The sequence below is a fragment of the Gordonia cholesterolivorans genome, assembly GCF_039531975.1.
Classification (GTDB): domain Bacteria; phylum Actinomycetota; class Actinomycetes; order Mycobacteriales; family Mycobacteriaceae; genus Gordonia; species Gordonia sihwensis.
In genome coordinates this window covers 1-55,960 of sequence record NZ_BAAARB010000021.1, presented here as the reverse complement: position 1 = coordinate 55,960, position 55,960 = coordinate 1, and the positions used below count along the sequence as shown (strand labels likewise).

The following is a 55,960-nucleotide window of genomic DNA, read 5'->3' as shown; positions in this document are numbered from 1 at the left end:
CCCGTCGTGATGGTGACCAAGCGGGTGTTGTGATCGACGGCCTCCACCTGCGGACGGATCTTGCCGTGCTTACGCACCGGTCCGGTGACCAGTTCCGCCGCGGTGGAACCCGAGCACGTCACGTCGATCAGGCGCATACCGAGCCGTGCGGCCACCTGGTGCGGATAGTTGTCGCCGGTACGGAGGCAACGCCGATCGACCACCGGCCCCTCACCCGGGCCCGCCGCGAAGGAACTGCCCATCGCGACGTAGTTGACCGGCGGCGCGGTACGGCCTGCCGTTCCGACCACCGATGCCGAGCTCGGGCCGGCCGCTCCCCGGGAGTTCGACAGGGCGAATCCGACCACCGCGGTCACCACGACCGCGACGACCACAGCGGCGACCGCCGCGGGACGATTGACCGAAGAGCGCATGGAGGAGAGTTTCACATATTCAGCTGTGGAATTCCCTAATCGGATCCGGTTGTCGCCGTTCCGTGTAAGCAATCCCACCCCCGGTTCGTCATCAGACGTCCGGGCTCTACTGCTGCGGCGGAACGCCACCCTGTCCGTGCGGCGGTGTCTGCGGCGGCTGCTGCGGATACGCGCCCGGCTGCGGCGGCTGCACCGGCGGGTACGGGCCGGGCTGCGGCGGCGGGAATCCACCCGGAGCCTGTCCGTAGCCCTGCTGCGGCTGCCCGTAGTGCCCCGGTCCCGGCTGCTGGGGTCCGGGCTGCTGAGGCTGCCCATACTGGGGCTGGCCGAAAGACTGTGCCGGACCTGCAGCGCCTGCGGCGGGCTTACCGCCGAACAGGCCCGGACGGATCGTGAGCAGCACCGCAGCGGCCCCCGCCGCCAACGTCACCAACGCGCCCGCGAGCACGAGCCACAACCCGTACGCAGCGCCGAGTTCGGCGCCGGGCGGCATCTCGCTGCTCGTCTTCATCCCGACCGCGCCCGTCGGGTCGGCGACGAACACGATGCCCGCGATCGTGGCCGCGAGACCGCCCACCGCGGCCACCAGCGCGCCGATGCCGGAGTAGCGCCCGATCAGCAGCAGCACCGCGCCCACCGCGACGATGACTCCGAAGACGATCATCCAGATACCCGGTTTCTTCGCCTTCTCATCGGCATCGGAGGAGAACGAGTCCTCTTGCGCCGAGATCTGGTTCTCCATCGCGGCGCGGGCGATGTCGGGCGCTTCGATGACGTACAACGACGCGTCACCGGAGCCCATGCCGGTCACCGTGAAGTCCATTCCCACGGCGATCCTCGCCGTACCGAGGCTCTGCTCGCTCTTAGCGGACCCCGAGACCCACGCCAAGAAGCTGCAGACAATGAGAACGAGAGCCCCGACAGCGGCGACAGCACCCACGATCGTCCGAGTCGACGACGGCGGCGCCGTCGGTGCCAGCAACGCGGCCACCGGTGAGGCGGGTTGTGCGGGCGGCGGCTGCGGAGGTTGGAACGGCTGCTGTCCGAAAGTCATGAGCTCCCCGGCCGCGGACGCAAAAATTTCGGCTCCCGCACCGGTCTGCGAGACCCGTGCGGGAGCCGAAATTCTGTATCAGACGGTTGTCAGCCCGCCTCGCCGTCGGCTGCCTCGGTCAGTTCCGCCGGGGCATCCGGGATCGCCCGCGGGCGGTCGGATCCGGTGAAGGTGAACGTGGCGTCCTCGCCCGTTCCCTCTCCGTCCCAGCCCTCGACGTCGATGACGACGATCTGGCCGGCCTTGATCTCCTCGAAGAGGATCTTCTCCGACAGCTGGTCCTCGATCTCGCGCTGAATGGTGCGGCGCAGCGGCCGCGCACCCAGCACCGGGTCGAATCCGCGCTTGGCCAGGAGGTTCTTGGCCTTCTCCGTCAGCTCCAGATCCATGTCCTTGTTCTTCAACTGCGCCTCCACGCGGCCGATCATCAGGTCGACCATCTTGATGATCTCGTCCTGCGTCAGCTGGTGGAAGACGATGATGTCGTCGATGCGGTTGAGGAACTCAGGCCGGAAGTGCTTCTTGAGCTCGTCGTTGACCTTCTGCTTCATCCGGTCGTAGTTGGAACCGCGGCCGTCGTCCTTGCTGAAGCCCATGCCGACAGCCTTGGAGATATCGGACGTGCCCAGGTTGGACGTGAAGATCAGCACCGTGTTCTTGAAGTCCACGGTCCGGCCCTGACCGTCGGTGAGGCGACCGTCCTCCAGCACCTGCAACAGCGTGTTGTAGATCTCCGGGTGGGCCTTCTCGATCTCGTCGAACAGGACCACCGAGAACGGCTTGCGGCGCACCTTCTCGGTGAGCTGGCCGCCCTCGTCGTAACCGACGTAGCCGGGAGGGGCTCCGAACAGTCGCGACGCGGTGAAGCGGTCGTGGAACTCACCCATGTCGATCTGGATGAGTGCGTCGTCCTCACCGAACAGGAAGTTCGCAAGCGCCTTCGACAGCTCGGTCTTACCGACACCCGACGGTCCGGCGAAGATGAACGAGCCCGACGGACGCTTCGGATCCTTGAGTCCGGCACGAGTACGGCGGATCGCACGCGAGACCGCCGCCACGGCGTCCTCCTGGCCGATGATCCGCTTGTGCAGCTCGTCCTCCATGCGGAGCAGACGAGTGGTCTCCTCCTCGGTGAGCTTGAACACCGGGATACCGGTCCAGTTGCCGAGGACCTCGGCGATCTCCTCGTCGTTGACCTCGGCGACCACGTCGAGGTCGCCCGCCCGCCACTGCTTCTCGCGCTCGGCGCGCTCGGCGACCAGTTGCTTCTCCTTGTCGCGGAGGCTCGCCGCCTTCTCGAAGTCCTGGGCGTCGATCGCCGATTCCTTCTCCTTGCGCGCTTCGGCGATGCGGTCGTCGAACTCGCGCAGGTCCGGCGGAGCGGTCATCCGGCGGATGCGCATCCGCGCGCCGGCCTCGTCGATGAGGTCGATGGCCTTGTCCGGCAGGAAGCGGTCGTTGATGTACCGATCGGCGAGGGTGGCCGCAGCCGCGAGGGCACCGTCGGTGATCGACACCTTGTGGTGCTGCTCGTAGCGGTCGCGCAGACCCTTGAGGATCTCGATGGTGTGCTCCACCGACGGCTCGCCGACCTGCACCGGCTGGAAGCGGCGCTCCAGCGCGGCGTCCTTCTCGATGTACTTGCGGTACTCGTCCAGAGTGGTGGCACCGATGGTCTGCAGTTCGCCGCGCGCCAGCTTCGGCTTCAGGATGCTGGCGGCGTCGATCGCGCCCTCGGCTGCGCCCGCGCCGACGAGCTGATGCAGCTCGTCGATGAACAGGATGATGTCGCCGCGGGTGTTGATCTCCTTCAGCACCTTCTTCAAGCGCTCCTCGAAATCGCCGCGGTAGCGGCTGCCCGCGACCAGCGACCCGAGATCGAGCGTGTAGAGCTGCTTGTCCTTGAGCGTCTCCGGGACGTTGCCGTTGACGATCGCCTGCGCCAGCCCCTCGACCACGGCGGTCTTGCCGACGCCGGGCTCACCGATGAGCACCGGGTTGTTCTTGGTGCGGCGCGAGAGGACCTGCATGACCCGCTCGATCTCCTTCTCACGGCCGATCACCGGATCGAGCTTGCCCTCGCTCGCGGCGGTCGTGAGATTGCGGCCGAACTGATCGAGGACCAGCGAGGTCGACGGTGTGCCCGACTCCGACGACCGCGCGCCGGTACCCGCCTCGGCCGGCTCCTTGCCCTGGTAGCCCGAGAGGAGCTGGATCACCTGCTGGCGGACCTTGTTCAGGTCGGCGCCCAGTTTCACCAGCACCTGCGCGGCGACGCCTTCGCCCTCGCGGATGAGACCGAGCAGGATGTGCTCGGTGCCGATGTAGTTGTGACCGAGCTGCAAGGCCTCGCGCAGACTCAGCTCCAGCACCTTCTTGGCGCGCGGAGTGAACGGGATGTGACCCGACGGCGCCTGCTGGCCCTGGCCGATGATCTCCTCGACCTGGCTGCGAACCGCCTCCAACGAGATGCCGAGCGACTCGAGCGCCTTCGCCGCGACGCCTTCACCCTCGTGGATGAGTCCCAGGAGGATGTGCTCGGTACCGATGTAGTTGTGGTTGAGCATCCGCGCTTCTTCCTGCGCCAGGACGACAACCCGGCGTGCGCGGTCGGTGAACCGTTCGAACATTGTTCTCCCTCTATTGCTTGCGCCCCGGCCGCTGTCACGAAAGTGTGACGTACTCCGGCGACCAGCCCTGCCTCCACTGTAGTGGTCCCGGGAGGCGACGAGGCAGTTACATCTGTCCTCAGTCCTCGGCTGTGTACTGCGACGGGGTTCTGTGGTTGACAACGCAACGCTCAAGGGGGATGTTCCCGGCCCGATACGCCCTGAGCGAACGGTGCTCCGACCACCCGGCCGGAGCCCGTGATTGACTGTCTTGCATGTCCTCGCGCTCCTCGTTCGCGGGCCGCCTGCCACACCTGCCCGGAGGCATGGCGGCGGTCGCAGCCCTCAGCGCCGCGGCGCTGGTCGTCACCGCCGGGGTAGTCCTCTCCGGTGCCCCGGAATCCGCACCGGACGCCTCGATCGAAGGCGTGCTGCGCTCGTACTCCGCCGAACCCGACGCGGCGTGGACGCTCGACGACGGCACGTTGCCGGGAATGAGTGGGCCGGCGACGGTCGCGGCCACCGACGGCCACCGCTGGCTGATCTCGTACCCGGTCGGCATCAAGCACGAGTTCATGCTCATCGACGCACGGTCGGGCGAGCCGCAGTGGGACTCCCCGGTCGACGCGGGTTTCGGCGACTGCTCGATCAACGACCGCCGTCAGATCGGCTGCGCCGTTCGGCTGCGCATCGACGGGCCGGAGAACGGATTCTACCTCGTCGATCAACACGACGGATCCCTCACCCGCACCGCCGACGGCGACGACACCGCCGCGGTTCTCGGCCTGGGTCCCGACTTCGTGCACGTCAATCAGAGCGGCTACCAGGTCAGTCTGCGATCACCGGACGGCGCAACCGCGTGGAGCCGCACCTTCGCCGGCGCCGCCGAGGTCCGCAAGGCGCACGGCGCTCTCATCGTCGACACCTCCGACGACGCTCATCACGTCATCGACCCCGCCGACGGTACCGACCGGATCTCCTGCACCCAGTGCACGGTGGACGTCTTCGAATCCGGCATCGCGGTCACCGACACGGCGTACGGCGCCGAGTCGGTCTCGTTCCATCCCTTCACCGAGGCCGGCGTCAGCGACGAGGCCGTCGGAACGGCGCGGCGCATGCGTGTGCTCCGCGGACCGTCGACGCTCCCGGTGATCGCCCCCGCCGGCGAGGGGTCGTCTCTCGACGCCGCCGGGCACTACGAGATCGTCGATCCGGCGACCGGCGACGGGCTCTGGCAGATCGGAGATCCCGAACTGTCGAAGGCGAACGCCCGGCCGTGCGGCCGAGTGCTGTCAGTGGCGCGCAAGGATCGCTCACGCGTGTTCTTCGACCTCGCCGACGGTGCGCGGCGCGGCTCGATGCCTCCTCCGGCGCTCGATGATCCCGACGCCGCCATCGACGCCTCCTCCTGCGTGGGCGCCTCCGACGATGTGGCCGTGTTCGCGAACCCCAACCAGTTGACGGCCTACGACATCGACTCGGGCGCGCAGCTCTGGAACCGGACTGTGCTGGGATCGGCCCGTGACGTCGACGGCTACATCGTGCTGAGCGAGGGCGCGACACTCACCGCCTTGCGACCGAACTGAGTAGACGCGGATTCAGCGCCCGTCGTAGGCGGCACGCGCCTCGGCGACCTCGTCCACCTGCGCCTCCACGAGTTCGATCAACCCGGAGAGCCGCTGCGCCACCTGCGTGCCCGCCTCGGTGAGCGAGTACTCCACCCGCGGCGGAATGGCTTGCAGCATCTCCCGCCGCACGTAGCCGTCTCGCTCGAGCGATTGCAGGGTCACCGACAGCATTCGTTCGCTGACGCCGTCCACCCGCCTGCGGAGCGCGTTGAATCGGAGTTCGCCGTCGAGCAGCGCCACCAGTGCGAGCAGGCCCCACCTGCTGGTGACGTTCTGGAGGATCTCGCGCGAGGAGCAGTTCCGCGAGAAGACGTCGGCCTCGAGAGACGGGTCGACGATGTTCTCCGTGGGCTGCGCGTCGTTCATGCGGCCATTCTACCCTCCTGGACGCTATGTGCTTACCATCACCGTTGCACATTACTTTTCGTAAGTGCATGATGAATTGACAGCGCAAATTCATCGGCGTCATCATTACGCCGACCACGAGAGGACTCCCCATGACCAGGTACGCAGTGACCGGCGCGACCGGCGGACTCGGCTCCGCCGCCGTCCACTCCTTGATCGAGCGAGGCGTCACGGCCTCCGACATCGTCGCCGTGGTCCGCGACGAGACGAAGGCGAGCGGCCTGGCGGCTGCGGGCGTCACCGTGCGCGTCGCCGACTACGCCGATCCGCCGGCCCTGCGCACCGCGCTGGCGGGCGTCGACAAGCTGCTGCTGGTGTCCGGTTCGGAGGTGGGTCGACGCCTGCCGCAACACACCAACGTGATCGAGGCGGCCACGCACGCCGGGGTCGGCCTGATCGCTTACACGAGCATCCTGCGCGCCGATTCGTCACCACTCGTCCTGGCCGACGAACACCGCGAGACCGAGAAGCTCCTCGCGGCGAGCGGTATCGACACGGTGCTGCTGCGCAACGGCTGGTACTCGGAGAACTATGCGCGCTCGCTGGCGCCCGCCGTCGAGTCGGGAGTCTTCGCGGGCAGCGCCGGAGACGGTGTGGTCGCACCCGCGGCGCGTGCCGACTACGCCGACGCCGCTGCCGCGGCGCTGATCAACGCTCCGGCGGGCGCGGTGTACGAACTCGCCGGCGGCGAGCACCTCACGTATGCCGACATCGCGGCGACGTTCGCGGCGGTCTCCGGTCGCCCGGTGACCTACCGGGATCTCCCGGAGGCCGAATACGCCGCGGCGCTGGAATCGGCCGGCGTTCCGGCCGGATTCGCCGCCGTCCTCGCCGATTCCGACACCGGGGCGGGCAAGGGCGCCCTCGACTCCGATTCGACGGATCTGGCCGACCTCCGAGGCCGACCCGGCACACCGTTCACCGAGGTCATCGAGGCCGCACTGAACTGAGCCCCGGGCGGCTACCGACGCAGGAAGGCCGCCAACGCCGCCGAATACATCGGAACGTCGTCGGCTCCCATCAACTCGCGGCAGCTGTGCATCGCGAGCTGAGGTGCGCCGACGTCGACGGTCAGCAGCCCCGTACGCGTGGCGGTGACCGGCCCGATCGTCGAACCGCACGGGAGGTCCGCGCGATGGATGTATCGCTGCAGCGGCACGCCGGCGTCTCGGCACGCCAGCGCGAACTCGGCCTCGCCGATGGCGTCGGAGGCGTACCGCAGATTCTGATTCACCTTGAGCACCGGACCGCCGTTGACCGCGATGCGGTGCGACGGTTCGTGGCGATCGGGGTAATTGGGATGCGTCGCGTGCGCCATGTCGCCCGACACGCAGACGCTGGCGGCCATCGTGCGGAGGAAGTCGTCGCGATCACCTCCGGACGCGGCGACGATCCGTTCGCACACCGTCACGAGGAAGTCCGACGACGCCCCGCGCTCCGACCCCGAGCCGACCTCTTCGTGGTCGAACAGCGCCAGCATCGAGATCGCACCCGACCGCTCGCCCGATCCCGCGTCGAGCAGTGCGCGCAGTCCGGCGTAGCAGGTGCCCTGATTGTCCAGTCGCGGCGCGCTCAGGAGATCCCCCGCCGCACCGACGATCCGCGACGGCGCGACGTCGTGCGTCATCAACTCCCAGCCGAGCACCGCGTCGGCGTCGAGCCCGGCACGGTCCGCGACGAAGGCCAGCAGTGGCTGCGCCTCTCCGACGCCGCGGATCGCGTCGACATGCCGCTGCGGGTCCAGGCTCACGCCCTTGCGGTCCTCCGACAGATGGATCGCCAACTGAGGGATGCGCAGGATGGGCTCGTCGATCCGGACCAGCTCGAAGGCCACCGTTCCGCCGGCGTCGTAGGCCAGCCGGCCCGACAGACCGAGGTCGCGGTCGAGCCACGAGTTCAGCCAGGCGCCGCCGTACGGTTCCAGCGCGACGGTCGCCAGACCCGCGCTGACGCGATCGGGATTCTGCTTGACGCGCAGGTTGGGGCTGTCGGTGTGGCCGCCCACGATCCGGAAGCGCGGGTCGTCAGCGGCGGCCGAGGCATCCCAGGCGATGATCGAGCCGCCGCGGACCACGTAGTGCCTGCCCGAGGCGGGATTCGACGCGGCTCCGTCCGGTCCGGCCCAGGAATCGGTCTCCGACAGCCGCTGATACCCAGCGGCGTCCAGGGTCGCGGCGACGGTCGCGCAGACGTGAAAAGGCGACGGCGAGGCGTCGATGAAGTCACCGAGCCCCGCCGCCGTCGCAGTCGTGTCGACCGTCATCAGACGGCCGCGAGCACCGCGTCCAGTGCCGAGTAGAAGAGACCGAGACCGTCGTCGCTGGGGCCGGTGAGCGCCTCGATGGCGTGCTCCGGGTGCGGCATGAGACCCACCACGCGACCGTCGGCGCTCGCGATGCCCGCGATGTCCAGGCTCGAACCGTTCGGGTTGTCGCCGGCATACGTGAACGCGATCCGGCCCTCGCCCTTGAGTTCTTCGAGTTGGCGCTGGGAGGCGACGTAGCGTCCCTCGCCCGACTTCAGCGGAATGAGGATCTCAGCGCCGACCTCGTAGCGCGAGGTCCACGCCGTGGTGTTCGACTCCACACGGAGCCACTGGTCCCGGCAGATGAAGTGCAGTCCCTCGTTGCGGGTGAGCGCTCCCGGCAGGAGCCCGGCCTCGCAGAGGATCTGGAAACCGTTGCAGATCCCCAGGACCGGCATGCCGCGCTGAGCGGCCTCCACCACTTCGCCCATCACCGGGGCGAACTTGGCGATGGCCCCGCAGCGCAGGTAGTCGCCGTACGAGAAGCCGCCGGGAACGACGACGGCGTCGACCCCCTTGAGGTCGGCGTCGCCGTGCCACAGGCTCACGGCCTCGCCGCCGGCCGCGTCGACCGCGCGAGCGGCATCGACGTCGTCGAGGGTGCCGGGGAAGGTGATGACTCCGATGCGAGCAGTCATGTGGCCGCTACTCCGCGACGCGGGTGACGTTGAAGTTCTCGATGACCGTGTTGGTCAGGAGCTCTTCGGCGATCCGCTCGAGGGCGGCGTCGTCGACGGTGCCGTCCACCTCCAGCTCGAACCTCTTGCCCTGACGGACGTCTGCCACGCCCGCGAATCCGAGGCGCCCCAGCGCTCCGACGATGGCCTGGCCCTGCGGGTCCAGGATCTCGGCCTTGGGCATCACATCGACCACTACACGCGCCATTCGGGCACTGCTCCTCACACCGATGGTCTCGAATGTCCCACCCACGGGGGCAGAACGGTTACGCGCCTACTCTACCTGGCTCAAGAGGCGTCGCTGAGCGCCGCCTCGATGGCCCCGATCACTTCCGGGGAGCCCGGTTCGGTGCGCGGACGGAAGCGGCGCAGCACCGTGCCGTCGGCGTCGACGAGGAACTTCTCGAAGTTCCATTGGATGTCGCCGGATTCGCCGTCCGCGTCGGGTGTCTGGGTCAGCGCGGCGTACAGCGGATGCCGATCGGCGCCGTTCACGTCGGTCTTCTCCAGCAGCGGGAAAGTGACGCCGTACGTGGTGGAGCAGAAGGTCGCGATCTCGTCGGCACTGCCGGGCTCCTGACCCATGAACTGATTGCACGGGACGCCGACCACGGTGAGCCCGCGGGGACCGTAGTCCTTCTGCAACTGTTCGAGCGCCGTGTACTGCGGAGTGAGACCGCACTTGGAGGCGACGTTCACCACGAGCAGCGGGCCGGGCAGGCCGGCGAGGCTGAAATCGCTGCCGTCGAGGGCACGGACGGGGATGTCTTTGATGTTGGAGTGACCCATGTCCCACAGCCTAAACACCGGTGAGGCAACTCACCACTCATTGCGTTGCAGCAATAGTTGCGCCAGCGTAAGTTCTTCGAGGTGTCCGAATCCGATACTTCCGTCGAGGCCTGCACCCGAGCTCTTGTGGCATTTCTCGAGCGGGTCGCGGCACGCGCCTCCTGCAACACCGTCGACCGCGTGGCGGCCACCGACATGACCCTCTCGCAGCTCCGGATGCTGATGGTCCTGTCCCGCTGCGATCACGACCTGTCGGTGAACGAACTCGCCGACGCCGTCGGCCTGTCGCTCGCCGCGGCCGGCCGCGGGGCCGACCGGCTGGTGGTGCTCGATCTCGTCACCCGCAGGGAGGACGAGTGCGATCGCCGGGTGAAGCGCCTGTCCCTCTCCGATCACGGGCGCGAGATGATCGCGACTCAGTTCCGGATGCGGGACGACGACCTCGCCGACCTCGTCGCCGAGATTCCCAGTGACGTCCGCGGCGACCTCGCCTCGGCGCTGTCGAGCGCACTGGATGCGCTTCCTCCCACCCCATCCTTCGCCGACTCTTCACGAACCTAGAAAGAGAACCTCATGACCTCATCCCCACCGGGGACCGCGAGCGACAAGCTGGGACGTGACGTCTTCATCGTCGCCGGCGTGGTGGTGCTCGGCGCGATCATGTCGATCCTCGACGTGACCGTCGTCGCCGTCGCTCAGCCCACCTTCATGTCCGAGTTCGACACCACCTCGGCCGGTGCCGCGTGGTCGATGACCGGTTACACCCTGGCGCTGGCCGCGGTGATCCCGACCGCCAGCTGGGCCGCATCGCGTTTCGGCACCAAACGCGTCTACATGGCCTCGCTCATCCTGTTCCTGATCGGCTCGGTCCTGTGCGCGATGGCCTGGAACATCGGCTCGCTCGTCGCGTTCCGCGTGCTCCAGGGCTTCGGCGGCGGTCTGCTCATGCCGATCGGCATGATGATCATGACCCGCGCGGCCGGGCCCGAGCGCGTCGGCTCGGTGATGGCAGTTCTCGGCATCCCGATGCTGCTCGGCCCCATCATGGGCCCGATCCTCGGCGGATGGCTGATCGAGATCGCCTCGTGGCACTGGGTGTTCCTGATCAACGTCCCGATCGGTGTCATCGCCCTCGTGTACGCCTTCTTCGCGCTGCCCGGCGGCGGCGCCGAGCCCGGCAAGAAGATCGACTTCCCCGGCCTTCTCATGCTCTCGCCCGGTCTGGCGTTGTTCCTGTTCGGCGTCTCCTCGAGCGCCGAGGAGCGGACCTTCGGCACGCCGCGCGTGTACGGCCCGATGATCGTCGGCGCGATTCTGATCATCGCCTTCGTCTGGCACGCCTTCCGCACCACCAACCCGCTGCTGGACCTGCGCCTGTTCCGCAACTCCACCCTGCGCGTATCGGTGATCACGATGTCGCTGTTCGCGATCGCCTTCTTCGGCGCGTCGCTGCTGTACCCGCAGTACTTCATCGTGGTGCGAGGAGAGTCGACGCTGATGGCGGGCCTGCTCCTGGCGCCGCAGGGCCTGGGCGCGATGCTGACGATGCCGATCGCGGGCAAGATGACCGACAAGATCGGACCCGGCAAGTTCGTCCTCGCGGGCCTGGTCCTCATCGCCGTCGGCGTCGCAGCGTTCATCACGCTGGGCACCGACACCTCGTACTGGTTCCTGTGCCTCGCGCTGTTCGTCCAGGGCCTCGGCATGGGCATGACGATGATGCCGATCATGTCGGCGTCGCTGGCCACCCTGCGGGGTTCGGAGATCGCCGACGGCTCCACTCTGATGAACGCGATTCAGCAGACCTCGTCGTCCATCGGCACCGCCGTCATCACGGTCATCTTCACCACCATGCTCGCCCCGCTGTCGCGGGCGATCATGCAGGCCGGAGGCGACCAGACCAAGACGATGAACGCGATGATCGAGAACGGCGTCGATGTGCGGGATCCCGCCGCGGTCGGCGCGGCAGGCCAGAACGTGATCTCCGACATCGCGTCCACGTACGGCAACACGTTCATCGTGGCGACGGCGCTGGTGGCCCTGACTCTGATCCCCGCCTTCTTCCTGCCCCGCAAGAAGATGGTCGCCGCCGACACCGAGGAGCAGCCGGTGCCGGTCGCGCTCCACTGATCGCGATCAGCCGACCGACAGTGACGCCCCCGGGAGACCGGGGGCGTCACTCGTCTGCGGACCCTGCCGGCCGATTGTCAGCCTCGACCGGCCGGCGCCCCGACTGCTGGAGGATCCAGGCCAGTTCGAAGGCGGTCTCCTCCCACTGCTTGTACCGGCCGGAGACGCCGCCGTGGCCGGCGGTCATCTCGGTCTTGAGCAGCACCGGGTTCTCCGACGTGGTGCACTCCTGCAATCGCGCCACCCACTTCGCGGCCTCGACGAAGAGGACGCGGGTGTCGTGCAGAGAGTTCTCGGCGAGGATCGCCGGATACGGCCGCGGCGCGACGTTCTCGTACGGCGAGTACGACTTCATGTACGCGTACACCTCGGGATCGTGGAGCGGATCGCCCCACTCGTCCCACTCGATCACCGTCAGCGGGAGCGACGGATCGAGGATCGAGGTGAGAGCGTCCACGAAGGGCACCGCGGCGAGTACTCCGTTGAACAGTTCGGGAGCCAGGTTCACCACGGCACCGACGAGCAGACCGCCGGCACTGCCGCCCTCTGCCACCAGGTGGTCCGGCGAGGTCCAGCCCGTGTCGATGAGGTGCCGGGCGACGTCGATGAAGTCGGTGAAGGTGTTCTTCTTGGAGAGCGTCTTGCCGTTCTCGTACCAGAGCCGTCCCATTTCGCCGCCTCCCCGCACGTGCGCGAAGGCCATGACCATTCCACGGTCGAGCATCGACAGCCGTGCCACCGAGAAACCGGGGTCCAGGCAGGTCTCGTAGGAGCCGTAGCCGTACAGCAGCATCGGCGCGGGCGCGGAGCGGTCGAGGTCGCGGCGGAACACCAGCGAGACCGGCACCCGGGTGCCGTCGCCTGCCACCGCCCACTCCCGGACCGCGGTGTAGTCGTCGGGGTCGTACCCGCCGAGCACCGGCTGCCTCCGCAGCAGTGTCCGTTCACCGGTGGCGACGTCGAGGTCGAACACCTCGGCCGGATCCACGTAGCTGGTGTACACGATCCGCAACCGGGGGGTGTCCCACTCGGCGTTGGCGCCGAGCCCTGCCGAACGCAGTTCCTGGGGGAAGGTCACCTCGACGAAGTCGTCGGGCGCCGGGATGCCGTCCACCCGCCGCAGGTCGGCGATGGCCAGTCGCGGCAGCGCGTCCGCCCGGTACGACAGCACGAGGTAGTCGCGGAAGCAGTCGACGTCCTCTAGACGGCGGCCGGGACGGTGCGGGATCAATTCCCGGCGCGCGCCGAAGTCTCCCACGGGAACGAGGTCGACCGCGAAGTCGATCGCCTTGACGCCGTCGCGCTCGCCGTTGTGGACGATGACGAACCAGTCCTGGCCCGCGATCCGCGCGTGCTCGACCGAGTAGTCGACTCCGTCGGTACGCCCCGCCACGGACACGAACTCGCCCGTCGGATCGTCCGCACTCAGGACCAGCGCCTCGGACGTCACCTTGGAGCCCACGCTCAGCACGAGGTAGTCCTCGCTCTGCGTGGTGCCGATGCCCACCCAGTAGCGCTCATCGGGTTCGTGGAACACCTGCACGTCCGGCTCCGCCGATCCCACCTCGTGGCGCCAGACGGTGTCGGGACGCCAGGCGTCGTCGACCGTGGAGTAGAAGACGTACCTCGCATCGCGCGACCAGGTCGCGCCGGCCGCGATGCCGGCGATCGTGTCCGGGAGGAGTTCCCCGGTCACCAGATTCCTGATGCGGAGGGTGTAGCGTTCGTCGCCCTTGACGTCGGTGCTGTAGGCGAGCCAGTCGCCGTCGTGGCTCACGGACGTGGCGCCCAAGCTGAAGAAGTCGTGACCCCTCGCCTCGGCGTTGGCGTCGAAGACGATCTCCTCGCCGGGCAGCGCGACGCCCGGAGTCACCTCGGGCGGCGTCCAGTCGTCGGGCGAGGCGATCGGGCAGCGGCAGCTGACGGCGTACTGCTGTCCTTCGGTGGTCCGGGTGAAGTACCAGAAGCGTCCGCTGCGCGTCGGCACGCTCATGTCGGTCTCCTGGACGCGCGACTTGATCTCGCCGAAGATGTCGCGCCTGAGCTGCGCCAGGTGCGCGGTCTCCTGCTCGACGAACGCGTTCTGGGCTTCCAGGTAGGCGATGACCTCCGGGTCATCCTTGTCGCGCATCCACTCGTAATCGTCGACGACGACGTCACCGTGGTGGACGCGCGGCGTCGGAACCTTCTTCGCGACCGGCGGGGCCACCCGATCAGCCATGCTGGGCGTCCGGCCAATCGGCGAAACTCTGCTGCGAGATCCGTTCGTACGCCTCGATGTACCGCGCCCGAGTCCGCTCGACGACGTCGGCGGGCAGGGCCGGCGGCCGCTGTTCGCCCGTGCGGTCCCAACCCGAATCCGGTCCGGTGAGCCAGTTGCGGACGATCTGTTTGTCGAAGCTCGGCTGCACTCTGCCCGGCTCGTAGGTCGCGGCGTCCCAGTAGCGGGAGGAATCGGGGGTCAGCACTTCGTCGGCGAGGATCAGTGAACCGTCGGCCGCTTGTCCGAACTCGAACTTGGTGTCCGCGAGGATGATTCCGCGCTCAGCGGCCAGCTGGGATCCGCGGCCGTAGATGTCGAGCGTCGCGTCGCGCAGCCGTTCCGCCAGGTCGGCGCCGACCGTCTCGGCCACCTGGTCGAAGCTGACGTTCTCGTCGTGGTCACCCACGGCCGCCTTGGTGGCCGGGGTGAAGATCGGTTCCGGGAGCTTGTCGGCCTCACCGAGCCCGGCGGGCAGCCGCACGCCGCAGACGGCGCCGGTGGCCTGATAGTCGGCCAGGCCCGAACCGGTCAGATAGCCGCGAGCGACGCACTCCACCTGCACCATCGGCAGCTTCTTGACGACCATCGACCGGCCGACGAGTTCGGCCGGGATGCGTTCGTCGGCGGGACCGCCGTCGAGATGGTTCGGCACCCCGAGGTGCTCGAACCAGAAGAAGCTGGCCGCCGTGAGAATCCGGCCCTTGTCCGGGATCGGGGTGTCGAGGATGAAGTCGTACGCCGAGATGCGATCGGAGGTGACCATCAGCAGCGTGGCGTCGTCGATCTGGTAGATGTCACGGACCTTGCCCGACGCGATGTGCCGGTAGTCGGCGAGGGTGGGACGCATGCGGGGCTCCTAGAGAATCGGGGCGGGCGTGTACGCCGCGGCGGCGGGGTTCGCGTCGATCCAGGCCGCGGCATTCGCGATCACCTGGGCGACCTGTGCCTCCGCGGCACCGACGAAGGCGGACTTGTCGGCGATGAGCTCGTCGAGTGCCGCGCGGTCGAGGGGGATCCGGTCGTCGGCGGCCAGCCGGTCGAGGAGATCCGGTTCGCGGCCCTCCTCGCGCATGGCGAGTGCCACGGCGACGGCGTTCTCCTTGATCGCCTCGTGCGCCGTCTCGCGGCCGACGCCCGCGCGCACCGACGCCATCAGCACCTTGGTGGTCGCGAGGAACGGCAGGTACCGGTCCAATTCGTTGGCGATCACCTCGGGGTACGCGCCGAACTCCGCGAGGACCGTCAGGAAGGTCTCCATCAGCCCGTCGATCGCGAAGAAGGCGTCCGGCAGCGCCACACGGCGGACCACCGAGCAGAAGACGTCGCCCTCATTCCACTGGTTGCCCGCGAGTTCGCCGGTCATGGACGCGTAGCCGCGGAGGATCACCGTGAGACCGTTGACGCGCTCGCAGCTGCGGGTGTTCATCTTGTGCGGCATCGCCGAACTGCCCACCTGGCCGGGCTGGAAGCCCTCGGTGACCAGTTCGTGGCCGGCCATCAAGCGGATGGTGGTGGCCAGCGACGACGGCCCGGCCGCCAGTTGCACGAGCGCGGAGACGACGTCGTAGTCGAGCGAACGCGGGTACACCTGGCCCACCGAGGTGAAGGCGTTCGCGAAGCCGAGATGCCGGGCCACCTCCCCTTCGAGCCGGGCGAGCTTGGCGGCGTCGCCGTCGAGCAGATCGAGCATGTCCTGGCTGGTACCCATCGGGCCCTTGATTCCGCGCAGCGGGTACCGCGCGATCAGCTCGTCCAGGCGGGTCAGCGCGGTCATCAGCTCGTCCGCGGCACTGGCGAACCGCTTGCCGAGGGTGGTGGCCTGCGCGGCGACGTTGTGGCTGCGGCCGGCCATCACGATCGACGAGTACTGCGCGGCCCGCTCGGTGATGCGCGCGAGGGTGGCGACGGCGTGGTCGCGGACGTGGCGCAGCGAGACGAGCACCTGCAGCTGCTCCACGTTCTCGGTGAGGTCGCGGCTGGTCATGCCCTTGTGGATCTGCTCGTGACCGGCGAGCGCGTTGAACTCCTCGATCCGCGCCTTCACGTCATGGCGGGTCACCCGCTCGCGGTCGGCGATCGAATCGAGGTCGACGTCGCCGACCACTCGTTCGTAGTCGGCGATCGCCTCGGCGGGGACGTCGATCCCGAGGTCGCGCTGCGCCTTCATCACGGCGATCCAGAGGCGGCGCTCGAGAACGATCTTGTTGCGCGGCGACCAGATCTCGGCGAGGTCCGCAGACGCGTAACGGTTGGCCAGGACATTGCTGATGGCAGGTTTACCCACGTCTACGCAGTGTAGTGCCCGGACGGGCGCCCCCGGAAAACGACAGTGCACGACAGATACCCCTCGGGGTATGCTGGAGACCGTACTCAACCGGACTCCAGGAGAACAGCATGCGCAGTGACGACGAGTCGACCACGGCCGTACTGAACCGGCTGCGCCGCGCGCAGGGACAGTTGGGCGGCGTGATCGCGATGATCGAGGACGGGCGCGATTGCAAGGACATCGTCACGCAACTCGCAGCGGTGTCCCGCGCCCTCGACCGCGCCGGTTTCAAGATCATCGCCACCAACCTGCGCGAGTGCCTGAGCGACCAGAACGACGACGCTCCCGACATGGAGACCCTCGAGAAGCTCTTCCTCACCCTCGCCTGAACTACCCGCCCTGCCCCGACCGCACCGACCGAACCCCGGAGGAAGACATGAAACTCGCCATCTCCACCACCGTCGACGCCCCGCTCGACGAGGCCGTCGCCCGAACGCGCGAAGCGTTGTCCGCCCAGGGCTTCGGCGTCCTCACCGAGATCGACATGGCGGCTACCCTCAAGACGAAGATCGGCGCGGAGATGGAGGATTACGTGATCCTCGGCGCGTGCAACCCTCCCCTCGCCCACCGAGCGGTGACCGCCGAGCGGCAGATCGGGCTCCTCCTGCCCTGTAACGTCGTCGTCCGCGCCGACACCGACGATCCGGGACGCAGCATCGTCGAGGCGATGAACCCGCAACTGATGGTGACCGTGGTCGACAACCCCGGCCTCGCCGACGTTGCGGACGAGGCGACCGCCAGGCTCACCGCCGCCGTCGAATCGCTGTCGGCCGGCGCCTGAACGAGCAGTAGTCAACGATCAGCAGACACCCCCTGAAAGGACTCGACATGTGCTTCCCCGTCACCTGCGGTAAGTGCGGAAAGATCACTTGGGACGGCTGTGGTGAACACGTCGCCGACGTGATGGGCCCGGTCCCCGCCGACCGCCGCTGCACCTGCCCCGATCCGCGGTCGGCCGCTCACTGAGCCGGCCCGCGTCCGAGCGCCGAGGGCTGGGAGGGACCGCTCGTACGTCGTCGGAACCGAGTCGCCCCACGCGGTAGACTCGCTTCCCGACATGGTCTTGCGCGATCCCTCCCGCCAATCCGCCGCGACTGTCGCCGACGATTCGGCGACTTCGCGGCGTGCGCTGTCCCGGCGTTCGCTGCTGACCGGGGTCGCCGGGCTGGCCGCGCTCGGCGGGGTCGCGGCCTGCAGCACCTCCGATCCGCTGGTCCCTCGCGACGCCGCGAACGTCGGCGGCGACGACCGACTTCCGGTGCAGACCGATCCCCCGGAGATCCCGAACGATCCGCCCGTACTGACCGGCAGCTTCGTCTCGACGAAGATGGCCGGCCGCGACACCCGGTGGGCGGTGAGCCGCCCCAACGGTGTGACCGGCGAACTCCCGGTGGTCATAGTGGCCCACGCGCTGAACACCGACGAGCGCAGCATCTTCAGCAAGGCGCTCAACATCCAGGGCGTGGTTCAGCAGTACGTGGACGCGGGGAACCCGCCGTTCGCGGTGGCGAGCGTCGACGTGGCACGCAACTATTTCCACGCTCGCACCGACGGCACCGACGGCGCCGCGATGATCGTCGACGAGTTCATTCCGATGCTGGACGGCGACCAGCGGCTGAACCTCCGGACCGACCGCATCGGTCTCTACGGCTGGTCGATGGGCGGATACGGCGCGCTCCGACTCGGCGCTCTCATCGGCGCACCGCGGGTCGCGGCGATCGCCGTGAGTTCCCCGGCGATGTGGGCCGACCCCGCGAACTTCCCGCCCCGGGCGTTCGATTCCTACGCCGACTACCAGGCCAATTCGTTGTTCGGGCAGCAACACGCGTTCAGCAAGATCCCGCTGATGATCTCGATCGGCATGGCCGACCAGTTCTACACCTACACCCGGCAATGGGCCGCGGACCTGCATCCTCCCGCCGCCTTCTCCACCACGCCCGGCGGACACACCAACCGGTTCTGGCGGTCGGTGCTGCCCGATCAGGTGGAGTTCCTCGGCCGCAATCTCGCGCGCTGATCGAGATCGACGAGCGGCCCCGGCGTCAGACCGAGGGCGGGAACTGGCCGCTTCGAACCACTGCCCCGCCGGACAGTGTCGCGGTCACATCGGTCGGACCGCCCTGCGGGCAGCAGAACGGATCGTCGTCGCGCAGCCACCGGTACCGGACGGTGACCGAGTTCAGGGTGTCGCCGGCGACCGAGGTGTACGAGTACTCGTGCGGCTCCACGGTCCCCAGATACTGGCCGCCGGCGAACAGCAGAACCCTCGAGGTGTAGGTGGCGTCGTTGAATCCGCTGCCGTCCACGAGCATCCAGTCCAGTCCGCAGCCGTGCGCCAGCGGGTGCTCGCTGGCACCCCGCGGCACCCACGATCCGCCGTTCGAGTCCGGTCCCAGCGTCGCGATCGCATCCCGGGCGAGCGCCGAGTTCAGGTCGAAGCACAGCCCGTGACCACTGCCCGGCCGGCCGGCGTCGGTATCGGAATCGGTATCGGCGACCGATGTGGTCTGGGCGACGGGCGTGCTCCGGACGTCCCGGTCGGGCGCCGCCGGCGGCTGCACACCGGGTTCGTCGACCGTCTCCTGCTGCTGTGCGGTCGGCTGCTGTGCATCCGGCTTCGGGTCGGAACCGTGTCGCGACTGGCTCGGCACCGTCGACTCCGCGGTGGTCGCAGAGCGTGCCGCGTCGGTCGCCGTGCCGGCGGTGGTGCATGCGGTCAATGCCAGACCGAGCGCCGCCACCGCGGTCACCCCTCGCACCGATTGACTGATCCTCATCGTCGCCTCCCTCGAATCTCCCGACCTCACGGGATAGATCGACGGCATGCGAAGCGGCGTGACCCCGCGTCATTCGGGCGGAGGACGCGCGCGATCAGATGGAGATGAGTCCGTCTTCGGCGGCCTTGCCGATGTCGGTCCGGAAATGCGCGCCCGGCAGCCGCACTCCGGCCAGCCGCTCGTAGGCCTGCGCCCGCGCGGACGCCAGATCGGCGCCGCGGCCGACCACCGACAGCACACGCCCCCCGGAGGAGACGATCCGGCCGTCGGCGGCGACCGCTGTTCCCGCATGCAGTACGCCTTCGGCTGTGGCGCCGGTGATCGCGTCGCCGGTCCGGGGACGGCCCGGGTAGTTCTCCGCCGCGAGGACCACCACCACGGCCGCACCGTCATGCCACCGCAGCGGCGGCAGATCGGCGAGCGTACCGCGAGCGGTCGCGGCCAGCGCCTCGCCCAGCGGCGATTCGAGCAGTTCGAGCACCGCCTGTGTCTCGGGGTCGCCGAAGCGGCAGTTGAACTCGACCACTGCGGGCCCGTCGGAGCCGATCGCCAGGCCGGCGTACAGCAGACCGGAGAACGGCGTGCCCCTCCGGACCAGTTCCGCGGCGACGGGTTCGCACACCTCGTCGACGATCCGATCGACCATCGACTGCGGCAGCCACGGAAGCGGCGTGTACGCGCCCATTCCGCCGGTGTTGGGTCCGGCGTCGCCGTCGCCGACGCGCTTGTGATCCTGCGCGGGCAGCAGCGGGACCACCGTCTCACCGTCCACCAGGCAGAACAGCGACACCTCGGGACCGTCGAGGAAACTCTCGAGCAGCACCGGATGTCCGTGTTCGAGGCAGTCGGCCGCGTGGGCACGCGCCGCATCGCGGTCGGAGGTCACCACGACGCCCTTGCCTGCGGCCAGACCGTCGTCCTTCACCACCCAGGTGGGACCGAAGCGGTCCAGCGCGGCATCCAGGTCGGCGGGGTTGTCGACGATCTCCGCTCGGGCGGTGCGCACGCCCGCCGCGGCCATCACGTCCTTGGCGAAGGCCTTGGACCCCTCGATCTGCGCGGCCGCGGCACTCGGACCGAAGGTGTCGAAGCCTGCTTCGCGCAGGGCATCGGCCACCCCGAGGACCAACGGGACCTCGGGGCCGATCACCACCAGATCCGCGTCGATCTCCCGAGCCAGTGCCACGACGGCGTCGGCCGACGCGACGTCGACGGAGTGGTTGGTGGCCAGCGCGGCCGTACCGGCGTTGCCGGGCGCCGCATGCAACTGCGTCACCGACGGATCGCGGTCGAGTCCGAGGAGAAGGGCATGTTCGCGGCCGCCCGAGCCGATCACGAGTACGCGCACGCCGTTCAGGGTAGTGGGTCCGGCCCGACGGCGATGCCACCGCCCGGCGACGGGGGCGCGATGCCGTCGACCGGGTGGATCAGCGTCGGCGAGCCGACGCCTCCACCAACAGCAACGGCAGGACCGGAGTCAGGCACCCGACCACCACGCAGGCGAGCAACCCCACGCCGGACACGGCCAGCACCCCGCCGGCGATGAGCGGCACCGACGCCGCGAGGAACAGCGGGATCAGCAGCCGGTCGGCGCCTGCCAGCAGATAGAACATGACGATCGTACCCAGGCAGAACACCGCCAACGGCACCGCGACGGCACCGTAGACCGCAGCTTGGGAGATCTCGGCCTCACCCTCCAGCCACATCGCCACCACGTGCAGGCCGGCGCCGACGGCCGCGCAGCCGATGACGATCGGCATGCTGCCGTAGCCGAAAACGAAGGCCATTCCCGGCCGCGCCGCCAGCGGGCGCCCCACCTCGAGTTGGAAGTACAGCCACCACATGGCGAACGTGACGCCCATCGCCGTCAGGCCGAGCACCGCGGTCTCCGTGCTCCAGCCGGTTCGCCCGATGACCGCCTGCAGCACCGCGACCGTCCCGACCACACCTTCGCCGAGGGTGATCACCACCAGCGTCGAATACCGTTCGACGATGTGCCCGGGGTGCCAGGGAGTGGCCCGGAACCGTGTCTCGGCGATCGCGGGTCCCAGCAGTTCGGCCACCATGCACACCGCGATCGCGATGAGCGTGGGCCCGAGCGTCATCGAGACCGCGGCGACCGCCACCCAGCCCACCTGCGCGACGGTCGTCATCAGCGCGTACGTCAGACACGTGGCGCGGTATTCGGGAGCCTGTACGGCCGCCCGCAGCCACTGCACGATCATTCCGGCGCGCATCACGATGTAGCCGATCACCACCACCGCGAGGTCGACGTGGCGGTTCGCGTCGATCGACGCGAACACCGGCGGCAACCCGATCGCGATGATCGCCACGCCGACCATCTGCACCAGTGTCAGCAGCCGGTACACCCAGTCGTCGGTGTCGAAGGCGGAGGAGAACCAGGCGAAGTTGATCCAGGCCCACACCGCGGCGAAGGTGGCGATGGCGTAGCCGATCACGGCCGCACGGTAGTGCCCCTCGGCGAGGTACTCCGCCAATTGGGCGCCCGCGATCGAGAAGGCGACGACGAAGACGAGGTCGTAGAAGACCTCCAGATCGCTGGCGGCCCGGCCGTCCTCGGCCGGATCGCGTCCGGACATGCGCCGGATGGTGGTCGACACGCTCACGTCGAACACCGTAGAGCCCACCGCATCGGGGGCCAAGGAACCGGCGGAGCGACTGCGCGCCGCGCGCGGTCGCCCCCGCATCCGCCGGTGGCGCTACTGCGTCACGTTCTCCTGGTACCCGGTGATCCGATCCACCAGCAGTTCGGCGAACCGGAGCAGTGGTGGGCGAGCCGCGAGCGCGGGTTCGCCCGCGGCGAGGAACACCGTGCTGCTCGGCGGGTCCCGACGGCGGTCCAGTCGCACCAGGGCCCCGCTCCGGACCTCCTCGTGAACCAGATAGCTCGGCAGGACGGTGACGCCGAGCCCGGCGAGCGCCGCGGCCTTCATCGCCACCAGATCGGGCAGGACGATCGTCGGATCGAACCGCGGATCGACTCCGAACACCGTGTTCCAATACCGCCGCAGCAGCGGGAGGTGATCGTCGTAAGCGATCAGACCGGCCGCATCCAGTTCGGCGGGCGGCTCGGTCCCGTCGGTCAGTCCCGGTGCCGCGACCAGCCAGAACCGCTCCCGGGCCACCGGCCACGCCCGGACTCCGGCTCCGCTCGGCCGGATCCCGGAGACCACCGCGAGGTCGAGCCGCCCGGCGTCGAGTTCGGCAAGCATCCGCCGCGAATCACCGAATTCGAAGGCGATTCGCGGCAGACGCGTAGTGTCGCCGGCGAGCGCCGGAAGCAACTGCTCGGTGACGAACTCGCACGGTCCGCCCAGCGAGACCATGAGACCGCCGGTCGGAGACCGACGCAGATCACCGGCGATCAGGCGGTCGATCTCGTCGAGATGCGTCGCGATCTGTGCGGCGATCTCGTGAGCCGCGACCGTCGGCACCGTGCCGTCGGCGCTCCGCTCGAACATCCGGACGCCGAAATGGTCCTCGACCAGGTGGATGTGGTTGGCGACCGTCGGTGCCGAGACCCCCAGGTGCCGAGCGGCCGCATGAAACGACCCCGACCGGTACACGGCCAGCATCGTGCGCAGGTGATCCTGCGAGAGGCGTCTGGTGGACGACACACAACCATCGTCCCACCCGGGCGAGAAGAACGACGGTGCTCCGGCGACGCGGCGTCCCCGGAGCACCATCGGTCAGTTCTTCGGCGACGTGAGGTCGTAGAGAGTCACACCGTCGACCGTCGTGGCGGTGAAGTGCTCCTTGACCCACGAACTGATCTCCGACGACGTCCCGCTCTCCCCCATGCCGGGCATTCCGCCGAAGCCCTCACCACCGCGATCACCCCGGCCGCCCGAGATGAAGTAGTGAATCCTGCCGTCGGCGACGTACTGCTTGAACTGGTCCAGGGTCGGCGACGGGTCGGTCCCGTTGAACCCGCCGATCGGCATCACCGAGTATCCGCTGGCGATCTGATAGCCGGAGGCCTCGTTGGAACCGATTGCCGCCGCGACCCACGTGTACCGATCGGCGTCGTTCCGCAGGACCGCGACCATCTCGTCAGACGGCGTGGATCCGTTCAGCAGGCCGCCCGCCGGTGAGGCTCCGGGACCTCCGCCCGCCTGGCCCGGGGCGCCCATTCCCGGCGCACCGCCCATGCCGGGGAATCCGCCACGTGCACCGGCCTGCGTCCGGCCCGCTCCCGGTGGCCCGAACGCGCCGTTGAACCGGCCGTGCCGACCGTGCCCGCCCCCCGGCCCGAATTCGCCTTCGACCTGGGGACCGGCGCTGATGATCGAGCCCTGCTTAGCCGTGGTCACCGTGTCGACCGTGTAGGCGAGCGGACCCGCCAGGCCGGCGAGAACCGCGAGCGACGCAGCGACCGCGGCGAGCACGCCACGCTGAGCCCCCAGCATCAGCGCTCCCGCGACGATCCCCACGACGAGGACGACGAACCGCAGCCACGGGACGAAATCGGCCGAGCGGTTCAGCAGCACGAATCCCCAGATCGCCGCGGTCCACGTCGCGGCGGCCAGCACCAGCCGAACCCACAACGCGGCCCGTTCGCGCCAGCACACGACCGCCGACACCGCGATCACCGCCGCCAGAGCGGGAGCGATGGCCGCCGTGTAATAGCTGTGGAAGATGCCCGCCATGAAGCTGAAGACGCCGACCATGATCAGCATCCACAGTCCGAAGACGCTCAAGTAGGCACGCCGCAGATCGGTACGTGAGGCCCGCCCGATCAGAACCAGCGCCGCCACTCCCAGAATCAGGGACGACGGGATCAGCCAGGCGATCTGACCGCCCTGCGCCGGCTCGAACATCCGGAGCCAGCCGGTGGAGCCCCACATGCCGCCGCCCGGGCCGCCGGCGCCGGGACCCCCCGGACCGCCCTGGCCGAACATCTCGGCTGCCGCGCCGCTCATCTCGCGAGCGCGTCCGCCACCGCCCACGCTGCCCTTCTCGTTCCCGTCGAGCCGGCCGAGACCGTTGTAGCCGAACGTCAGCTCGAGGATCGAGTTGTTCTGCGAACCGCCGATGTACGGACGGCTCGACGCCGGCCAGAGTTCCACGGCCAGGACCCACCAGCCGGCACTCACGATCAGCGCACCCAGTGAGGCGAACAGATGCCCGATGCGACGCAGCCACCGTCCGGGACCGAACGCCAGGTAGGTCACGGCCATCGCCGGAACGATCAGCATCACCTCCAGCTGCTTGGTGAGGAAACCGAATCCGACCGCCGTGCCTGCCGCGACCATCCACCACACGCTCTTCGCGCCGGGCTCCATCGCGCGCAGCACCGCGCCGCACGCCGCGATCATGAGCAGGATCAGCAGGGCCTCGGGGTTGTCGAACCGGAACATCATCGCGGCCACCGGGGTCAGCGCCAACACGGCGCCCGCACCGATGCCGGCCCAGTGGCCGAAGTAGCGGCGGGTGATGAAGTACAGCAGCGCCACCGACCCGACACCCATCAGCACCTCGGGGACCAGCACCGACCACGAGTTGAGGCCGAAGACTCGCACCGACAGCGCGGGGATCCACAGGGATGCGGGCGGCTTGTCGACGGTGATCGAGTTCGCCATGTCGGACGACCCGAAGAACCACGCCTTCCACGACTGCGAACCCGCCTGGATCGCAGCCGTGTAGAAGGAGTTCGCCCAACCGTTGATCGAGAGATTCCACAGGTAGAGGACGGTGGTCCCCACCAGCAGCGCCGCCAGCGACAGCCGGCGCCACAGCGCACTGCGCGTCCGGTCGGGATCATCGGGCAGGGGTTCGGCCGGTTGCGGCCGATCGAGGACGGTCGCAGTCATGCGGCACTCCGTTCGATAGAGGTCTGCTCGGCCGGCGCCGCGACGGAGGGGCGCCGGCGGAACACCCACCGCAGCCCGACGAAACGTGTCGCGGTGGCGACGAGGTTGGAGGCGACCAGTACGGTCAGTTCCAGTGCGCGGCCGGCATCCGGGTTCCAGCGGTGCAGCGCGAAGAGCGAACCCGCCGTCACCGCCCAGCCGAAGAGGAACACACCCCACCCGAACAGGTGGTGCCGCGCCCGGTCCTGGCGCCCGCGGACGCCGAAGGTGAAGCGGCGGTTGGCCGCGGTGTTCAGCACCGCGGTGATCGCCAGCGCCAGGAAGTTGGCGGCCTGTGCACCGGCCGGCCGCAACAGGAGATACAGAAGCGCGAACGCCACCGTCGACACCAGGCCGACGGCGCAGAACCGGGCCAGCTGACCGACCATTCCGTGCGGCACACCGTCGATCACCGGCCCCGGCAATCGATCCCGTCCGAGTGTCTTGCGCAGTTCGGCCACCGGGATCCGACCGGTGGCGCGCGCCCAGCCGACGCGTGCGCACCCGCGCAGATCGGCGATCGCGGTGGCGACGATGTCGACTGAACTGTCGGGATCGTCGATCCAATCCACCGGAACCTCCGCGATTCGCAGACCGACGCGTTCGGCGAGAACCAGCAGTTCGGTGTCGAAGAACCATCCGGTGTCCTCGACGTACGGCAGCAGTCCGCGGGCCACATCGGTGCGCATCGCCTTGAAGCCGCACTGCGCGTCGGAGAAGCGGGCGCCCATCGCGGTGCGCAGGATCAGGTTGTACGAGCGCGAGATGAACTCCCGCTTGGCGCCCCGGATCACCCGGGACGAGTGCGACAGCCGAGTGCCGATCGCGATGTCGGAGTGCCCCGAGATCAAGGGGGCGATGAGCGGCATCAGCGCATTGAGGTCGGTGGAGAGATCGACGTCGCAGTACGCGACGATCTGAGCGTCATTGTCGCGCCAGACGTGGTTGAGCGCCCGCCCCCGCCCCTTCAAGTCGAGGTGGACCACGCGAACGCCCGGGATCTCCGCCTGCAGTCTCAGCGCGATCGCAAGGGTCGAGTCCGTACTCGCATTGTCGGCCACAGTGATCCGCGCCGGATACGGCACGCTGTCGGCCAGATGGCGGTGCAGCCGGCGAACCGACTGCTCCAGATCGTTTTCTTCGTTGTAGACCGGCATCACCACATCGAGGACCGGTCGGTCGGGCACCGACTCGCCCTCGGTCGATGCCCGGCTCAGAACTTCTGTCATGGCTACGAGAATCGTGCGGTTCGCTCCCGCGGCCCTGGGCCACTGCTGGGAGATTCCTGTGGATGACGGAGTCGTTACAGTCCGGGAGCGGCGATACATTGGGCGCCATGGTCACGTCCCCACCGCAGCAGCTCACTCCCCCGCAGCGGGAGATCGCCGATCAGGTCATCACCTCGCTCGCCGGCCCCGACGCCCGGCTGCGGGCGGACCAGGAGACTGCGGTGGCAGCCCTGGCCGCGCCCGGCGCCCGCGTGCTCGTGGTGCAGGCCACCGGCTGGGGCAAGTCCGCCGTGTACTGGGCGGCCACGGCCGTCATCCGTGCGGCCGGCGGCGGACCGACCCTCATCGTCTCGCCACTGCTGTCGCTGATGCGCGACCAGGTGGCGGCGGCCACGCGCGGCGGACTGCGTGCTGCCACAGTGAATTCGGCGAATATCGACGAATGGTCGGCCATCGAGAGCGCGTTGCTCGACGGTTCGCTCGACGTACTGCTCGTGTCGCCCGAACGGCTCGCCAATCCGGGCTTCGGTCGCCGCGTGCTCGAAGCTCTCGCCGGGCGGCTCGGACTGGTCGTGATCGACGAGGCCCACGCCATCTCCGACTGGGGACACGACTTCCGTCCCGACTACCGGCGCGTGTCGGACGTGCTGCAGCGGCTGAATCCGCAGACCTCCGTGCTGGCGACCACTGCCACCGCCAACGCCCGCGTCACCGACGACGTCGCGGCGCAGCTCGGCGACGCCACGCTTGTCCTGCGCGGCCCGTTGGCACGGAAGTCATTGCATCTCAACGTGATCGATGGACTCGACCCACTGCAGCGGTACGCCTGGGTAGCACAGGAACTACCGATGCTTCCCGGTTCCGGAATCGTCTACGTGCTCACCGTCGCGGACGCCGATCGCCTTGTCCGGGCGATCCGCGCCGTCCACGGGGACGAACTCGCGGTCGCGGCCTACACCGGCGGACTGCCCGCCGAGGAAAGGCATCGCCTCGAAGACGATCTGCTCGCGGGCCGCGTCAAAGCTCTCATCGCGACGTCGGCGCTCGGGATGGGTTTCGACAAACCGGATCTGGGGTTCGTCGTGCATGTGGGAGCCCCGCCGTCTCCGGTCTCGTACTACCAGCAGGTGGGCCGTGCCGGCCGTGCGCTCGACGAGGCGGTGGTGATGCTCCTCGCCTCCCGGCTCGACGACGCGATCTGGGAGCATTTCGCCACCGCGACGATCCCCGACCCGGCGCGCATGGAACGACTGCTGCAGACGCTGGGCGACACCGACGGCCCGATGACGGTCCCGGGCCTGGAGTCCGCGACCGGTATCCGCCGCGGCCGTGTGGAACTGATGTGCAAACAGTTGGCGGTCGACGGAGTGGTCGAGCGATCGAGCGAGGGGTGGTCGGTCACCGGGAAGCCCTGGGTGTACGACGCCGAGCACTACGAGGGCGTCCTCGCCGTCCGGCGTCGCGAGGCCGACATCATGCGCTCGTTCATCCGCGGCGAGAAGTGCCTCATGCGTCTGCTGACCGAGTCCCTCGACGATCCTCGCTCCCAGGACTGCGGGCGCTGCTCGGTGTGCCGGGGCGAGATCACCCCCGGGCTCGCGGAGGCACCGGAGACCCGGATCGTCGCCGAGGTCGGAGCCGTGCTGCGGCGCGACGCCGAACTCCTCGAACCCCGCAAGATGTGGCCGGGCGGCGCCTTCGGCAGCCGCGGCCGGATCCCGCCCGGCGCCATGGCCGAACCGGGACGGGTGCTGGCCTTCGCCGACGCACCCCAGTGGCGCGATGTCCTCGACGCCGCGAAGGCGGGCGACTCGGAGGCGTCGAGCGCTCTCGCCGAAGCCGCCGTGACCGTGGTCGCGCAGTGGGGACGATCGTCGGGAGTGCGGCCGGACGTGATCTACTCGCTCGACCTCACGGGCGGCACGCTGGCCGCTACCCTCGCTCAACGACTGCGCGAGGTGGGCCGCCGCACCGGCGACGCGCTCCCGGTGCGGCCCGGCCCGCGGCCCGGTCGAGAGGCCACCGGCGCGGACGAGGCGGCGTACTGGCGCGACCACCTCGGGCCCATGCCCGCTGTGTCGGGCGCGGTGCTCCTGGTGATCGACGAGACCGGGTCCGGCTGGCCGGTCACCCTCGCCGCCGCGGCACTGCGCGAGTCCGGGGCCTCCGCCGTCCTGCCGCTGGTGGTCCACAAGACCGCGTGAGGCGCGGCCGCGACGGCTCAGTCCGGGACGTTCTCCCCGTAGCCGAGCGCGCGCAGGCTGACGCGAATCCGCTCGGCGGCGTCGTCGAGCGACTCCGGCGAGGGATTCTGGTCGGCCTTGGTCAGATCGAACGACTCCAGCGAGTGCGCCGGGAACACGTGGATGTGCAGGTGCGGCACTTCCAGACCGGCGATCAGCATGCCCATCCGCGGGGCGTCGAAGGCGTCCTTGACCGCTCGGCCGATCTTCTGCGACACGTCGGTCATATGCGTGAACGTGGGCGTGTCGATCTGCTCCCAGTGATCGATCTCCTTGCGCGGCACCACCAGCACGTGCCCCGGAGTGACCGGCGCGATGGTCATGAAGCCGACCGAGACGCCGTCCTTCCAGACGAAGCGGCCCGGCAGATCGCCGTTGATGATGTGCGTGAAGACCGAAGGCATGACCCGAGTGTAGGACGAGCCTCAGACCTCCGCAGGCGGGTGGTCCGGCTCGTCGGTTCCGGCGGCGCCGGCGAATCCCGCGGTGTCGATCCGGGGCAGGATGAACCAGAATCGCGCGCCCTCGCCCGGTGCGGTGTCGACCCCGACCCGGCCGCCGTGGGCGTCGACGAGCGCCGCCACGATGGAGAGGCCGAGTCCGTTCCCGGCCCCCGGGACCTCCCGGTGGCGGGAGTGATCGCCCCGGTAGAAGCGCTCGAAGACATGCTCGGCGTCCTCGGATGTCATTCCCGGTCCGTCGTCGACCACCGTGACCCGCACGTCCGACGGCGACGATTCCACGACCACCCGGATGTGCGCGTCCGGCCCCGCGTGGGCGACGGCGTTCCCGACCAGATTGCGCACCACCTGTGTCAGCCGGGCGACGTCGCCGACCACCACCGGATCGCCGGTGGCGGACGGAACGTCGAAGGCGATGTCCGATCCGGGCGCGCCGGCCCGCGCCCCTTCGACGGCGTCGGCCACCAACGGCACGATCTCCACCTCGCCGCGGTTCAGCGGGCGCTGGGCGTCGAGCCGCGCGAGGATCAGCAGGTCCTCCACGAGCAGGCTCATCCGGTCGGCCTCCGACGAGATCCGGCGGACCGCGTCGCCGGAGTCCACCGCGCCCATCGAGAGCAGCTCGGAGAACCCCTTGATGGACGTGAGCGGTGTCCGCAGCTCATGCGATGCGTCGGCGACGAACCGGCGCATCTTCTCCTCCGACCGCCGGGCCTGCTGCTCGGATCGGGCAGTCGCCGCGAAGGCCGCCTGGATCTGCGTCAGCATGGCGTTCACCGACCGGCCCAGACTGCCCACCTCGGTGTTCTCCGGGGCTTCGGCGACTCGCCGGTGCAGGTCGCCTCCCGCGATCGCGTGCGCGGTCTCCTCCACTCGGCGCAGCGGGCGCAGGCTCGACCGTACGAGCAGCGAGCTGAGCACGCCGATCACGATCACCACGACGGCGCCGATCCCCACCTGCAGCCAGATGAGACGGTTCATCGTCTCCTGGACGTCGGTGAGCGGGATCGCCACCACCGTGGACCCGAAGTCCGACTGCCGCTTGATGACCCTCCACTGCGGCCCCGGGCCGGCGGAGTCGACGGTCGTCGGCGCCGCGTCGCCGTCGGGCAGTGAACTCAGGTCCGGGCTCGACGAGAAGTCGCTGATCGTCAGGGTCATTCCGGTCGGCAGTTCCGTGGACACGTAGTACTGCGACGGCGGGCGCTTGGGGCCGGGCGGGCCGGTCCGGTGGTCGGTGGAGAGATCGCGGGGCCGGGCCCAGCCGTTGACGGCGTCGTCCAGCCCGGCGTCGGTACGCGAGATGAGGTTGCCGCGCATCGCCGAGGTGACCGCGAAACCGGAGAACACCAGACCGAGGGCGACGAGGACGGCGGTCAGCACCACCAGCGAGATCCGCAGCGGCACACCGCGGCGCCCGCCACGGTGCGGCAGGTGCGGATGCGGAGGGGGTGGGCCGGGCGGTTGCGGAGCGGGGCCGACGCCGGGCGGATTCATCGTCATTCGCGGGGCTCACGCATCACGTATCCCACGCCGCGCAGCGTGTGGATGAGCCGCTTGGGCCCGGTGTCGATCTTGCGGCGCAGGTAGGAGACGTACGATTCGACGACGTTCACGTCACCGCCGAAGTCGTAGCTCCACACGTGGTCGAGGATCCGCGGCTTCGACAGCACGGTCCCGGCGTTGACCATGAAGTACCGGAGCAGGGTGAACTCGGTCGGTGAGAGCGAGACCAGTTCACCGTTCTTGAACACCTCGTGCGTCTCGTCGTCGAGTTCCAGATCGGAGAAGACGATTCGAGTCGGTTGCGCCTCGCCTTCGCCGAAGCCGCTGCGCCGCAGCAGAACGGCCAGCCGCGCCACCACCTCCTCGAGGCTGAACGGCTTGGTGACGTAGTCGTCGCCGCCGATCGTGAGTCCGTTCACCTTGTCCTCCACCGAGTCCCGGGCCGAGAGGAACAGGGCCGGGGCGTCCACACCGTCGGCCCGCAGGCGCCGGAGCAGGCCGAACCCGTCCATCCCCGGCATCATCACATCGAGGACCAGCACGTCCGGCTTGAAGGTACGGACGACGTCGAGCGCGCGCGGTCCGTCGGCGGCGGCGACGACCTCGTATCCCTGGAATTTCAACGACACCGACAGCAGTTCCCTGATGTTCTCCTCATCGTCGACGACGAGGACCTTGGCGGGTTTGTCAGCAGAAGTCATGGTTCCAGCTTGCCTGCCCCTCCGGCGGTCCGACTGGCAAGAACCTGGGAGATCACTGTGAGGGTCGCGCCCGGCCGTGCTGCCGCATCAGCGGCGACGGGAATCCCGGCGCCGGCCGATCGTCCCCCAGCCACCGGGTGAGCTCGTCGGCCCGCTCGGCGAGCGCGTCGCGGGCCTCGGCGGGAAGGTCTTCGAGCGGAACCACCCTCACCCCCTGTTCGGTCAGCACCCAGCCGCCGACGATCCGCCCGTCCCACCAGGCCGTCTGTCCTCCGTTGCCGGTGCGGTCGAACAACTCCGGACCGTGGGATCCAAGATAGAAGTCGCGCTCCCGCCAGCCCATGGTGGCCGGGTCCAGGCCGGGCAGCAGCAGTGCCCGCGGCGGCACCGGCTCCACCTCCGCGAGATCGTCGGACATCAGATAGCCCGTGGCACTCGAGTCCAGTTCCACCTCGGTCACCGGCAGCGATGCCAGTGCGGCGCGCACCGCGGTCTTGGTGGTGCCGAGCCACCACACCAGATCGGCTTCGGTGCCCGGACCGTACCGGCGCAGCCACCGCTCCACCAGTGCGACGTGCCCCGCCGCCTCGTCGACATGCGGCAGGGGCGCCCCCAGCCACGACGACATCGACGTCCACGACGGCCGCGAGCGGTGCCAGTCGGCGGCGTTCGGGCCGCGCACCACCTCTCCCCGTGCAGCCAGATGGTTGAGCATTCGGGGCAGCATCGGCGACGGTCCGCCGTACGACTTGCCGTGGTCGCGCATGATCTCGATGTCGAACTCCGGCAACCGTCTCCGCAACTCCGGTGCCGAAAGGGCGGCCCCGTCGGAGAGCTCCGCGAGAATCGCCTCGCGCGCCCGCTCGATCCACGCCTCCGGATGGTCCGGGCCGTCGTCGCGACGCAGATCGCGAAGCATGTTCGTCCGTTCCGAAGCTGCCACCCGGGGCCCGATCGCGCCGACCGCCTCGGCGAGCACCGGCCGGGTCATCACGAACAGCGTCCGGCGCATCACGAGCTGTTTGACCACCGAGCGCTCGTCGTACAGCGCGGTCTCCACCGTCTGCGGGTCGGGCGCCGCACCCCGGGCCCACGCCGCCAGGTGGACCGTCGACGGCACGGTGGCATGAAGTCCGATGACGGCGTCGGCGACCTCGGTGACCCGGTGTCCGGCGGAGCCGTCCAGCAGATGACGACGCAGCAGCCGAGCGCGCCGCTGACCGTCGCCGACGCGCGGTCGGGCGGTCACACCGAGCCCCGCTCGACCGGGGCGTGCGGGATGTGGCCGCCCGAGACCGCGACGACCGCCTCGATCTCGACCCGCTGCCCCGGGTAGGGCAGCGCCGACACCCCGAGGACTATCGACGGCGGAGTCGCGTCGAACGCGGTGTCCAGCGCGAGCCACACGGCGCCGAGCTCGTCGGCACCGGCGGCCGCGACGTAGACGGTCAGTTTCACGATTCCCGATCGCGCGGCGCCCCGCTCCGCGAGCAGGACGTCGAGACACTCGACGGCGCGGCGGACCTGCGCCTCGGGGTCGTTCGCGCCCACGATCGCGCCGTCGGCGTCGAGTGGCGAGATTCCCGCGGTGAAGATCAGCGCTCCGGGCGCCGTCTGTGCGCCGTAGGCGAATCCGCCGTCGTGCAGGGTCGCGGACCGGAAGTACTCGGGTTCGGTCATCGGAAGCTCAGCACCTCGTCTCCCCACGCGCGCAGCGTGCTGTCGTCCAGTCCGGTCACCGGGGTGTCCTCGGTGCCGCCGATCAACAGCGAACTGTGGCGCTGCGGCACGTACGCCTCCCAGAGCGCGTCGCCGTCCTCCCCGGTGTTCGGGTAGCCGTCCGCGGCGAAACCGAGCCAGCGGTACTGCATCCGGTGCCGCACCTTCTCGCCGGTGGCCCGTCCGCCGAGCGCGTACATCGGATCACGCCGGCTCGACGCCGGGTTGCCCCACACGTACGGCACCTCGGTGGCGTGCGCGGCGCCGTAGCCGAGGACGCGGAGGAGCGGTGTGGCCCAATCGAACCGGTACAGGTACACCGGCGCCACCTGGGCGTGCGACTCCGCGATCCACACCGCGGGCATCCGGAATCCGATGTCGCGGGAGATGGCCATACTGCGCACTCCCGAGGGCACGTGACGGTAGGAGGAGTCGAGGCGGTCGGGTTCGGGGACACGCAGCGTCGGCCGCTCGGTGCCGATCAGGGTGAACATCGCGTCCACACCGTCGTTCTTCACCGGAAGCAGCGGCGTCGACATCCAGCGGAACAGCGAGGTCTCGTGCCGGTTGGTTCCGATGAGCAGCGGGACCCGGTGCGCCTCGCCCGAGACGATGGCCTCCATCGGATCCAGCGGCACCAGATCGCCGTCCACCACGGGGGCGAACGCGATGGTGCCGGGGAACCGGTTGGGTACCAGGTTGAAGATCGCCGACGACGCGTTCACCAGATCCAGCGCAGGCGTCCGGCGCAGTTCGCTCGGCCGCACGTACTCGGGCGGGAGCTCGGCCAGCAGCATGTTCGCGTAGCGCTCGGCACGCTCGGCGTCGTACACGGTGGTGGCCGGGGAACTCTGGGCGATCGCCCGATGGAACAGTCCCTTCGCCGCGGGCGAGGCCAGCAACGTGGTCACCACACCGGCGCCGGCCGATTCGCCGAACAGCGTGACGTTGCCCGGATCTCCGCCGAAACGCTCGATGTTGTCGCGCACCCAGCCCAGCGCGGCGAGCACGTCCGAGAGACCGCAATTGGCCTGGAAGGTCTCGTCGCCGGACGAGAGATGACGCAGATCGGCGAACCCGAACGCGCCCATCCGGTAGTTGAGGGTGACGATGACCGTCGGCGTCCCGCGGGTGACGGACGACTGCACCAGGGACCCCGGGTCGTACAGCGGCTGCGACCCCGATCCGCAGAGGTAGGCGCCGCCGTGGACCCACACCATCACCGGCAGGCGTGCGTCGGTGCCGGCCACACCGCGCGGCGTCCCGACATTCAGATACAGGCAGTCCTCGTTGGCGAAGGCCTCCGGCCCGAGATCGATCACCTGCATCACCGGCTGCGGGCACACCGGGCCGAAGTTGCGGGCGTCGATGACCTCGCTGCGCTCACGGGGCGGCTGCGCGTGCAGCCAGCGTCGCGGCCCGGTCGGACGAGCCGCGTACGCGACTCCCAGCCACAGGTCGGCCGATGGTGTGCTGGTGCCCCGCAGCGGACCGTAGACGGTGTCGACGACGTGAACGGTGTCAGTCACGCCTCCATCTTGCCGGGCGATGGACCGGTGTGCAGCATGTGCCGACTCCGGGCCGCGCGGCCGTAGCATGGATTCATGACCAGTTCACTGCCCCTGATCCTGCGCGAAGAGCCGTTCTTCGAAGCCACCGAGGTGTCCCTGCCGGACGCGGTGCGGGTGGTGACCATGGAATTTCCCGAGGTCCGCATGGACGACCTGCCGGAGATCTTCGACGGCCATTTCCACCTGCTGGCGCAGGCTCGGCCGATCGGACCGGGCTTCGCCGTCTACGAGGGCGACGTCACCGACGAGTTCGACGTCACGATCGGTTTCCCCGTAGCCGAGCCCACCGACCTCGAGGGCATCGACAACGGGACCTTCCCCACCGGCCGCGCCCTGGTGATGTCGCACCTCGGCGGCTTCGACGGTCTCGGGTCGGCGTGGGAGCTGCTCATGGAGACCCATTTCGCCAAAGGGGGTGCGGTGCCCCGCGCGGTGGTCGAGATCTACGTGACCGATCCCAGCGTCGTCGCACACGACGACCTGCGGACCGATCTGCTGGTCCTCCTCTGAGGACCGCACCGCCGGGAGAGTGGAGCGGGCCCGACGCATCGGATGCGTCAGGCCCGCGGCGGAGCCCCCTGTCAGGATTGAACTGACGACCGCTCGCTTACAAGGCGAGTGCTCTACCACTGAGCTAAGGAGGCCTGCGGCGGAAGTATATAGGGTCACACCGCGAACCAGTAACGCCCGGTCCCCGGGCCGACGACTTACCTCGGGCACCTCCGCGGGACAACCCTCGCGGGCCGGTGCGTGCGATGCCACGATCGAAGGCGGCGGCCCCACCGGACCGCCTCCGCGACTGACCTGTGAGGAGGCAGGGTGCGTGTGAAAGCGATGTTCCGTCAGGGACTCGACAAGATTCTCGGCGACGCCACGGCCACGATCGACACGATCGAGCCGGGCAGCATCGTCGTCGCACCCCGCAAACCGATCCCGCTCGACGACGAGGCCGCGATCACCGAAGTCCTCGATCTCGCCGCACGTATCGGCGCGGTGCTCCTCGACTCGGGTACCGGCGCCATCGACACCGGCAACCAGATCGCTTTCGTCGCAAGCATTTACGGTCTCGAGGATGTCGTCGTGGACGTCACGTTCAACCGCATCCTGGTGAGCGCCCGGCGGGGCCCCACTCTGCCGCCGGTCACCACCGTGCGCACGGTCCACTACCGGTCGCTCGACTTCACCCGGCTCGCGCACGTCGACCGCCTGGTGCGGCGCATCCGGCAGTTGGCCATCACCCCCGGAACCGCGCACCGGATCGTCGACGGCATCGTCAGCGCCCCTCACCCCTACCCGTACTGGCTCGCGAATCTGGCCTGGGGCGTTCTGGCGCTGGGTATCTCGATCCTTCTCGGCGGTACCACGCTGGTGGTGCTGACGGCTTTCCTGACCACCGTCGTCATCGTCGCTCTCAACCGGCGGCTGGCCCGCATCGGAACCCCGATCTTCTTCCAGCAGATGCTCGGCGGGTTCATCGCCGTGCTCCCCGCGGCCGGCCTGTACCACTGGCGCGAGGCGCTCGACGTGAGTTTCGCGCCGTCGCAGATCATCGCGGCGGGGATCGTGGCACTGTTGTCGGGACTATCGCTGGTCGGATCGGTGCAGGACGCGATCACCGGGGCGCCGATCACCGGCACCGCCCGATTCTCCGAGGTCGTGCTGATGACCGGCGGGATCCTGGCGGGCGTCGCCATGGCGATCCGGCTGGTCGAGTCGCTGGGCGGGAGTCTGCCGGGCCTGACGACGACGTCTCCGTTCGGACCGTCGGACGTGGCCGCGACCGTGATCGGCGGAGCGATCGCCGCGGGCGCCTTCGCACTCGCCAGCTACGCCGAGCGTCGCGCGATCCCGGTCGCGCTCGGCGCGGGCGTGCTGGCCTCCGGGGTGATCAGCGGGCTCTCGCTCACGGACGCGGGAGCCATCGTCTCGGGTGCGGTCGCCGCGATCGTCGTCGGCCTCATCGGTGGTCTCGCCGCTCGTCGAGCCCTCGTCCCGCCACTCGTGGTCGCCGTCGCCGGCATCACCCCGCTGCTGCCCGGTCTGGCGATGTACCGCGGTCTCTACGGTGTGATGAGCGGCGAGACGCTGGCCGGCTTCGGCGAACTGGCCACAGCCATCGCGGTCGGCTGCTCCATCGCCGCCGGAGTCACCCTCGGCGAATTCATCGCACGCACGCTCAAACGGCCCCGGCTACCCGCGGCGCTCGCGCGCCAACGCGACGCGCTGCGCGACGGCCGGCCGCACGGCTTGACCCTCACGCGACGTAAGCCTCCACGCTGGAATCCATGACGGCGACGAACGGGGCCGACGGCACGGGGACGACCACCTGGACGGTGGGACGTCTGGCCGATCTGACCGGAGTCACGGTGCGCACTCTGCACCACTACGACCGGATCGGACTGCTGTCGCCCGCCAAGCGCACCGGAGCCGGCTACCGCCTCTACACCGAGGCGGACCTCGACCGGCTCTGGCGCATCGTCCTCTACCGGCGGCTGGAGATGCCGCTGGACGAGATCGCGGCACTGCTCGACGGCGACGGCGACCCAGTCGATCACCTGCGCAGGCGACGCGAGGCCGTCGTGTCCAGGCTGGGCGAGTTGACCGAACTCGTCGCAGCCATCGATCGAGCGATGGAGACGCAGATGCAGCAACGACCAGCGACCGCCGACGAGATGCGAGAGATCTTCGGCGACGGATTCCGCGACGAGTACCAGGCCGAAGCCGAGGAGCGGTGGGGGCAGACCGACGCGTGGAAGCAGTCGGCCCGCCGCACTCGCGACTACACCAAGGCCGACTGGGAACAGATCAAGGCGGAGACCGACGCGATCCACGCGGCGTTCGCCGCGGCCATGCGGGCGGGCGAACCCGCCGACAGCACGGCCGCCATGGACGCCGCAGAACGGGCGCGCAAGCACATCGACGAGCGCTTCTACGAGTGCAGCCACGAGTTCCACACCTGCCTCGGCGAGATGTACGTGAGCGACCCGCGGTTCACCGCCTCGTACGAGGAGATCGAGCCCGGACTGGCTCGGTACGTACGGGATGCGATCGTCGCGAACGCCGACCGGCACCGCTGATCGGCTCGGGTAGAATCCCGGCCATGGCAGCTAAGACGACCGACGACATCGCCGATGACGAACTGGAGCCGGTGACCGACGAGACCGCACACAAGGCCCGCCGCGTGGTGGCCGCTTACGCCACCGACGCCGACGAATGCCGCATGCTGCTGTCGATGCTCGGAATCGCTCCCGGCGAGTCCGCCTGACGCGGATGACGGCCCCCGGGCACCCTGCGACGGGTGCGGATTTCGTCGTCGTCGCAAATCGTCTTCCGGTCGACAAGAAGGTCCGGCCCGACGGCTCCGTGGTCTGGAAGCGTTCGCCGGGCGGACTCGTGACGGCACTGACCCCCACCCTGGAGACCCGGTCGGGCGCCTGGGTGGGGTGGTCGGGCAGCGCGTCGCAGGACGGGTCCCCCGAGGAGAAGCCCGACGTCGAGGGCATCGACATCCACCCGGTGCCGCTGAGCGCCGCAGAGGTCGAGGACTACTACGAGGGGTTCTCGAACGCCACTCTGTGGCCGCTGTTCCACGATCTACTCGTCAAGCCCGAGTATCGGCATGACTGGTGGGAGGCGTACGTCCGGGTGAACCGCCGGTTCGCGGAGACCGCCGCGAGTGCTGCGGCCCCGAATGCGATGGTCTGGGTTCAGGACTATCAGCTGCTCCTGGTCCCCGCGATGCTGCGCGAGACGCGTCCCGACCTGCGGATCGGGTTCTTCCTGCACATCCCCTTCCCGCCGACCGAGCTGTTCAGCCAGCTCCCCTGGCGCACCGATCTTCTCGAGGGCCTGCTGGGCGCCGACCTGCTCGGCTTCCACCTGCCCGGAGGCGCAGAGAACTTCCTGACACTCGCGCGCCGGCTCCTCGGCACTCGCACCTCGAACGGCCCGATCACCGCGCGGGAGGATTTCGGAGCGGTGGAGTACGACGGCCGCACCGTCAAGGTCGGCTCGTTCCCCATCTCCATCGATTCGGCCGATGTAGCGGCGCAGGCCACGGCCGCCGCCGACCGCGCGGTCGCGATCCGCGCCGAACTCGGTGACCCCGAGGTGCTCCTGCTCGGCGTCGACCGGCTCGATTACACCAAGGGAATCGACGTCCGGCTGGCCTCGCTGGAGCGGCTGTTCGCTTCCGGCCGGCTCGATCCCGCGAAGACGGTGATGGTGCAGCTCGCCAGCCCCAGCCGCGAGCGCGTCGACAGTTACATCGACATGCGCAATCGCATCGAGCAGATGGTCGGTCACCTCAATGGCAAATACGGGACCGTCGCGCGCCCGCCGATCCGCTACCTGCTGCAGCCGGTGGCCCGCGACGAGTTGCTCGCCTATTTCCGCGCGGCCGACGTCATGCTCGTGACCCCGATGCGCGATGGGATGAACCTTGTCGCCAAGGAGTACCTCGCCGCGCGCGCGGATCTCGGCGGCGCCCTCGTCCTGAGCGAGTTCACCGGCGCCGCAGCCGAACTCGGCGAGGCCTACCTGCTGAATCCGTACGACGACCGCGACGTCGACGACGCGATCGAGGCCGCCGTCACCGATCCCGCCGAGGCCCGCCGTGAGCGGATGCGCATCCTCCACGATCAGGTGATGACCAACGACGTGGATCTGTGGGCCACCAGCTTCCTCGACACCCTCGCCGCCGACGCATGACCGAGACGATGCTCGACGACGCCCTGCGGGCCGCGCTCGAAGCGTTCGCCGCCCGTCCGCGGGTGCTCGTCGCCTCCGACTACGACGGGTGCGTCTCACCCATCGTGGCGCGGCCCGAGGACGCCGTCCCCGAACCGCGCTCGATGGCCGCGCTGGAGCAGTGCGCCGCGGCGCCGCGGACCGCGGCGGCACTGGTGTCCGGCCGGGCCCGCGCCGACCTGCGCGCGCTCTCCGGAGCAAGTGAGAACATCACGCTGGTCGGCAGCCACGGCGCCGAGTTCGCCGAAGGCTTCGACGATCCGGTCACCGACGGACAACGCGAACTGCTGCGGCGGATCGTCGCCGAGTTCCGCGGTCTGAGTGCCCGGTTCCCCGGCACCTCGGTGGAGGTGAAGCCGGTCAGCACCACCCTTCATGTGCGCAACGCCTCCCCCGCCGACGCCGACGCCGCGCTCGCTCTCGCCGAGTCCGGTCCGGCGTCGTGGGACGGGGTGCAGGTGACCCACGGCAAAGCGGTCATCGAACTCGCGGTGATCGAGACCAGTAAAGGACACGCCCTCGACCGCCTGCGCGCGGCGCTCGAGGTGGACGCCGTGCTCTACCTCGGCGACGACGTGACCGACGAGAAGGCCTTCGCGCGCCTCGGTCCGGACGATGTGGGAGTCAAGGTCGGAGACGGCCCGACGGCGGCGCACTTCCGCGTCGCGGATCCGAACGGGGTCGCGACAGTCCTGGAGACCGTGGCCGCTCTGCGCCGCTGACGGTCGTGCGAAGGCGCACTGAGCGCCCCTCCCCCAGGCTGGTTGAGCGAGCGCAGCGAGTCGAAACCCCAAACAGGCGGTCTCGATACGGCATGCTCGCTACGCTCACAGGCCTACTCGACAACCCTGAAACAGACCACCGAGCGACCCTCCAGGCTCGTTGAGCGAGCGCAGCGAGTCGAAACTCCAGACAGGCAGTCTCGACACGGCATGCTCGCTACGCTCACACGCCTACTCGACAACCCTGAAACAGACCACCGAGCGACCACTCAGGCTCGTTGAGCGAGCGCAGCGAGTCGAAACCTCAAACAGGCAGTCTCGATACGGCAACCCTGAAACAGCTGCCGAGCGACCCTCCAGGCTCGTTGAGCGAGCGCAGCGAGTCGAAACCCCACACAGGCGGTCTCGATACGGCAACCCTGAAACAGCTGCCGAGCGACCCTCCAGGCCCGTTGAGCGAGCGCAGCGAGTCGAAACTCCAGACAGGCAGTCTCGACACGGCATGCTCGCTGCGCTCACAGGCCTACTCGACAACCCTGAAACAGACCACCGAGCGACCCTCCAAGTCTCGATACGGCCTACTCGACGAGCCGGATGAATTCAGCCGCCGACGACACCCAGTGGATCGGCGTACACCGCGGAGAGCGCCACGGCCACGGCCGCCGCCTCGGGTACGTGCACTCCGAAGCAGGTCGGGACGATCTCCAGCGGTCTCGGCAACAGGCTGGCCGCGTCGAACGCCGCCTGCACCGGAGCCAGCCCGTGCGGATGGGCCGAGAAGGCATCGCCGGCGACCGTGATCGCATCGGGATTCAACACATCACGCATCATCGCCACCGCCTCGCCGAGCACACGCGCGCGATCGTCGGCGACCACGCCGGCCGACTCGTCCACGTCCAGCCGGGCGGCCGCGGCCTTGACCGCCGCCGTGCCGATCACCGACTGCAACGGCGCCACCGGCTCGACGGCCAGCACCCCCGGTTCCACCCGGAGCCCGGCGATGGTCCCCGCGCCGTGCGCGGGCTGGTGTACTTCGCCGTCGATGATCAGGGCCATGCCGACCGTCTCACGGGCGTAGAAGAACAGGCTCGATCCGCTGCGCTGAACGGTCGACGCCAACAGTAATTCCGCGGCCGCCATCGCCTGAACGTGTTCGGCCACCGACACCGGCACGCCGAGGGCCGCGTGCAGACGCTCCCCCAGCGGCTGCCGATGCCAGCGCAGGATCGTATGGTCGACGAGGCCGGTGGCGTCGTCGACCACCCCACCGAGCGCTGCGCCCGCCCAGAGGACCCGCCGACCGGAGAAACGCCCCGCGAGTTCGGCGAGCAGTTCGCACAATCTATCGACGGCCGACGCGGCGTCGGCGTTCGCGAGTTCCTTCGTACGGATCGCGTGACTGTACAGCGTGCGGCCTCCGACGTCGGCGATGACGAGCGCCGTCCGACGGGCACCGATGTGCATGCCCGCGACGCAGAACCGGTCGGGGTCCAGGGTCAGTGGCAGCTTGGGCCGTCCGACTCCGCTGTGCCCGAGCAGATCGGGTCGCTCGATCACCAGGCCCGCCTCCAGGAGTGCGTTCACCTGCCGGTTGACGGTGGCGGCCGAGAGCCCGGTGTCAGCGACAAGTCGGTCCCGGGTCGCCGGAGCACTGATACGGACAGCGTTGAGAACGGCGGCGGCAGGGCCGGATCCGAAACGAAGTGGCGCGGCCACCACGCCGGCGATGGTCATGCGTCGAACCTATCAGCAGACGAGTTCGGGGCCCGCGGACTCCGGGCATCGCCGGCACCCGCCGCCACTAGACTCGATGCCATGACTAGCTCCGAGAGTTCCAGCAGCAAGGGCAAGATCGCGGTCGTCACGGGGGCGAGTTCGGGTATCGGTGCGGCGACGGCGCGCAGCCTGGCCCGCGATGGCTACACCGTGGTGCTGGGCGCGCGGCGCGTCGACCGCATCGACGCGCTCGCCCAGGAGATCGGCGGCCGCGCCAGGTACCTCGACGTCACCGACGCCGCCTCGGTGGAACGCTTCGCCGCGACGCTCGACCGCGTGGACGTTCTGGTCAACAATGCGGGCGGTGCCAAGGGCCTGGCCCCGGTGGCGGAGGCGGACCTCGAGGACTGGCGCTGGATGTGGGAGACCAACGTGGTCGGCACACTGCGCGTCACCAAGGCCCTGCTTCCGAAGATCGAGGCATCGGGCGACGGTCTCATCATCACGATCACCTCCACCGCGGCACTCGAAGCGTACGACAACGGCGCGGGCTACACCTCTGCGAAGCACGCGCAGGGCGTCCTTCACCGGACGCTGCGCCTGGAACTGCTCGGCAAGCCCATCCGGCTGACCGAGATCTGCCCCGGGATGGTCGAGACCGAGTTCTCCCTCGTCCGCTTCGGCGGCGACGCCGCGAAGGCCGAGTCGGTGTACGAGGGGCTGACGCCGATGGTCGCCGAGGACATCGCCGAAATCGTGTCCTTCACCGCGTCCCGGCCGTCGCACGTCGACCTCGATCAGATCGTCGTCCGCCCCCGCGATCAGGCCACCTCGCGCCGCAACATCAAGACCGGATAGGCGCCGGGAGTCGCGGACTACTGGAAGACGACCGTCTTGCGGTCGTGCACCAGCACGCGGTGCTCCAGGTGCCAGCGCACGCCGCGGGCGAGCACGAGCGTCTCGATGTCTCGGCCCTGACGCACCATGTCGGCCGCCGAGTACTCGTGGTTGATCCGGCTGACGTCCTGCTCGATGATCGGGCCGGCGTCGAGATCGGCGGTGACGTAGTGGCAGGTGGCGCCGATCAGCTTCACCCCGCGGTCGAACGCCTGATGATACGGCCGGGCCCCCACGAAGCTCGGCAGGAAACTGTGGTGGATGTTGATGGCCTTGCCGGCCCAGGCTTCGCACAGGTCGGCGGGCAGGATCTGCATGAAGCGCGCGAGCACGATCGCGTCGGGGTCGTAACCGTCGACGATCGCCCGCACGTCCGCGAACGCCTCTTCCTTGCCACCGGCGGGAAAGGGCACGTGGTGGAACGGAACACCGAATCGCGTGGTCATGGTCTCCAGGTCCCGATGATTTCCGACCACCGCACTGACCCGAGCCGGGAACTCGCCGCGCTCGGCACGCGACAGGAGATCGGTGAGACAGTGACTGTCCTTGCTGACCAGCAGCACCACTGATTTCTCGGCCCCGGTGTCGGACACCTGCCATTCGGCCTCGGGCCCGAACATCGCGGCCACCTCGGCGAAACGGCTGCGGAACTCCTCCACCGGCATCCCGATCGAATCGGCACGGACGGCCTGCCGGGTGAAGAACCAGCCGGTGGTCTGATCCGAGTGGTACGCCGCCTCGGTGATCCACCCGCCCACGCCGGCGAGGAAGCCGGAGAGGGCCGCAACGATGCCGGTGCGGTCGGGGCAGCCGAGGGTCAGGACGAAGCGACGGTCGTCGCCGGAGGAGATCTGCGAGTTGCTCACAGTTCTCAGTGTGCCAAGCTCGATTCCGTGACGAACACCAACCTGACCCGAGCGGATGTCGCAGCGATGGTCGACCACACGCTGCTGAAGCCCGAAGCGACCCGGGCCGATGCGCAGACCACCATCATCGACGGTCTGGAGCTCGGCGTGTACTCGATCTGCCTGTCACCGTCGATGCTGCCCATCGACACCGGGTCCGCGCGCACCTGCGTCGTGGCGGGATTCCCGTCGGGCAAGCATCACTCGCTGGTGAAGGCATCCGAGGCACGCCTCGCTGTGGATTCCGGTGCGGATGAGATCGACATGGTGATCGACGTCGGCGCCGCGGTCGACGGCCGGTACGACGAGGTCTTCGCGGACGTCCTGACCGTCCGCGAAGCGATCGGCCGCGACCGGGTGCTCAAGGTGATCGTCGAGTCCGCGGTCCTGCTCGACGCGGTCGGCGACGACTGTCTCGTGCAGGTCTGCCGGCGCGCCGTCGAAGCGGGCGCCGACTTCGTCAAGACCTCGACCGGTTTCCATCCGGCGGGCGGTGCGAGCGTCCGCGCGGTCGAGTTGATGCGAGCGACAGTCGGCGACGGCGTCGGTGTCAAAGCCAGCGGCGGCATCCGGACGGCGGCAGCAGCCGCCGACCTCATCGCCGCGGGCGCGAATCGCCTCGGGCTGTCGGGCACCCGCGCGGTGCTGGACGGCTTCCCCGAGTAGGCCGCAGCAGAACGGCTGCCGAGCGGCACGGCTAGACCGCGCAGCCTCCGGAACCGCTGGACGCGTTGGTCGACTCCGCGGCCGACTTCAGGTTCACATCGTCGCCGGCGAAGGCGAAGTCGATGCCCGACTTGCCGACGTCGAGCTTGGTGACGTGGATCTGCTTGAACAGCGGACCGAACATCGCCGCGGTGACCTGATCGACGATCGGCTGAGCGAAGTCGGACGGGAGACCGAACATCAGCGCCGTCGCGTCCTTCACCTCGAACGAGACCGCACCGTCCTTCACCACCGGCTTGAGCGTCACGGTGGCGGGGATCGGGATGATCGTGATGTTGACCGTCGTGGAGATCTTGATGGTCCCCGCAGACGGATCGGCGCTGATGGACTCGATGGTCGGGCTGCCGTTCTGGCCCTCCTGGCTCATCGTCTGAATGCGCTCGTAGGGAAGGAACCCGTTGCCCTGCAGCGACTGCACGGTGCCGCCGTCGGTGCTGATCCCCTCGGCCCGGGCGTGCAGTTGCATGGTGGAGTCGCCGCCACCGGTGGTGTCTACCTGGACCCACGGGACGTCGCCGTCGACCACCGACATGAGCATCGGTCGCCGAGACACCGAGACGTCGGTTCCGGTTCCGGTCAGGTTCTCGAAGGAGGTCTGCAGACAGCTGGTGACCTTGTGCCGGACGTACAGTTCGGATCCGACGCCGGCGATCACCACGAGCAGTACCACGGCGGCCACGATGAGGCCGATCGTCCGGCCGCGTCCGCGCTTGGCCGACGGCGACGTCATCACCGGCGCACCGGACGACGGCGGCGGCGGTGGCGGCGGAGCTGCCGCGACCGGAGTGAACGCCCCCGAGTCGAGTGCGTCCATCTGCTTGGTCGGCGGCTTGCCGGACTCCGAGTAGGCGTGTGTGGCCGGGTCCGAGGTGTAGCGAATCGGCCCGGTGATGACTTCCCCGGTCGGGGTGTCGTCGGGAAGAGCGCCGTCGGTGTCCGGGACGCTGTGCTTGCCCGTCGCCGCGGGCTCCTCGGACCCTGTGGACTCGTCGGACCCCGCGGCCTGGGCGGGCTCCCCCGCCGCATCCGACTCCGGAGCGACGTGCTCCCGGGTCTCGGATTCGCCGACGGCGGCCTCGTCGGAGGCTTCGTCGTCGGAGGAATGCGACGAGCGCGGAGAGTCAGTCATGCGGGTTCGTCCGATCCAGGCGGGGAATGTCACGGGCATTGGCCAGCACGGCCAACGCGCTGCGCGCCTTGTCTGTCAGGGCGAGATCGATGTCATGGACACCCATCTGCACCGCGGAGTCATAGTCGGCGATCACGCTACCGAATGGATCTGAGAGTCGGCTATGACCTATCCCGGTGGGAGCCAAGGAGTCTCTGATGGCGGGGTCGGAGGGTTCGGCCTGGCCGACGCCCGCGACGTAGGCGGTGGAGTCCAGCGCCCGAGCGCGAGTCAGGATCTCCCACTGCTCGAGTTTGCCGGGTCCCGAACCCCACGACGTGGGGACCACGATCATCTGTGCTCCGCGTCGGGCGAGTTCGGTGAACAGCGCGGGAAACCGGATGTCGTAGCAGGTGGCGACGCCGACCGTGCAGTCACCGACGTCGAAGACGAGCGGCCGGTGTCCCGGCGCCACGGTCCGCGACTCGGCGAAGCCGAAGGCGTCGTACAGGTGGATCTTGTCGTAAGCGAGGGGTGCGCGTCCGGGTCGTGCCACCAGGACCGTGTTGCGGATCCGGCCGTCGGGCGCGGGCGTGAACATCCCCGCCGCCACCGCGACTCCGTGAGCGTCCGCGGCGGCCGCGACCGCCGATGCCCACGGGCCGTCGAGTGACTGCGCCACATCGCGGAGGGAGACTCCGAACCGGCACATGGCCGCTTCTGGAAACACCACCAGGTCGGCTCCGGCCGCGGAGGCGTCCCGCACGCCGTCGAGCACGATCTCCAGATTGGCGTCCGGGCTGTCGGTGGAACTCATCTGGGCCATCGCCAGTCGCATGCAGTCTCCCTCGGGCACGAGAACATCACTTCTGATAAAGCGTAGATCCCTCCGGCCCGCGGCTGCTGCTGATGAGCTTGGCGAAGCAGTGGTCCTTGTCGAGCCCGTTTCCGCGGCACCAGGCCAGTGCGTCGTCCGCGCTCGCGAAGCCCTGGGCCGACACCGTCACCCACCAGCCGCTTTCGGAGAACACCGGCCACTCACTCGAGTCGAGCAGCCGCACCTGCGGGTACCGGGACCGAGACGACTCGAACTCCGCCAGGATGGTCTGGTTGTCCCAAGTACGGCCGTCGGCGTACAGGCCCGGGCGCTTCGCACTGATCTGCGCAGCCCAGCGATCGGCGAGGGCACCGCGGAAATCGGCGGCGTCGGCCGTCGCCTGATCGCGCAGGCGCCCGGCGGCATCGGTCTCCGGATCGGCCACCACCGATGTCACGGTGTGCGTGGGAGGCGCCTGCGTGACGACCGTCGGGGCCGGGTCCGCGGTCTTCTCGTCGGGGGCGTTCACGACCTTCATCCAGACGACGACGGCGGCCACCGCCAGACCTATCACGCAGGCGATCGCCAGACCGAGAAGGACCGCACGGCCCGCCCCGCCGGCCGGTGCCGGTCCGTAGCCGGGCGGCGGATACGGGCCGCTCGGATACTGCGTCGGAGCGTAGAGCGGTCCCGAGGATGCGGGGCCGGCGTAGTGCGGACCCGAGCGGTACGGGTCCTCGAGACCGGGGGTGTCGTAGGTTCTGGTCGGCTCCCGCAGCGGCGGCACCGACGGAGGGTCGGGCACCGGCCGCGACATCGTCTCGGCGTAGTGATCGACGTCGGGCGCAGTCTGTGCGGTGTCATTCCGTGCGGTGTCATTCCGTGCGGGGTCATTCCGTGCGGGGTCATCCGGCCGGCCATCTGTGGACATGCCGGAAGCGTATCGGCGAACTCCGACATCTTCGGGAAACCCGACCGAACGGACGACAGTCGCAGCGCGTGGCCTCGGGGCTTCCGCCGCGTGCGGAACTCGTCAGGTCAAGCGGGAGCGACGGCGCCCCACGGCACGGTCAGCAGGTTGTCCACGCGACGGCCGCGAGGCACGCGGACGTCGACCCCCGAGTCCCGGAGCATGTCACGCGCGTACCGCCAGCGGTCGCGCGGGCCGAAGACCTCGCGCCCGGCCGCCCGGTCCCAGCACTGATCGGCGGTCTCCAGGAGCCGATGGATCGCCTCACCGTCCACGTTGCGGTGGATCAGTGCCTTCGGCAGCCGTTCGGCCAGCTCCGACGGGCGGCGGGTGTGTGCGGGCGACCACGCGAGAGTCAGTTCGATCGGTCCGTCGCGGTCGAGGAGGATCCAGCAGCATCGGCGGCCGATCTCGTCGCAGGTGCCCTCCACGATCAGGCCGCCCGGGGCCAGCGCGCTCCGCATCTGCGCCCACGCCGCATGCACCTCGTCCTCGCCGTACTGCCTGAGCACGTTGAACGCCCGAACCAGATGCGGCCGCATACCCGCGAGTTCGAAGCCGCCGAGCGCGAAGCGCACCCCGTGACGCGGTTCCACGATCCGGGCGGGGTCGATCTCCAGGCCGACGAGGTCCAGGTCGGGTATCACCCGGCGCAGCCGGATCGCCATCTCCACCGCGGTGTCGGGGCGGCCGCCGTATCCGAGGTCGACGGCCAGCGGCCGCGGAACGTCGCAGGCGGCACGGACACGGGGGTCGGCGGCCATCGCGCGGTCGACGCGACGGAGCCGATTGATGTTCGTGGTACCGCGGGTGATGCGCCCGCTGGGCCGTCCGGCCGCGAGGCCGGCGCCTCTCACGCGAGGTTGTCCTCGACCCAGGTCGACGTGAACTCGGCTTCGCCGCGGAACAGGTCCACCAGATTCACCAGCATCAGCTGTTCGAGCTTGGCGTTGACGAACGGGATGTACACCTTCACCTCGGTCGTCTTGCGGATGGTGCACCCGGTGTCGGTCGGGAACAGTTCCTGACGCCCGGTGAGCGAACCCGGACCGGCCGGGATGGACGCGCTGTAGCTGCCGTCGGTGTTCACCGGATCGAACACGCCGTAGTTCTCCGTGCGCGTGATCATCATGTCCTTGAGCATGACGGTCTGGGCGATGGGCGGCAGCATGTCCCGCGTGATGGTCTGCTGCAGGACCACGCGGATCCCGTCGTCACCGGTCTCGAACTCCTCGACGTTCGAGATCGGGGTCAGCTCGCGGAACTCGACCATGAGATCTTCCCAGTACTTCTTCTGCGACAGTGCCTGGTAGATCTTCTCGGCCGAGTGCGGGTACCGAGCTGAGTAGCTGAGCCGTCGTGCCATGTGGGACAGCGTAACGTCAGATTCAACCCTGCCGAAATTCGACGGATGCGTCACGTTCGGCGTCGAGCAGCAGTCCGACCTGCTCGATGATCGCCTTCTCGATCTTGCCGCCGACGAACGGGATCGAGACATCGGCCTGTCCGGAATACCGCGCGACCGCCGGGTCCCCGCTGATGACGATGTCACCGTGGATCTTCGCCGGAGCACCGGAGACCGCCGCCTCCATCGAGCCGGTGATCTGCTCTCCGGCCAGCCGGAACACGCTGGTCCGCGGGATCTCCAGGTCGCCGGGCCGGACTGCGGTCACGACGGACGGCAGGTTCTCCGCACCGACGCCCTGCTTGCTCACCACCGTCACCTGATCGCCGTCGAGTGCGAACGACTCGATCGAGCCGTGCCCGGCGTTGGTCGCCTGCACCAGGTCCCGCCAGTACTGTTCGGTGCTGATCAGCGACCACAGTGCGGACACGGAGAACGGATAGCTGACCGAATGCTCGAACTTGCTCGACATGGCAGCCAGGTTACCGTTACTGACGTGACCGACCCACAGCAGACCACCCGTGTGCGCGACGCCTCGAGCGTCCTCTTGGCCGACTTCACCACCCTGCGGCTGGGTGGACCCGCACGCGCCGTCGTCCGGTGCGAGACGACCGACTCACTGGTCGCGACGGTCGCCGGTCTCGACGCCCGGCGCGAGCCGGTGCTGCTGATCGGTGGCGGCTCCAACCTCGTGATCGGCGACGACGGTTTCGAGGGCACCGCGGTCGTCATCGCGAGCGCCGGAATCGAGTACGGAGACGAGGACGGACGGCCGTACGTGACGGCTGAGGCCGGAACCGATTGGGACGCCCTGGTCGCCGACACCGTCGCCGCGGGCTTCGGCGGGCTGGAGTGCCTCTCGGGCATCCCCGGCGCCGCAGGCACCACACCGGTTCAGAACGTCGGCGCTTACGGCGTCGAGGTCGCCGACGTTCTGCGGAGCGTGCGATTGCTCGACCGCGCCACCGGAGACATCCGCTGGGCTGCGCCCGACACACTGGGCCTGGCCTACCGGACGAGCGACTTGAAGGGCCGCCACGATCAGGTGGTGCTGGCCGTCTCGTTCTGGCTCAATCCGGGCGGCGTGTCGGCGCCGATCCGGTACCGCGAACTCGCCCGCACGCTCGGCGTGGACGAGGGCGGCACCGCCGGCGCCCGCGACGTGCGCGACCGGGTGCTCGGGCTCCGCGCCGCGAAGGGCATGGTGCTCGACCCCGCCGATCACGACACCTGGAGCGCGGGATCGTTCTTCACCAACCCGATCGTTCCCGAAGAGCGTGTGGAGGCGACTCTCGAGCGCATCGCGGCGCACGCCGGCGCCGACGTCGCGGTCCCCCGCTATCCGGCGGACGCCGGTGTGAAGCTGTCGGCGGGGTGGCTGATCGAACGCGCCGGTTTCACCAAGGGCTTCCCGGGCGACGGAGCGCCCGTCCGGCTGTCGACCAAGCACACGCTGGCGCTGACCAACCGCGGCGGAGCCGACACGGCGGACCTACTCGAACTCGCCGGGCGGGTGCGGGACGGGGTGCGGGACGTCTTCGGCGTCGAACTGCACCCCGAACCCGTCTTCGTCAACTGCCGGTTGCCGCGCTGACTCCGGAGAGCAGATCGTCGAGCAGTGCGTCGAACTCGGCGGACCGCTCGTAGGGAACCATGTGTCCCGCACCCTCGTACACGTTGTACGAGTACAGGAAACCGCGTCGGCTCAGCACCTTGGCCATCTCCTGGGCGTGTTCCACCGGCGTCAGGAGGTCGGCGCTGCCGACGACCACCGCCGTCGGGACCGTCACCTTGTCGAGTCCGGACAGCACGTCGAGCGAGTACATCGCCGAGCCCCACGCACCGCGCGCCTTCGGCGAGCAGGAAGCGATCATCTCGTCGGTGAAGTCGACGTGGGCCTGGCGGGCGACGGGACCGGTCGTCACATAGTGGGAGAACTTCTCGGTCAACGAGTTGCTCGGCAGGGGCAGCCTAGAGGAGGTGAAGGTCCGCTCCAGCACTCGCTTGCCCGGACCGGCCACGGCCGGCATGTCCTCGGGGATCAGATGCTGTCGCTGCACCACTCCGCGTGCAGCCGTGGAACACAGGACGATGGCCGAGACCCGGTCCTCCATGCCCGCACCGAACTGCTTGGCCCACGACATGATCGTCATGCCGCCCATGCTGTGTCCCACCAGCACCGCGCGCTTGCCCTCGGGGATCATCGCTTCGAGGACCGCCTGCAGGTCCTGACCCAGCATCTCGATGGTCGCCGCGGCCGTTCCCATCTCCGAGAGGCCGTGGCCGCGCTGGTCGTAGGCCACCATCGGGCGGCCGCTGCCGAAGTGGTTGAACTGTGCGTTCCAGAATCCGGTGTTGCAGGTCCAGCCGTGAATCAGCACGACGATCTCGTCGGCGTCCTCGACGTCACCGGAGGCCACCACGTGCAGCAGCGTGCCGTCCGGGGTGCCGACCACCGACGACCGCATGGGGTGCGTCGGCGGAGCGAGCATCGGGTCGGGGCCGTCCTGAACGGGATCGGGGTACTTGAACACCTCGCGGACCATGAATCCGCCGGCGACCGCCAGTTCGGCAGCCGCCACTCCAGCGGCGCCCACCGCGCCGATCGTCGCCCAACGGCGCGCTCGCGTCCATGTGTTCTTCGTCGTCATTCGTCGACCTCCGTCTGGCCGCCGGTCGCCCGGCTGCTCTGCGCAGACTGCTGCTGCGTCGCATCGAAATAGGTACTGGCCTCGCCGATCGCCCGCGAGATCTCCTTGTCGAGAGCCCGGCTGAAGGTGGTCTCGACGATCTCGTGGGCCATCGGCCGAACGGTCTGGATCAGCTCGGCCATCTTCGCCAGCTTCTCCTCGCCGAGGTTCGGCAGATTCTCGTCGAAGTACTTGTCGGTGATGATGGATACGAAGCTCCGAGCGACATCGGTCAGATCCGACTCGACTCGCATCCATCGATCGAGCAGGTCATCGATGTCGATGCCGCCCTTCACCAGCACTTCGGCGCCTTCGAGCAGCTCCGGATTGCGGATTGCGTAGTGGGCGCCGTCCTTCGTGAGCAGTCCCAGCTTCTGACTGAGATTGATCGACCGCTCGTCGGCGCCCAGCGTCTTCTTCAATTCGGTGAAGGTGATGGTGGCGGCCCGCTTGATGTTGCGGAACCTTCCGCCCTTCGGAGCCGCGCGCAGCACGTGCTCCACCTTCATTCCGTAATGCGCGGCGTGCAGGAGTTCGCTGATCGTCGCGAACGTGTAGCCGCGTTCCAGCATGCGTGAGATCAGGTTGAGCCGGACGAGGTGCTCGTCGGAGTACCAGCCGGTGCGCCCGCGGATCGTCGGCGGCGGGAGCAGTCCCCGGTCCTGATAGACGCGGATGTTCCGGACGCTGACTCCGGAGACCTGCGCGAGGTCGTTGATGCGGTATTCGCTCACCGGTGGGGTCCCCGCGTCCCTACGCGTTCTTCCGGAACCACGAGCGGCCCAGGATCTCGTCGGTCCGAACCCGGACGTCGACGACGTAGACGAGGACCGCGGTGATCGCGGCGAGGAAGAACATCAGTCCGAAGCCGAGCGATGCCTGCACCAGCCAGATCAGCAGCGTCGACACGGCGAGGACGGCCACCCAGAAGGTCTTCGTCTGCGCGTCGACGGCGGTGAAGGCGTCGGGTCGCGTGATCGCGGCGTGCACCAGGGCCACGGCCGCGGTGACGCCCGCGATGACGGTGATGGCCAGCAGGATGTACTGCTGGGCGTAGATGACGAAACTCGCTGCGCTCACGACTCCACCTTAATCACGCGCCGGCTCGGCCGAATCGGCCCGGAGGACGTCGACCGTGCCGGCCGCGGACGCTCCGTCCGACTGCTCGCTCGCTCCGTTCTCTCGGCGGAACGAATCGTAGATCTCCAGCAGCATCTGCTTCTGCCGCTCGCTGATGGAGCTGTCGGCGAGCAGTGCGTCGCGCACCGGGCTCGCCGGCCGCGCCTCCAGGATTCCGGCGCGCACGTAGAGCACTTCCGCGGAGACGCGGAGTCCCTTGGCGATCTGCGAGAGCACGTCGGCCGACGGCTTGCGCAGCCCGCGCTCGATCTGAGAGAGGTACGGGTTGCTGACGCCCGCTCGCTCGGCCAGCTGCCGGAGTGAGACCTTGGCGGACAACCGCTGACTGCGGATGAACTCGCCGATGTCCTGCGCAGCGGTGGCCATGGCCTCGACGGTTCCCGTCTCGGACTGGCCGTCCTGGTGATCATGCTCGGATGTCATACGAAACTCGTGCCTCCCGGATTCCATTATCCGCACCGGGCGCTAACAAGTGCAAGCGCGTCAGGGGAACAGCAGAACCGAGACCGTGTAAATGGCCAGGCCGGCCAGCGATCCGACCACCGTGCCGTTGATGCGGATGAATTGCAGATCACGCCCGACCTGCAGTTCGATCTTGCGACTGGTCTCCGCGGCATCCCATCCCCGGACCGTCTCGGTGATCACCGAGATGATCTCCGCCGAGTAGTTGTCGGCCACGTGACGGGCCGCCCGCACCGCCCAGCCGTTGAGCTTGGCCTGCAGCGGTTCGTCGTCGCGGATCCGTTCCGCCAACTGCACCACCGCGTCGGAGAGCGAGGTACGCAGCGTCGACTCCGGGTCGTCGAGCATCTGCTCGATGACCGCCTTGCCCGCCTGCCACGCGGTCGACGCCGCTCCGGTCACCTCGTCTCGTCCGAGGAGTTCCTCTTTGAGGTTCTCGAACTTGGCGATCGTCGCCTCGTCCTCCTGCAGTTCCCGGGCGAAGTCCTCGACGAAATCGTGCATGGCGATCCGCAGCTCATGCTGCGGATCGGCGCGGACCTTGTAGGTGAACTCGGTCAGTTCGCGGTAGATCCGGTCGCCGACGAGATGGGTCACGAAGCGCGGTGCCCACGCCGGACCGTCGCGGTCCACCACGCGGTCGATGAGCGGCTGACTGCCCAGCGCCCACTCGTGCGCGCGGTCGCAGGCGAGTTGGATCACCGGTTCGAGACGGTTCTCGGCGACGAGCTGCTCGAGGATGCGCCCGGCGGGCGGTGCCCACAGCGGTTCCGCCGCCCATTTGAGGGCGGCCTGTATGAGGCGTTCGACGTCCTCGTCGCGCAGCATCTCCGAGCAGAGCTTGAAGATCCTCGAGACCTCGTCGTTCACCCGCGGCTTGTTCGCCGGGTCGGCGAACCACGTGGAGACTCTGCGCGGCAGGTCGAGCGAGGCGACACGATCCTCGATCACCTCGCGGGTCATGAAGTTCTCCTGGACGAAGCCGCCGAGCTGGTCGCCGATCTGGTCCTTCTTCCGCGGGATGAGCGCGGTGTGCGGAATCGGCAGTCCGAGCGGCTGACGGAACAGCGCGGTGACCGCGAACCAGTCGGCCAACGCACCGACCATTCCGGCCTCGGATGCGGCGCGGACGAATCCGACCCACGCGGCCACGTCCGCTCCGTCCCGGTGTTCGAGCCAGCGCATGCAGAAGTAGATCACCGCGGCGCCGACCAGCAGGCCGGTCGCCACGATCTTCATCCGCCGCAGGTCGTGGGCTCGTTTCGCGTCCGCCTGCGTCAGTCCCGCGGGCACCGCTGGAGACTTCGGGGTGCGCTGTCGATGGTCCAAGGTTGACGACACTCGTCCAGTGTTCCGTACGAGCTACTAGGGTTTCCAGGTGATGCCGAACCCTCCGATACCCACGAGTGCCGCGCGCGCCGCCGTCAACGCGGCGGCGACGCTGACGCGCGAGCTCGAACAACGCATCCTGACGCCTGCGGTGGAAGCCGTCGCCTCCGACGGCCGTAAGCAGCGCTGGGAGAAGCACAAGCAGGAGCGACGCGCCGAGCTGACCGCGGGCACGGTGGAAGCGATCCGGGCTCTCGGCCCGGAGGTCGGAATGGACGACATCGCCCGCCACATCGGGGTGTCGAAGACCGTGCTCTACCGGTACTTCGCCGACAAGAACGACCTCGCCGCCGCCGTCACGCTCTGGTATGTGGAGACGACCGTGATGCCGCGACTCATCGACGCGCTGTCGGGCGACATCGGCGACTACCGCCTGGTTCAGGCCGTCATCAGCGTGTACGTGGAGACGGTGTCGTCGGATCCCAATGTCTACCGGTTCACGATGGCGCGGCCGTCGGGCAGCCGTCCGGTCGCCGCCGAGGCCGAGAAGATCTTCGCGGGGGCCCTCGAATCGACGCTCGAGGCGCGATTCGCGGCCCGCGGCGCCCAGACTCGCGGCGCCCGCACTTGGGCACGCGCGATGGTCGGGGCCACCACCGTCGCCGTTGAGGAGTGGATCGCCGTCCCGGACCGGACCTCGCAGGATCTGGCCGAGGAACTGACGATGCTCGTCTGGGGCGGCATCGTCGGCGTGGTGGGCGCGGGTGGCGATCCGGCCTGCTTCGCAGCCGATCCGCCACAGCTCCCTCCGGACGAAGGGCCGACGCCCGCCGGGTGACCGGGCACAGACCGGGAGGCTCTCCGCGACCACGGCTCAGGCCGCCGCGTGTCCCGGCCGGGACTCGCGATCGGGTCGGGCCGCGGCCTCCGGCGGAGGATGCTCGCGGCGATGCGGAACGGGAACTTGTTGATCTTCTCGTGGGTGCAGGTGCCGTGCTTGTCCGGCGTGGTGGATGGGGTTCAGGCGCCAGGGTTGGTCGGTGGTGGCTGGTCGCCAAGCCATGCGTCCGGTGTGGGGTCCGTCGGTGAGGATGGTGGTCTCCCATTGGCCGCGGTTGGTGCCGACGGCGCGGTTGTGGCGCCCGCACGCGGCGCCGAGAGCGTCGATGTCGGTGCGCCCTCCCGGGGTGATCCAGTCCGGTGCGTGGTGGGCCTGAGTTTGCGCGAAGGGGCGATCGCAGCCGGGGGCGGTGCAACCGCGGTCGCGGGCGAACAACGCCAATCGCTGCGCCTTACTCGCAAACCGAGCCCCACGGCCCTGGTAGAGGACCTCGCTGGTGTGATTCCGGAAGACCGCCAGATGAGGCACGGCGTCGGCAGCGAGCCGGACCAACTCGCCGATCGGAACACGGGTGCCGGTGGCGGTCAACGCGATTCCGGCGTGGGCGGCGAGTTCTTGATCGGTGACGGTGATGACGAGCTCCGCCGGTATCCGGCTCGGTGCACCGAGCCCGCCGTGGGCGAGAACGCAATCACACAACGCCAGCAACGCATCGTGCGTGCGCTGAGCGGCACTGCGCAGATCCCGACCCCGCGCCGCCGCCAAAGCCTCGGCGTCGATGCCGTCGGCGTCAATGGTTCCGGT

General features: G+C 69.0%; 55 protein-coding genes and 1 tRNA gene (1 of these 56 cut by a window edge). 18 read left to right on the top strand and 38 right to left on the bottom strand.

The annotated features are described in order from the left end of the window. The 3 genes from ABFX36_RS16175 to ABFX36_RS16165 all read right to left on the bottom strand — a co-directional run. Positions 1–413: the 5' portion of an SGNH/GDSL hydrolase family protein gene (locus tag ABFX36_RS16175; protein WP_346077363.1), read on the bottom strand. Its footprint begins 490 nt before the window's first position; the window shows 413 of its 903 coding nt (coding positions 1–413); its start codon is at positions 411–413; the stop codon falls past the left edge of the window. A gap of 106 nt (positions 414–519) precedes the next feature. Continuing rightward, the gene (locus ABFX36_RS16170) at positions 520–1,467 is read right to left on the bottom strand and encodes a hypothetical protein (protein WP_231875646.1); all 948 of its coding nucleotides are present in this window, start codon (positions 1,465–1,467) and stop codon (positions 520–522) included. An 89-nt stretch (positions 1,468–1,556) separates the two neighbouring features. Then, positions 1,557–4,097, bottom strand: coding sequence for an ATP-dependent Clp protease ATP-binding subunit (locus ABFX36_RS16165; protein ID WP_006897300.1), 2,541 nt, complete (start codon positions 4,095–4,097; stop codon positions 1,557–1,559). A 254-nt stretch (positions 4,098–4,351) separates the two neighbouring features. Here ABFX36_RS16165 and ABFX36_RS16160 point away from each other — a divergent pair, with 254 nt between their 5' ends. Continuing rightward, the gene (locus ABFX36_RS16160; RefSeq protein ID WP_278124952.1) at positions 4,352–5,662 is read left to right on the top strand and encodes an outer membrane protein assembly factor BamB family protein; all 1,311 of its coding nucleotides are present in this window, start codon (positions 4,352–4,354) and stop codon (positions 5,660–5,662) included. Between the two features lie 12 nt (positions 5,663–5,674). On the opposite strand, the gene ABFX36_RS16155 is transcribed toward ABFX36_RS16160, so the two are convergent. Continuing rightward, positions 5,675–6,070, bottom strand: coding sequence for a winged helix-turn-helix transcriptional regulator (locus ABFX36_RS16155; RefSeq protein WP_278124955.1), 396 nt, complete (start codon positions 6,068–6,070; stop codon positions 5,675–5,677). A 131-nt stretch (positions 6,071–6,201) separates the two neighbouring features. Here ABFX36_RS16155 and ABFX36_RS16150 point away from each other — a divergent pair, with 131 nt between their 5' ends. Then, on the top strand, positions 6,202–7,059 hold the full coding sequence (locus tag ABFX36_RS16150) for an SDR family oxidoreductase (RefSeq protein ID WP_278124956.1): 858 nt from the start codon (positions 6,202–6,204) through the stop codon (positions 7,057–7,059). A gap of 11 nt (positions 7,060–7,070) precedes the next feature. Here the strand turns inward: ABFX36_RS16150 and ABFX36_RS16145 are convergent, their stop codons facing one another. The 4 genes from ABFX36_RS16145 to ABFX36_RS16130 all read right to left on the bottom strand — a co-directional run bounded on the left by ABFX36_RS16145 (position 7,071) and on the right by ABFX36_RS16130 (position 9,880). Then, entirely contained in the window at positions 7,071–8,372 is a 1,302-nt protein-coding gene (locus ABFX36_RS16145; protein WP_278124957.1) for a M18 family aminopeptidase, read from the bottom strand. Then, entirely contained in the window at positions 8,372–9,052 is a 681-nt protein-coding gene (gene purQ, locus ABFX36_RS16140; RefSeq protein ID WP_006897305.1) for a phosphoribosylformylglycinamidine synthase subunit PurQ, read from the bottom strand. The genes ABFX36_RS16145 and purQ overlap by 1 nt, the downstream gene beginning before the upstream one ends. Before the next feature lie 7 nt (positions 9,053–9,059). Beyond that, complete coding sequence (purS, locus tag ABFX36_RS16135) at positions 9,060–9,299, bottom strand: phosphoribosylformylglycinamidine synthase subunit PurS (protein WP_006897306.1); 240 nt, start codon at positions 9,297–9,299, stop codon at positions 9,060–9,062. Between the two features lie 80 nt (positions 9,300–9,379). After that, positions 9,380–9,880 (bottom strand): glutathione peroxidase, encoded by a 501-nt coding sequence (locus ABFX36_RS16130; protein WP_039867746.1) that lies wholly within the window; start codon positions 9,878–9,880, stop codon positions 9,380–9,382. 81 nt (positions 9,881–9,961) lie between these two features. On the opposite strand from ABFX36_RS16130, the gene ABFX36_RS16125 reads away from it, so the two are divergent. Continuing rightward, on the top strand, positions 9,962–10,441 hold the full coding sequence (locus tag ABFX36_RS16125) for a MarR family winged helix-turn-helix transcriptional regulator (RefSeq protein ID WP_006897308.1): 480 nt from the start codon (positions 9,962–9,964) through the stop codon (positions 10,439–10,441). A gap of 12 nt (positions 10,442–10,453) precedes the next feature. Further along, positions 10,454–12,010 (top strand): DHA2 family efflux MFS transporter permease subunit, encoded by a 1,557-nt coding sequence (locus ABFX36_RS16120; RefSeq protein ID WP_006897309.1) that lies wholly within the window; start codon positions 10,454–10,456, stop codon positions 12,008–12,010. Positions 12,011–12,056: 46 nt separating this feature from the next. Here the strand turns inward: ABFX36_RS16120 and ABFX36_RS16115 are convergent, their stop codons facing one another. Genes ABFX36_RS16115 through purB form a run of 3 tightly spaced genes read right to left on the bottom strand, consistent with a single transcriptional unit; the run spans position 12,057 to position 16,557 of the window. After that, the gene (locus tag ABFX36_RS16115; RefSeq protein WP_346077356.1) at positions 12,057–14,231 is read right to left on the bottom strand and encodes a S9 family peptidase; all 2,175 of its coding nucleotides are present in this window, start codon (positions 14,229–14,231) and stop codon (positions 12,057–12,059) included. Beyond that, positions 14,224–15,120 (bottom strand): phosphoribosylaminoimidazolesuccinocarboxamide synthase, encoded by an 897-nt coding sequence (locus ABFX36_RS16110; protein WP_346077354.1) that lies wholly within the window; start codon positions 15,118–15,120, stop codon positions 14,224–14,226. Before ABFX36_RS16110 ends, ABFX36_RS16115 begins: the two co-directional genes overlap by 8 nt. Before the next feature lie 9 nt (positions 15,121–15,129). Beyond that, positions 15,130–16,557 carry an adenylosuccinate lyase gene (gene purB, locus ABFX36_RS16105; protein WP_006897312.1) on the bottom strand — a complete coding sequence of 476 codons (1,428 nt, stop codon included), beginning with the start codon at positions 16,555–16,557 and terminating at the stop codon, positions 15,130–15,132. A gap of 110 nt (positions 16,558–16,667) precedes the next feature. Here purB and ABFX36_RS16100 point away from each other — a divergent pair, with 110 nt between their 5' ends. From ABFX36_RS16100 to ABFX36_RS16090, 3 genes are all read left to right on the top strand, one after another. Beyond that, positions 16,668–16,928 (top strand): metal-sensitive transcriptional regulator, encoded by a 261-nt coding sequence (locus tag ABFX36_RS16100; RefSeq protein WP_006897313.1) that lies wholly within the window; start codon positions 16,668–16,670, stop codon positions 16,926–16,928. Between the two features lie 47 nt (positions 16,929–16,975). Further along, positions 16,976–17,380: a DUF302 domain-containing protein gene (locus tag ABFX36_RS16095; protein WP_006897314.1), complete on the top strand. Its 405-nt coding sequence runs from the start codon at positions 16,976–16,978 to the stop codon at positions 17,378–17,380. Positions 17,381–17,656: 276 nt separating this feature from the next. Next, a complete protein-coding gene (locus ABFX36_RS16090; RefSeq protein ID WP_222110997.1) occupies positions 17,657–18,616 on the top strand; it encodes an alpha/beta hydrolase in 960 nt (319 codons plus the stop codon). A gap of 25 nt (positions 18,617–18,641) precedes the next feature. Here ABFX36_RS16090 and ABFX36_RS16085 read toward each other — a convergent pair whose 3' ends face one another. The 6 genes from ABFX36_RS16085 to ABFX36_RS16060 form a co-directional block, all read right to left on the bottom strand. After that, the gene (locus ABFX36_RS16085; RefSeq protein WP_045537849.1) at positions 18,642–19,376 is read right to left on the bottom strand and encodes an LppP/LprE family lipoprotein; all 735 of its coding nucleotides are present in this window, start codon (positions 19,374–19,376) and stop codon (positions 18,642–18,644) included. 94 nt (positions 19,377–19,470) lie between these two features. Then, positions 19,471–20,724, bottom strand: coding sequence for a phosphoribosylamine--glycine ligase (gene purD / locus ABFX36_RS16080; RefSeq protein WP_197078057.1), 1,254 nt, complete (start codon positions 20,722–20,724; stop codon positions 19,471–19,473). A 79-nt stretch (positions 20,725–20,803) separates the two neighbouring features. Beyond that, positions 20,804–22,003, bottom strand: a complete 1,200-nt coding sequence (locus tag ABFX36_RS16075; protein WP_308128695.1) for a low temperature requirement protein A — start codon at positions 22,001–22,003, stop codon at positions 20,804–20,806. A 93-nt stretch (positions 22,004–22,096) separates the two neighbouring features. Further along, complete coding sequence (locus ABFX36_RS16070; RefSeq protein WP_346077349.1) at positions 22,097–23,014, bottom strand: LysR family transcriptional regulator; 918 nt, start codon at positions 23,012–23,014, stop codon at positions 22,097–22,099. Between the two features lie 72 nt (positions 23,015–23,086). Next, positions 23,087–25,210, bottom strand: a complete 2,124-nt coding sequence (locus ABFX36_RS16065) for an ArnT family glycosyltransferase (RefSeq protein WP_062366018.1) — start codon at positions 25,208–25,210, stop codon at positions 23,087–23,089. Next, positions 25,207–26,478, bottom strand: coding sequence for a bifunctional glycosyltransferase family 2/GtrA family protein (locus ABFX36_RS16060; protein WP_346077346.1), 1,272 nt, complete (start codon positions 26,476–26,478; stop codon positions 25,207–25,209). Before ABFX36_RS16060 ends, ABFX36_RS16065 begins: the two co-directional genes overlap by 4 nt. A gap of 107 nt (positions 26,479–26,585) precedes the next feature. On the opposite strand from ABFX36_RS16060, the gene ABFX36_RS16055 reads away from it, so the two are divergent. Next, positions 26,586–28,682, top strand: coding sequence for a RecQ family ATP-dependent DNA helicase (locus tag ABFX36_RS16055; protein ID WP_346077344.1), 2,097 nt, complete (start codon positions 26,586–26,588; stop codon positions 28,680–28,682). A gap of 17 nt (positions 28,683–28,699) precedes the next feature. Here ABFX36_RS16055 and ABFX36_RS16050 read toward each other — a convergent pair whose 3' ends face one another. From ABFX36_RS16050 to ABFX36_RS16025, 6 genes are read right to left on the bottom strand one after another with little or no spacing between them, the layout of a single operon-like run. Further along, positions 28,700–29,125: an HIT family protein gene (locus ABFX36_RS16050; protein WP_006897324.1), complete on the bottom strand. Its 426-nt coding sequence runs from the start codon at positions 29,123–29,125 to the stop codon at positions 28,700–28,702. Between the two features lie 21 nt (positions 29,126–29,146). Further along, complete coding sequence (locus ABFX36_RS16045) at positions 29,147–30,685, bottom strand: sensor histidine kinase (RefSeq protein WP_082084040.1); 1,539 nt, start codon at positions 30,683–30,685, stop codon at positions 29,147–29,149. After that, positions 30,682–31,389, bottom strand: coding sequence for a response regulator transcription factor (locus tag ABFX36_RS16040; RefSeq protein WP_346077341.1), 708 nt, complete (start codon positions 31,387–31,389; stop codon positions 30,682–30,684). The genes ABFX36_RS16045 and ABFX36_RS16040 overlap by 4 nt, the downstream gene beginning before the upstream one ends. A gap of 52 nt (positions 31,390–31,441) precedes the next feature. Then, positions 31,442–32,638, bottom strand: a complete 1,197-nt coding sequence (locus ABFX36_RS16035; RefSeq protein WP_346077340.1) for a winged helix DNA-binding domain-containing protein — start codon at positions 32,636–32,638, stop codon at positions 31,442–31,444. Continuing rightward, a complete protein-coding gene (locus ABFX36_RS16030) occupies positions 32,635–33,069 on the bottom strand; it encodes a RidA family protein (RefSeq protein WP_006897328.1) in 435 nt (144 codons plus the stop codon). Before ABFX36_RS16030 ends, ABFX36_RS16035 begins: the two co-directional genes overlap by 4 nt. Next, the gene (locus ABFX36_RS16025) at positions 33,066–34,637 is read right to left on the bottom strand and encodes a carboxylesterase/lipase family protein (RefSeq protein ID WP_346077338.1); all 1,572 of its coding nucleotides are present in this window, start codon (positions 34,635–34,637) and stop codon (positions 33,066–33,068) included. The genes ABFX36_RS16030 and ABFX36_RS16025 overlap by 4 nt, the downstream gene beginning before the upstream one ends. Before the next feature lie 75 nt (positions 34,638–34,712). Here ABFX36_RS16025 and ABFX36_RS16020 point away from each other — a divergent pair, with 75 nt between their 5' ends. Beyond that, positions 34,713–35,189, top strand: a complete 477-nt coding sequence (locus tag ABFX36_RS16020) for a GyrI-like domain-containing protein (RefSeq protein WP_006897330.1) — start codon at positions 34,713–34,715, stop codon at positions 35,187–35,189. Between the two features lie 62 nt (positions 35,190–35,251). Here ABFX36_RS16020 and ABFX36_RS16015 read toward each other — a convergent pair. Continuing rightward, a tRNA-Thr gene (locus ABFX36_RS16015) sits at positions 35,252–35,323 on the bottom strand. Between the two features lie 181 nt (positions 35,324–35,504). On the opposite strand from ABFX36_RS16015, the gene ABFX36_RS16010 reads away from it, so the two are divergent. From ABFX36_RS16010 to otsB, 5 genes are read left to right on the top strand one after another with little or no spacing between them, the layout of a single operon-like run. Further along, positions 35,505–36,968, top strand: a complete 1,464-nt coding sequence (locus tag ABFX36_RS16010; RefSeq protein WP_411815890.1) for a threonine/serine exporter family protein — start codon at positions 35,505–35,507, stop codon at positions 36,966–36,968. Next, complete coding sequence (locus ABFX36_RS16005; protein WP_278124984.1) at positions 36,965–37,756, top strand: MerR family transcriptional regulator; 792 nt, start codon at positions 36,965–36,967, stop codon at positions 37,754–37,756. Before ABFX36_RS16010 ends, ABFX36_RS16005 begins: the two co-directional genes overlap by 4 nt. 23 nt (positions 37,757–37,779) lie before the next feature. After that, the gene (locus ABFX36_RS16000) at positions 37,780–37,944 is read left to right on the top strand and encodes a hypothetical protein (protein ID WP_006897333.1); all 165 of its coding nucleotides are present in this window, start codon (positions 37,780–37,782) and stop codon (positions 37,942–37,944) included. 5 nt (positions 37,945–37,949) lie between these two features. Then, positions 37,950–39,389, top strand: a complete 1,440-nt coding sequence (locus tag ABFX36_RS15995) for an alpha,alpha-trehalose-phosphate synthase (UDP-forming) (protein ID WP_278124986.1) — start codon at positions 37,950–37,952, stop codon at positions 39,387–39,389. Further along, positions 39,386–40,150 (top strand): trehalose-phosphatase, encoded by a 765-nt coding sequence (otsB, locus tag ABFX36_RS15990; RefSeq protein ID WP_006897335.1) that lies wholly within the window; start codon positions 39,386–39,388, stop codon positions 40,148–40,150. Before ABFX36_RS15995 ends, otsB begins: the two co-directional genes overlap by 4 nt. A 600-nt stretch (positions 40,151–40,750) precedes the next feature. Here the strand turns inward: otsB and ABFX36_RS15985 are convergent. Then, complete coding sequence (locus ABFX36_RS15985) at positions 40,751–41,884, bottom strand: ROK family transcriptional regulator (RefSeq protein WP_006897336.1); 1,134 nt, start codon at positions 41,882–41,884, stop codon at positions 40,751–40,753. Between the two features lie 81 nt (positions 41,885–41,965). On the opposite strand from ABFX36_RS15985, the gene ABFX36_RS15980 reads away from it, so the two are divergent. After that, positions 41,966–42,724 carry an SDR family oxidoreductase gene (locus ABFX36_RS15980; protein ID WP_006897337.1) on the top strand — a complete coding sequence of 253 codons (759 nt, stop codon included), beginning with the start codon at positions 41,966–41,968 and terminating at the stop codon, positions 42,722–42,724. A 17-nt stretch (positions 42,725–42,741) separates the two neighbouring features. Here ABFX36_RS15980 and purU read toward each other — a convergent pair whose 3' ends face one another. Next, positions 42,742–43,629: a formyltetrahydrofolate deformylase gene (gene purU / locus ABFX36_RS15975; protein ID WP_006897338.1), complete on the bottom strand. Its 888-nt coding sequence runs from the start codon at positions 43,627–43,629 to the stop codon at positions 42,742–42,744. 27 nt (positions 43,630–43,656) lie between these two features. On the opposite strand from purU, the gene deoC reads away from it, so the two are divergent. Continuing rightward, complete coding sequence (gene deoC, locus ABFX36_RS15970) at positions 43,657–44,334, top strand: deoxyribose-phosphate aldolase (RefSeq protein WP_346077334.1); 678 nt, start codon at positions 43,657–43,659, stop codon at positions 44,332–44,334. Between the two features lie 31 nt (positions 44,335–44,365). On the opposite strand, the gene ABFX36_RS15965 is transcribed toward deoC, so the two are convergent. The 6 genes from ABFX36_RS15965 to ABFX36_RS15940 form a co-directional block, all read right to left on the bottom strand. Continuing rightward, positions 44,366–45,523, bottom strand: a complete 1,158-nt coding sequence (locus ABFX36_RS15965; RefSeq protein WP_346077332.1) for an LmeA family phospholipid-binding protein — start codon at positions 45,521–45,523, stop codon at positions 44,366–44,368. Continuing rightward, positions 45,516–46,340 carry a carbon-nitrogen hydrolase family protein gene (locus tag ABFX36_RS15960; RefSeq protein ID WP_039867769.1) on the bottom strand — a complete coding sequence of 275 codons (825 nt, stop codon included), beginning with the start codon at positions 46,338–46,340 and terminating at the stop codon, positions 45,516–45,518. Before ABFX36_RS15960 ends, ABFX36_RS15965 begins: the two co-directional genes overlap by 8 nt. Positions 46,341–46,365: 25 nt before the next feature. Beyond that, positions 46,366–47,250, bottom strand: a complete 885-nt coding sequence (locus ABFX36_RS15955) for a hypothetical protein (protein WP_006897342.1) — start codon at positions 47,248–47,250, stop codon at positions 46,366–46,368. 107 nt (positions 47,251–47,357) lie between these two features. Next, a complete protein-coding gene (locus tag ABFX36_RS15950) occupies positions 47,358–48,146 on the bottom strand; it encodes a hypothetical protein (protein WP_006897343.1) in 789 nt (262 codons plus the stop codon). Next, positions 48,143–48,655 (bottom strand): DUF2505 domain-containing protein, encoded by a 513-nt coding sequence (locus tag ABFX36_RS15945; protein ID WP_006897344.1) that lies wholly within the window; start codon positions 48,653–48,655, stop codon positions 48,143–48,145. The genes ABFX36_RS15950 and ABFX36_RS15945 overlap by 4 nt, the downstream gene beginning before the upstream one ends. 22 nt (positions 48,656–48,677) lie before the next feature. Next, positions 48,678–49,166, bottom strand: a complete 489-nt coding sequence (locus tag ABFX36_RS15940; protein ID WP_006897345.1) for a DUF2505 domain-containing protein — start codon at positions 49,164–49,166, stop codon at positions 48,678–48,680. A 24-nt stretch (positions 49,167–49,190) separates the two neighbouring features. On the opposite strand from ABFX36_RS15940, the gene ABFX36_RS15935 reads away from it, so the two are divergent. Further along, complete coding sequence (locus ABFX36_RS15935; RefSeq protein WP_346077330.1) at positions 49,191–50,288, top strand: UDP-N-acetylmuramate dehydrogenase; 1,098 nt, start codon at positions 49,191–49,193, stop codon at positions 50,286–50,288. On the opposite strand, the gene ABFX36_RS15930 is transcribed toward ABFX36_RS15935, so the two are convergent. The 5 genes from ABFX36_RS15930 to ABFX36_RS15910 are packed head-to-tail and all read right to left on the bottom strand — an operon-like array spanning position 50,266 to position 54,225. Continuing rightward, positions 50,266–51,345 (bottom strand): alpha/beta fold hydrolase, encoded by a 1,080-nt coding sequence (locus tag ABFX36_RS15930; protein ID WP_222111006.1) that lies wholly within the window; start codon positions 51,343–51,345, stop codon positions 50,266–50,268. The two genes, ABFX36_RS15935 and ABFX36_RS15930, sit on opposite strands and share 23 nt — an antisense overlap. Continuing rightward, positions 51,342–52,118, bottom strand: a complete 777-nt coding sequence (locus tag ABFX36_RS15925; protein WP_006897348.1) for a MerR family transcriptional regulator — start codon at positions 52,116–52,118, stop codon at positions 51,342–51,344. The genes ABFX36_RS15930 and ABFX36_RS15925 overlap by 4 nt, the downstream gene beginning before the upstream one ends. A gap of 19 nt (positions 52,119–52,137) precedes the next feature. Continuing rightward, on the bottom strand, positions 52,138–52,464 hold the full coding sequence (locus ABFX36_RS15920; RefSeq protein ID WP_006897349.1) for a DUF2516 family protein: 327 nt from the start codon (positions 52,462–52,464) through the stop codon (positions 52,138–52,140). Positions 52,465–52,473: 9 nt separating this feature from the next. Beyond that, the gene (locus tag ABFX36_RS15915; protein ID WP_006897350.1) at positions 52,474–52,947 is read right to left on the bottom strand and encodes a helix-turn-helix domain-containing protein; all 474 of its coding nucleotides are present in this window, start codon (positions 52,945–52,947) and stop codon (positions 52,474–52,476) included. A 60-nt stretch (positions 52,948–53,007) separates the two neighbouring features. Continuing rightward, positions 53,008–54,225 (bottom strand): DUF445 domain-containing protein, encoded by a 1,218-nt coding sequence (locus tag ABFX36_RS15910; protein ID WP_346077371.1) that lies wholly within the window; start codon positions 54,223–54,225, stop codon positions 53,008–53,010. 142 nt (positions 54,226–54,367) lie between these two features. Between ABFX36_RS15910 and ABFX36_RS15905 the strand changes: the two genes are divergently transcribed. Beyond that, entirely contained in the window at positions 54,368–55,153 is a 786-nt protein-coding gene (locus ABFX36_RS15905; protein WP_346077369.1) for a TetR/AcrR family transcriptional regulator, read from the top strand. 36 nt (positions 55,154–55,189) lie between these two features. Here ABFX36_RS15905 and ABFX36_RS15900 read toward each other — a convergent pair. Next, a partial coding sequence (locus ABFX36_RS15900) for an HNH endonuclease signature motif containing protein (RefSeq protein ID WP_346077326.1) occupies positions 55,190–55,960 on the bottom strand: 771 nt, incomplete at its 5' end.

What these genes read in the sequence shown, in the direction of transcription:
- ABFX36_RS16170 (WP_231875646.1), bottom strand. Translation starts at nt 1,467, where the DNA reads ATGACTTTCGGACAGCAGCCGTTCCAACCTCCGCAGCCGCCGCCCGCA.
- ABFX36_RS16165 (WP_006897300.1), bottom strand. Translation starts at nt 4,097, where the DNA reads ATGTTCGAACGGTTCACCGACCGCGCACGCCGGGTTGTCGTCCTGGCG.
- ABFX36_RS16160 (WP_278124952.1), top strand. Translation starts at nt 4,352, where the DNA reads ATGTCCTCGCGCTCCTCGTTCGCGGGCCGCCTGCCACACCTGCCCGGA.
- ABFX36_RS16155 (WP_278124955.1), bottom strand. Translation starts at nt 6,070, where the DNA reads ATGAACGACGCGCAGCCCACGGAGAACATCGTCGACCCGTCTCTCGAG.
- ABFX36_RS16150 (WP_278124956.1), top strand. Translation starts at nt 6,202, where the DNA reads ATGACCAGGTACGCAGTGACCGGCGCGACCGGCGGACTCGGCTCCGCC.
- ABFX36_RS16145 (WP_278124957.1), bottom strand. Translation starts at nt 8,372, where the DNA reads ATGACGGTCGACACGACTGCGACGGCGGCGGGGCTCGGTGACTTCATC.
- purQ (WP_006897305.1), bottom strand. Translation starts at nt 9,052, where the DNA reads ATGACTGCTCGCATCGGAGTCATCACCTTCCCCGGCACCCTCGACGAC.
- purS (WP_006897306.1), bottom strand. Translation starts at nt 9,299, where the DNA reads ATGGCGCGTGTAGTGGTCGATGTGATGCCCAAGGCCGAGATCCTGGAC.
- ABFX36_RS16130 (WP_039867746.1), bottom strand. Translation starts at nt 9,880, where the DNA reads ATGGGTCACTCCAACATCAAAGACATCCCCGTCCGTGCCCTCGACGGC.
- ABFX36_RS16120 (WP_006897309.1), top strand. Translation starts at nt 10,454, where the DNA reads ATGACCTCATCCCCACCGGGGACCGCGAGCGACAAGCTGGGACGTGAC.
- ABFX36_RS16115 (WP_346077356.1), bottom strand. Translation starts at nt 14,231, where the DNA reads ATGGCTGATCGGGTGGCCCCGCCGGTCGCGAAGAAGGTTCCGACGCCG.
- ABFX36_RS16110 (WP_346077354.1), bottom strand. Translation starts at nt 15,120, where the DNA reads ATGCGTCCCACCCTCGCCGACTACCGGCACATCGCGTCGGGCAAGGTC.
- ABFX36_RS16100 (WP_006897313.1), top strand. Translation starts at nt 16,668, where the DNA reads ATGCGCAGTGACGACGAGTCGACCACGGCCGTACTGAACCGGCTGCGC.
- ABFX36_RS16095 (WP_006897314.1), top strand. Translation starts at nt 16,976, where the DNA reads ATGAAACTCGCCATCTCCACCACCGTCGACGCCCCGCTCGACGAGGCC.
- ABFX36_RS16090 (WP_222110997.1), top strand. Translation starts at nt 17,657, where the DNA reads ATGGTCTTGCGCGATCCCTCCCGCCAATCCGCCGCGACTGTCGCCGAC.
- ABFX36_RS16085 (WP_045537849.1), bottom strand. Translation starts at nt 19,376, where the DNA reads ATGAGGATCAGTCAATCGGTGCGAGGGGTGACCGCGGTGGCGGCGCTC.
- ABFX36_RS16065 (WP_062366018.1), bottom strand. Translation starts at nt 25,210, where the DNA reads ATGACTGCGACCGTCCTCGATCGGCCGCAACCGGCCGAACCCCTGCCC.
- ABFX36_RS16060 (WP_346077346.1), bottom strand. Translation starts at nt 26,478, where the DNA reads ATGACAGAAGTTCTGAGCCGGGCATCGACCGAGGGCGAGTCGGTGCCC.
- ABFX36_RS16055 (WP_346077344.1), top strand. Translation starts at nt 26,586, where the DNA reads ATGGTCACGTCCCCACCGCAGCAGCTCACTCCCCCGCAGCGGGAGATC.
- ABFX36_RS16050 (WP_006897324.1), bottom strand. Translation starts at nt 29,125, where the DNA reads ATGCCTTCGGTCTTCACGCACATCATCAACGGCGATCTGCCGGGCCGC.
- ABFX36_RS16045 (WP_082084040.1), bottom strand. Translation starts at nt 30,685, where the DNA reads ATGACGATGAATCCGCCCGGCGTCGGCCCCGCTCCGCAACCGCCCGGC.
- ABFX36_RS16040 (WP_346077341.1), bottom strand. Translation starts at nt 31,389, where the DNA reads ATGACTTCTGCTGACAAACCCGCCAAGGTCCTCGTCGTCGACGATGAG.
- ABFX36_RS16030 (WP_006897328.1), bottom strand. Translation starts at nt 33,069, where the DNA reads ATGACCGAACCCGAGTACTTCCGGTCCGCGACCCTGCACGACGGCGGA.
- ABFX36_RS16020 (WP_006897330.1), top strand. Translation starts at nt 34,713, where the DNA reads ATGACCAGTTCACTGCCCCTGATCCTGCGCGAAGAGCCGTTCTTCGAA.
- ABFX36_RS16005 (WP_278124984.1), top strand. Translation starts at nt 36,965, where the DNA reads ATGACGGCGACGAACGGGGCCGACGGCACGGGGACGACCACCTGGACG.
- ABFX36_RS16000 (WP_006897333.1), top strand. Translation starts at nt 37,780, where the DNA reads ATGGCAGCTAAGACGACCGACGACATCGCCGATGACGAACTGGAGCCG.
- ABFX36_RS15995 (WP_278124986.1), top strand. Translation starts at nt 37,950, where the DNA reads ATGACGGCCCCCGGGCACCCTGCGACGGGTGCGGATTTCGTCGTCGTC.
- otsB (WP_006897335.1), top strand. Translation starts at nt 39,386, where the DNA reads ATGACCGAGACGATGCTCGACGACGCCCTGCGGGCCGCGCTCGAAGCG.
- ABFX36_RS15985 (WP_006897336.1), bottom strand. Translation starts at nt 41,884, where the DNA reads ATGACCATCGCCGGCGTGGTGGCCGCGCCACTTCGTTTCGGATCCGGC.
- ABFX36_RS15980 (WP_006897337.1), top strand. Translation starts at nt 41,966, where the DNA reads ATGACTAGCTCCGAGAGTTCCAGCAGCAAGGGCAAGATCGCGGTCGTC.
- ABFX36_RS15965 (WP_346077332.1), bottom strand. Translation starts at nt 45,523, where the DNA reads ATGACTGACTCTCCGCGCTCGTCGCATTCCTCCGACGACGAAGCCTCC.
- ABFX36_RS15960 (WP_039867769.1), bottom strand. Translation starts at nt 46,340, where the DNA reads ATGCGACTGGCGATGGCCCAGATGAGTTCCACCGACAGCCCGGACGCC.
- ABFX36_RS15955 (WP_006897342.1), bottom strand. Translation starts at nt 47,250, where the DNA reads ATGTCCACAGATGGCCGGCCGGATGACCCCGCACGGAATGACCCCGCA.
- ABFX36_RS15945 (WP_006897344.1), bottom strand. Translation starts at nt 48,655, where the DNA reads ATGGCACGACGGCTCAGCTACTCAGCTCGGTACCCGCACTCGGCCGAG.
- ABFX36_RS15940 (WP_006897345.1), bottom strand. Translation starts at nt 49,166, where the DNA reads ATGTCGAGCAAGTTCGAGCATTCGGTCAGCTATCCGTTCTCCGTGTCC.
- ABFX36_RS15930 (WP_222111006.1), bottom strand. Translation starts at nt 51,345, where the DNA reads ATGACGACGAAGAACACATGGACGCGAGCGCGCCGTTGGGCGACGATC.
- ABFX36_RS15915 (WP_006897350.1), bottom strand. Translation starts at nt 52,947, where the DNA reads ATGACATCCGAGCATGATCACCAGGACGGCCAGTCCGAGACGGGAACC.
- ABFX36_RS15910 (WP_346077371.1), bottom strand. Translation starts at nt 54,225, where the DNA reads ATGAAGATCGTGGCGACCGGCCTGCTGGTCGGCGCCGCGGTGATCTAC.
- ABFX36_RS15905 (WP_346077369.1), top strand. Translation starts at nt 54,368, where the DNA reads ATGCCGAACCCTCCGATACCCACGAGTGCCGCGCGCGCCGCCGTCAAC.